This is a genomic window from Kribbella sp. NPDC003505 (assembly GCF_040610875.1).
Classification (GTDB): Bacteria; Actinomycetota; Actinomycetes; order Propionibacteriales; family Kribbellaceae; genus Kribbella.
The window spans coordinates 56,981-113,843 of the sequence record NZ_JBEXNA010000002.1; the positions used below are offsets into that span (position 1 = coordinate 56,981).

53 protein-coding genes (2 of these 53 cut by a window edge) are annotated in these 56,863 nt (G+C 70.1%); 30 read left to right on the plus strand and 23 right to left on the minus strand.

Translation table 11 applies throughout. The annotated features are described in order from the left end of the window. Positions 1–882, plus strand: partial view of a ribose-phosphate diphosphokinase gene (prs, locus tag ABZX12_RS04725; RefSeq protein WP_355689845.1) — the 3' portion only. 96 nt of this gene lie to the left of the window's left edge; the window shows 882 of its 978 coding nt (coding positions 97–978); its start codon lies off the left edge, out of view; its stop codon occupies positions 880–882. A gap of 1 nt (position 883) precedes the next feature. Here prs and ABZX12_RS04730 read toward each other — a convergent pair whose 3' ends face one another. The 3 genes from ABZX12_RS04730 to ABZX12_RS04740 form a co-directional block, all read right to left on the minus strand. Next, positions 884–1,687, minus strand: a complete 804-nt coding sequence (locus ABZX12_RS04730) for an ABC-2 family transporter protein (protein ID WP_355689846.1) — start codon at positions 1,685–1,687, stop codon at positions 884–886. Further along, entirely contained in the window at positions 1,680–2,423 is a 744-nt protein-coding gene (locus ABZX12_RS04735; protein WP_355689848.1) for an ABC-2 family transporter protein, read from the minus strand. Before ABZX12_RS04735 ends, ABZX12_RS04730 begins: the two co-directional genes overlap by 8 nt. A gap of 83 nt (positions 2,424–2,506) precedes the next feature. Continuing rightward, on the minus strand, positions 2,507–3,487 hold the full coding sequence (locus tag ABZX12_RS04740) for an ATP-binding cassette domain-containing protein (RefSeq protein ID WP_355691299.1): 981 nt from the start codon (positions 3,485–3,487) through the stop codon (positions 2,507–2,509). 61 nt (positions 3,488–3,548) lie between these two features. Between ABZX12_RS04740 and ABZX12_RS04745 the strand changes: the two genes are divergently transcribed. Continuing rightward, positions 3,549–4,658 (plus strand): Gfo/Idh/MocA family oxidoreductase, encoded by a 1,110-nt coding sequence (locus tag ABZX12_RS04745; protein WP_355689849.1) that lies wholly within the window; start codon positions 3,549–3,551, stop codon positions 4,656–4,658. A 23-nt stretch (positions 4,659–4,681) separates the two neighbouring features. Here the strand turns inward: ABZX12_RS04745 and ABZX12_RS04750 are convergent, their stop codons facing one another. The 3 genes from ABZX12_RS04750 to ABZX12_RS04760 are packed head-to-tail and all read right to left on the minus strand — an operon-like array spanning position 4,682 to position 8,629. Continuing rightward, on the minus strand, positions 4,682–5,014 hold the full coding sequence (locus ABZX12_RS04750; protein WP_355689851.1) for a cupin domain-containing protein: 333 nt from the start codon (positions 5,012–5,014) through the stop codon (positions 4,682–4,684). A 13-nt stretch (positions 5,015–5,027) separates the two neighbouring features. Then, positions 5,028–7,193 (minus strand): efflux RND transporter permease subunit, encoded by a 2,166-nt coding sequence (locus ABZX12_RS04755; protein WP_355689852.1) that lies wholly within the window; start codon positions 7,191–7,193, stop codon positions 5,028–5,030. A gap of 23 nt (positions 7,194–7,216) precedes the next feature. Beyond that, positions 7,217–8,629: an MFS transporter gene (locus ABZX12_RS04760; RefSeq protein WP_355689854.1), complete on the minus strand. Its 1,413-nt coding sequence runs from the start codon at positions 8,627–8,629 to the stop codon at positions 7,217–7,219. 88 nt (positions 8,630–8,717) lie between these two features. Between ABZX12_RS04760 and ABZX12_RS04765 the strand changes: the two genes are divergently transcribed. Beyond that, a complete protein-coding gene (locus tag ABZX12_RS04765) occupies positions 8,718–9,320 on the plus strand; it encodes a TetR/AcrR family transcriptional regulator (RefSeq protein WP_355689855.1) in 603 nt (200 codons plus the stop codon). Between the two features lie 26 nt (positions 9,321–9,346). Here ABZX12_RS04765 and ABZX12_RS04770 read toward each other — a convergent pair whose 3' ends face one another. Further along, entirely contained in the window at positions 9,347–12,481 is a 3,135-nt protein-coding gene (locus tag ABZX12_RS04770; RefSeq protein ID WP_355689857.1) for an amidohydrolase family protein, read from the minus strand. A gap of 179 nt (positions 12,482–12,660) precedes the next feature. Here ABZX12_RS04770 and ABZX12_RS04775 point away from each other — a divergent pair, with 179 nt between their 5' ends. Then, on the plus strand, positions 12,661–13,188 hold the full coding sequence (locus tag ABZX12_RS04775; protein ID WP_355689859.1) for a hypothetical protein: 528 nt from the start codon (positions 12,661–12,663) through the stop codon (positions 13,186–13,188). 165 nt (positions 13,189–13,353) lie between these two features. Continuing rightward, positions 13,354–14,424 (plus strand): glycoside hydrolase family 172 protein, encoded by a 1,071-nt coding sequence (locus ABZX12_RS04780; protein WP_355689860.1) that lies wholly within the window; start codon positions 13,354–13,356, stop codon positions 14,422–14,424. Here the strand turns inward: ABZX12_RS04780 and ABZX12_RS04785 are convergent, their stop codons facing one another. From ABZX12_RS04785 to thiO, 5 genes are all read right to left on the minus strand, one after another. Continuing rightward, positions 14,425–15,615, minus strand: coding sequence for a glucoamylase (locus ABZX12_RS04785; RefSeq protein ID WP_355689862.1), 1,191 nt, complete (start codon positions 15,613–15,615; stop codon positions 14,425–14,427). 8 nt (positions 15,616–15,623) lie between these two features. After that, positions 15,624–16,505, minus strand: coding sequence for a DMT family transporter (locus ABZX12_RS04790; RefSeq protein WP_355689863.1), 882 nt, complete (start codon positions 16,503–16,505; stop codon positions 15,624–15,626). A gap of 43 nt (positions 16,506–16,548) precedes the next feature. Next, entirely contained in the window at positions 16,549–18,501 is a 1,953-nt protein-coding gene (pknB, locus tag ABZX12_RS04795) for a Stk1 family PASTA domain-containing Ser/Thr kinase (RefSeq protein WP_355689865.1), read from the minus strand. Between the two features lie 73 nt (positions 18,502–18,574). Further along, positions 18,575–19,534: a LysM peptidoglycan-binding domain-containing protein gene (locus ABZX12_RS04800; protein ID WP_355689867.1), complete on the minus strand. Its 960-nt coding sequence runs from the start codon at positions 19,532–19,534 to the stop codon at positions 18,575–18,577. Between the two features lie 168 nt (positions 19,535–19,702). Beyond that, complete coding sequence (gene thiO, locus ABZX12_RS04805; protein WP_355689869.1) at positions 19,703–20,830, minus strand: glycine oxidase ThiO; 1,128 nt, start codon at positions 20,828–20,830, stop codon at positions 19,703–19,705. 43 nt (positions 20,831–20,873) lie between these two features. On the opposite strand from thiO, the gene thiE reads away from it, so the two are divergent. Genes thiE through ABZX12_RS04820 form a run of 3 tightly spaced genes read left to right on the plus strand, consistent with a single transcriptional unit; the run spans position 20,874 to position 22,368 of the window. Then, positions 20,874–21,521 carry a thiamine phosphate synthase gene (gene thiE, locus ABZX12_RS04810; protein ID WP_355689871.1) on the plus strand — a complete coding sequence of 216 codons (648 nt, stop codon included), beginning with the start codon at positions 20,874–20,876 and terminating at the stop codon, positions 21,519–21,521. Then, positions 21,518–21,946 (plus strand): ribonuclease, encoded by a 429-nt coding sequence (locus tag ABZX12_RS04815; protein WP_355689873.1) that lies wholly within the window; start codon positions 21,518–21,520, stop codon positions 21,944–21,946. The genes thiE and ABZX12_RS04815 overlap by 4 nt, the downstream gene beginning before the upstream one ends. Continuing rightward, positions 21,943–22,368: a barstar family protein gene (locus ABZX12_RS04820; protein WP_355689874.1), complete on the plus strand. Its 426-nt coding sequence runs from the start codon at positions 21,943–21,945 to the stop codon at positions 22,366–22,368. Before ABZX12_RS04815 ends, ABZX12_RS04820 begins: the two co-directional genes overlap by 4 nt. Here ABZX12_RS04820 and ABZX12_RS04825 read toward each other — a convergent pair. Then, a complete protein-coding gene (locus ABZX12_RS04825) occupies positions 22,346–22,696 on the minus strand; it encodes a DUF4180 domain-containing protein (RefSeq protein ID WP_355689876.1) in 351 nt (116 codons plus the stop codon). The genes ABZX12_RS04820 and ABZX12_RS04825 overlap by 23 nt on opposite strands. Positions 22,697–22,772: 76 nt before the next feature. Here ABZX12_RS04825 and ABZX12_RS04830 point away from each other — a divergent pair, with 76 nt between their 5' ends. Further along, positions 22,773–23,192 carry a helix-turn-helix domain-containing protein gene (locus ABZX12_RS04830; protein ID WP_355689878.1) on the plus strand — a complete coding sequence of 140 codons (420 nt, stop codon included), beginning with the start codon at positions 22,773–22,775 and terminating at the stop codon, positions 23,190–23,192. Here ABZX12_RS04830 and ABZX12_RS04835 read toward each other — a convergent pair whose 3' ends face one another. Next, the gene (locus ABZX12_RS04835; RefSeq protein WP_355689879.1) at positions 23,193–24,275 is read right to left on the minus strand and encodes a polyprenyl synthetase family protein; all 1,083 of its coding nucleotides are present in this window, start codon (positions 24,273–24,275) and stop codon (positions 23,193–23,195) included. 58 nt (positions 24,276–24,333) lie between these two features. Here ABZX12_RS04835 and metF point away from each other — a divergent pair, with 58 nt between their 5' ends. Together metF and ABZX12_RS04845 are read left to right on the plus strand one after the other, a co-directional pair. Then, positions 24,334–25,251, plus strand: coding sequence for a methylenetetrahydrofolate reductase [NAD(P)H] (gene metF / locus ABZX12_RS04840; RefSeq protein WP_355689881.1), 918 nt, complete (start codon positions 24,334–24,336; stop codon positions 25,249–25,251). A 4-nt stretch (positions 25,252–25,255) separates the two neighbouring features. Beyond that, positions 25,256–25,786, plus strand: coding sequence for a histidine phosphatase family protein (locus tag ABZX12_RS04845; RefSeq protein WP_355689883.1), 531 nt, complete (start codon positions 25,256–25,258; stop codon positions 25,784–25,786). A 7-nt stretch (positions 25,787–25,793) separates the two neighbouring features. Here the strand turns inward: ABZX12_RS04845 and ABZX12_RS04850 are convergent, their stop codons facing one another. From ABZX12_RS04850 to ABZX12_RS04860, 3 genes are all read right to left on the minus strand, one after another. Continuing rightward, entirely contained in the window at positions 25,794–28,010 is a 2,217-nt protein-coding gene (locus tag ABZX12_RS04850) for a UvrD-helicase domain-containing protein (protein WP_355689884.1), read from the minus strand. A gap of 91 nt (positions 28,011–28,101) precedes the next feature. Further along, the gene (locus ABZX12_RS04855) at positions 28,102–29,409 is read right to left on the minus strand and encodes an NAD(P)/FAD-dependent oxidoreductase (RefSeq protein ID WP_355689886.1); all 1,308 of its coding nucleotides are present in this window, start codon (positions 29,407–29,409) and stop codon (positions 28,102–28,104) included. Then, on the minus strand, positions 29,409–30,017 hold the full coding sequence (locus tag ABZX12_RS04860; protein WP_355689887.1) for a DUF4126 domain-containing protein: 609 nt from the start codon (positions 30,015–30,017) through the stop codon (positions 29,409–29,411). The genes ABZX12_RS04855 and ABZX12_RS04860 overlap by 1 nt, the downstream gene beginning before the upstream one ends. A gap of 147 nt (positions 30,018–30,164) precedes the next feature. Between ABZX12_RS04860 and ABZX12_RS04865 the strand changes: the two genes are divergently transcribed. Continuing rightward, a complete protein-coding gene (locus ABZX12_RS04865; RefSeq protein ID WP_355689889.1) occupies positions 30,165–32,102 on the plus strand; it encodes an N-acetylmuramoyl-L-alanine amidase in 1,938 nt (645 codons plus the stop codon). A gap of 10 nt (positions 32,103–32,112) precedes the next feature. Then, on the plus strand, positions 32,113–32,850 hold the full coding sequence (locus ABZX12_RS04870; RefSeq protein ID WP_355689890.1) for a nucleotidyltransferase domain-containing protein: 738 nt from the start codon (positions 32,113–32,115) through the stop codon (positions 32,848–32,850). Here ABZX12_RS04870 and ABZX12_RS04875 read toward each other — a convergent pair. Continuing rightward, positions 32,837–33,307 carry a YbaK/EbsC family protein gene (locus tag ABZX12_RS04875; RefSeq protein ID WP_355689892.1) on the minus strand — a complete coding sequence of 157 codons (471 nt, stop codon included), beginning with the start codon at positions 33,305–33,307 and terminating at the stop codon, positions 32,837–32,839. The genes ABZX12_RS04870 and ABZX12_RS04875 overlap by 14 nt on opposite strands. A 9-nt stretch (positions 33,308–33,316) precedes the next feature. After that, entirely contained in the window at positions 33,317–33,916 is a 600-nt protein-coding gene (locus tag ABZX12_RS04880; protein WP_355689894.1) for a DM13 domain-containing protein, read from the minus strand. A gap of 328 nt (positions 33,917–34,244) precedes the next feature. Between ABZX12_RS04880 and ABZX12_RS04885 the strand changes: the two genes are divergently transcribed. From ABZX12_RS04885 to ABZX12_RS04900, 4 genes are read left to right on the plus strand one after another with little or no spacing between them, the layout of a single operon-like run. Continuing rightward, positions 34,245–34,916, plus strand: a complete 672-nt coding sequence (locus ABZX12_RS04885) for a DUF6504 family protein (protein ID WP_355689895.1) — start codon at positions 34,245–34,247, stop codon at positions 34,914–34,916. Then, the gene (locus ABZX12_RS04890) at positions 34,913–35,386 is read left to right on the plus strand and encodes an SAV_6107 family HEPN domain-containing protein (RefSeq protein WP_355689897.1); all 474 of its coding nucleotides are present in this window, start codon (positions 34,913–34,915) and stop codon (positions 35,384–35,386) included. The genes ABZX12_RS04885 and ABZX12_RS04890 overlap by 4 nt, the downstream gene beginning before the upstream one ends. Positions 35,387–35,422: 36 nt before the next feature. Then, a complete protein-coding gene (locus ABZX12_RS04895) occupies positions 35,423–35,671 on the plus strand; it encodes a hypothetical protein (RefSeq protein WP_355689899.1) in 249 nt (82 codons plus the stop codon). A gap of 52 nt (positions 35,672–35,723) precedes the next feature. Next, positions 35,724–36,938 (plus strand): DUF480 domain-containing protein, encoded by a 1,215-nt coding sequence (locus ABZX12_RS04900; protein WP_355689900.1) that lies wholly within the window; start codon positions 35,724–35,726, stop codon positions 36,936–36,938. Here the strand turns inward: ABZX12_RS04900 and ABZX12_RS04905 are convergent. Further along, entirely contained in the window at positions 36,935–37,294 is a 360-nt protein-coding gene (locus tag ABZX12_RS04905) for a cupin domain-containing protein (RefSeq protein ID WP_355689901.1), read from the minus strand. The genes ABZX12_RS04900 and ABZX12_RS04905 overlap by 4 nt on opposite strands. Positions 37,295–37,468: 174 nt before the next feature. On the opposite strand from ABZX12_RS04905, the gene ABZX12_RS04910 reads away from it, so the two are divergent. The 3 genes from ABZX12_RS04910 to ABZX12_RS04920 all read left to right on the plus strand — a co-directional run bounded on the left by ABZX12_RS04910 (position 37,469) and on the right by ABZX12_RS04920 (position 39,389). Beyond that, on the plus strand, positions 37,469–38,212 hold the full coding sequence (locus ABZX12_RS04910; RefSeq protein WP_355689903.1) for a methyltransferase domain-containing protein: 744 nt from the start codon (positions 37,469–37,471) through the stop codon (positions 38,210–38,212). 232 nt (positions 38,213–38,444) lie between these two features. Continuing rightward, positions 38,445–38,846, plus strand: coding sequence for a DUF3040 domain-containing protein (locus tag ABZX12_RS04915; RefSeq protein WP_355689905.1), 402 nt, complete (start codon positions 38,445–38,447; stop codon positions 38,844–38,846). 108 nt (positions 38,847–38,954) lie between these two features. Next, positions 38,955–39,389, plus strand: coding sequence for a GNAT family N-acetyltransferase (locus ABZX12_RS04920; RefSeq protein ID WP_355689906.1), 435 nt, complete (start codon positions 38,955–38,957; stop codon positions 39,387–39,389). A 1-nt stretch (position 39,390) separates the two neighbouring features. Here ABZX12_RS04920 and ABZX12_RS04925 read toward each other — a convergent pair whose 3' ends face one another. Genes ABZX12_RS04925 through ABZX12_RS04935 form a run of 3 tightly spaced genes read right to left on the minus strand, consistent with a single transcriptional unit; the run spans position 39,391 to position 44,002 of the window. After that, positions 39,391–41,754: a DUF3488 and transglutaminase-like domain-containing protein gene (locus ABZX12_RS04925; protein ID WP_355689908.1), complete on the minus strand. Its 2,364-nt coding sequence runs from the start codon at positions 41,752–41,754 to the stop codon at positions 39,391–39,393. Positions 41,755–41,806: 52 nt separating this feature from the next. After that, positions 41,807–43,093, minus strand: a complete 1,287-nt coding sequence (locus ABZX12_RS04930; protein ID WP_355689910.1) for a DUF58 domain-containing protein — start codon at positions 43,091–43,093, stop codon at positions 41,807–41,809. A 3-nt stretch (positions 43,094–43,096) separates the two neighbouring features. After that, positions 43,097–44,002, minus strand: coding sequence for an AAA family ATPase (locus ABZX12_RS04935; protein ID WP_355691301.1), 906 nt, complete (start codon positions 44,000–44,002; stop codon positions 43,097–43,099). 656 nt (positions 44,003–44,658) lie between these two features. On the opposite strand from ABZX12_RS04935, the gene mraZ reads away from it, so the two are divergent. The 10 genes from mraZ to murG form a co-directional block, all read left to right on the plus strand. Then, positions 44,659–45,090 (plus strand): division/cell wall cluster transcriptional repressor MraZ, encoded by a 432-nt coding sequence (mraZ, locus tag ABZX12_RS04940; protein WP_130446673.1) that lies wholly within the window; start codon positions 44,659–44,661, stop codon positions 45,088–45,090. Between the two features lie 230 nt (positions 45,091–45,320). Then, positions 45,321–46,298, plus strand: a complete 978-nt coding sequence (gene rsmH, locus ABZX12_RS04945; RefSeq protein WP_355689912.1) for a 16S rRNA (cytosine(1402)-N(4))-methyltransferase RsmH — start codon at positions 45,321–45,323, stop codon at positions 46,296–46,298. Continuing rightward, complete coding sequence (locus tag ABZX12_RS04950; RefSeq protein WP_355689914.1) at positions 46,298–46,945, plus strand: hypothetical protein; 648 nt, start codon at positions 46,298–46,300, stop codon at positions 46,943–46,945. Before rsmH ends, ABZX12_RS04950 begins: the two co-directional genes overlap by 1 nt. Positions 46,946–47,345: 400 nt before the next feature. Further along, positions 47,346–49,148, plus strand: coding sequence for a penicillin-binding protein 2 (locus tag ABZX12_RS04955; RefSeq protein ID WP_355689916.1), 1,803 nt, complete (start codon positions 47,346–47,348; stop codon positions 49,146–49,148). Between the two features lie 80 nt (positions 49,149–49,228). After that, complete coding sequence (locus tag ABZX12_RS04960) at positions 49,229–50,755, plus strand: UDP-N-acetylmuramoyl-L-alanyl-D-glutamate--2,6-diaminopimelate ligase (RefSeq protein WP_355689918.1); 1,527 nt, start codon at positions 49,229–49,231, stop codon at positions 50,753–50,755. Continuing rightward, positions 50,752–52,143 (plus strand): UDP-N-acetylmuramoyl-tripeptide--D-alanyl-D-alanine ligase, encoded by a 1,392-nt coding sequence (gene murF, locus ABZX12_RS04965; RefSeq protein ID WP_355689920.1) that lies wholly within the window; start codon positions 50,752–50,754, stop codon positions 52,141–52,143. Before ABZX12_RS04960 ends, murF begins: the two co-directional genes overlap by 4 nt. Beyond that, on the plus strand, positions 52,140–53,201 hold the full coding sequence (gene mraY, locus ABZX12_RS04970; protein ID WP_355689922.1) for a phospho-N-acetylmuramoyl-pentapeptide-transferase: 1,062 nt from the start codon (positions 52,140–52,142) through the stop codon (positions 53,199–53,201). The genes murF and mraY overlap by 4 nt, the downstream gene beginning before the upstream one ends. Then, positions 53,198–54,631, plus strand: coding sequence for a UDP-N-acetylmuramoyl-L-alanine--D-glutamate ligase (murD, locus tag ABZX12_RS04975; RefSeq protein ID WP_355689923.1), 1,434 nt, complete (start codon positions 53,198–53,200; stop codon positions 54,629–54,631). Before mraY ends, murD begins: the two co-directional genes overlap by 4 nt. A 4-nt stretch (positions 54,632–54,635) precedes the next feature. Further along, positions 54,636–55,883, plus strand: coding sequence for a putative lipid II flippase FtsW (gene ftsW, locus ABZX12_RS04980; RefSeq protein WP_355689925.1), 1,248 nt, complete (start codon positions 54,636–54,638; stop codon positions 55,881–55,883). A gap of 22 nt (positions 55,884–55,905) precedes the next feature. Continuing rightward, positions 55,906–56,863, plus strand: the 5' portion of a protein-coding gene (gene murG / locus ABZX12_RS04985; RefSeq protein ID WP_355689927.1) for an undecaprenyldiphospho-muramoylpentapeptide beta-N-acetylglucosaminyltransferase. 131 nt of this gene lie beyond the right edge of the window; 958 of the gene's 1,089 nt are visible here — the first part of the coding sequence; its start codon is at positions 55,906–55,908; the stop codon falls past the right edge of the window.

The following is a 56,863-nucleotide window of genomic DNA, read 5'->3' on the forward strand; positions in this document are numbered from 1 at the left end:
CATCGTTTCAGCAACGACTGCCTGCAGGTCCAACTGCAGACGAACTGCCGGCAGCGCGACGTGTACATCGTGCAACCGCTGGTGCCCCCGACGCAGGAGCACCTGATGGAGCTGCTGCTGATGATCGACGCCGCCCGCGGAGCCTCGGCGCAGCAGATCACGGCGGTCATCCCGCACTATGCGTACGCGCGGTCCGACAAGAAGGACGCCTCCCGGATCTCGATCGGCGGCCGGCTCGTCGCCGACATGCTGACCACGGCCGGCGCACACCGAGTCCTGACCATGGCGTTGCACGCGCCGCAGGTGCACGGGTTCTTCTCGGTCCCGGTCGACCACCTGACCGCGATCGGCGTCCTCGCCGACCACTTCCGCGGCCGCGACCTGTCCGACACCGTCGTCGTCAGCCCCGACCTCGGCAACGCGAAGACCGCGACGCAGTTCGCCCGGCTGCTCGGCGTACCCGTCGCGGCCGGCAGCAAGCAACGGCTGGCCGACGACCGCGTCGTCATCGACGCCATCGTCGGCGACGTGGCCGGCAAGCAGGCGATCGTCCTCGACGACGAGATCGCCACCGGCGGCTCCATCATCGAGCTGCTCGACCGCCTGAAGGACCGCGGCTGCACGTCCGCCGCGGTCGCCTGCACCCACGGCCTGTTCGCCGGCGCCGCCGTCGAACGCCTCCGCGCCCACCCCTCGATCACCGAGGTCATCAGCACCGACACCGTCCCCCGCCCCGACGGCTTCCCCGAACTCCAGGTCACCTCGGTCGCCGGCCTGTTCGCCGAAGCCATCACCCGGATCCACGACGGTGAATCCGTCAGCAGCCTCTTCGACGGCGTCGACCCCACCCACGCCCCACCGCAGCCCAAGCTCCCGTTCTGACTCAGGAGCCAGGGCTGGAGTAGTGCCGGGACTGCCGGGTGAAGAAGGCGATCGCCGCCGCCATGCAAGCCACTCCCACCAGTGGGCTCAGCCATCCCAGCCACGCCGGGAACCACAGCGAATCCACCCGCCCGGTGACCATGGCGGCCGGGATCCAGGCGACGAAGGCCAACGGCAGCGGGATCGTGAACAGCACGGCTCCGACCGGCCCGAAGATCTGCAGCGGGAAGTTGCCGTAGGTGCCGAGGACGGCGTCGATCAGGAACGTCAGCGACTGCGTGTTCCGCAACCGGAACGCCAGTGCGCCGCGGGCCAGTTGGAGCCCGCCCTCGAGCAGCCCGCCGGCGGCGATCGCGAGGGCGAGCCACACCGCGAGGAGCGGATGCCAGGAGATCGACGCCCGGGGCAGGGCCAGCGCGAGGATCGCACCGGCAATGATCACGTCGCCGATCTGCTGCAGGTTGAAGCGGCGCATCAGCAACTGCAGGAACCGGCTGGTCGGACGCAACAGATAGCGATCGAACTCTCCCGTGTGCACCACCAGGTCCACATCGACCGTCCTGCGGAAGAAGAAGGCGTACACGCTGTGACTCGCCATCCGGATGCCGAACAGCACCAGCACCTCGGCCGGAGTCCAGCCGCCGATCGACCCGAAGGCGTGCAGCAGTACTCCGATGAACAGCAGCTGTCCGGCGTTGAACGCCAGCGCGCCGATGACGGAGATGAAGAGATTGGCCTTGTGCTCGAGCTCGGTCAGCCACGCCACGCGCAGCAGGATGCGGAAGTCCCGGATCAGGTCAGCCACCGTTGATCACCACCTTGCGCAAGGCGCGCCAACTGACCAGCGCAACGACGGCCGTGGAAGCCGCCAGCCAACCGAGCTGCGCCGCGAGGACGCTCGCGAGCCCGCCGAGTGGCTGCTGTCCCTGCCAGAGCTGCAGTGGGGCGAAGACCTGGAGCCCGAACGGCAGCGCATCGAGAAACGGGCGCAGCGACGCAGGGATGAACCACAGCGGGACAAGCGCGCCGGAAGCAAAACTGGCAATGGCTCGGTAGACGTAGAACGGTCCGCGCGTGTCGGTCGTCCAGAACGCCACCATCGACACAGCGAGGTTCAGCAACGCGGCGAGCAACCAGCCGAGCGCAGCGGTGAGGAGGAAGCCGAGGAACGCGGCAGCGGTCGCCGGCGGCGTCAGCCCTCCCAGCGCGAGGCCGAGGGCCAGGCCGACCACGACTCCGGGGATCGCGCCGACGATTGCTCCGACGGACTGCAGGAGGCTCTGCCCCACCACCCCGACGGGACGGATGAGGTCTGTCGCGATGGTTCCCTCGCGCACCCGTTCGGGGATCGACGACAATTGCCACGGCAGGGCGACATGCCACAGCAGCATCGCGATCACCGCATAGCTGACCGCGTCGGACTCGCTGATACCCGCGACCGCGGGCCGGTTGGTGTAGACAGCACGCCACACCGTCACGAGCAGGACCGTCTGCAGGGCGACCGAGACCATGGACAGTGCGACGTTCGCCCGGAAGAACAACGCGTTCCTGGAACCGAGTCGAACCATCGACCACGGCGTGACCCAGGCAGGTCGTTCGGATCGCAGAACCCGGGATGCGCCGGTCACCGCTCGGCCTCGGCATAGATCAGCCGGACTACATCCTCCAGCTTGGGCTCGTTGACGTGCAGATCGGCGATCTCGGCGACCGACGTCGCCTGCGCGATCACGGCCGCGGCGCTGGTCCGTCCCGGATCGAAGCGCAGTGAGACCGTGCCGTCGGAGTTCTCCAGCCGGTCGGCGTGCTCCGCCCGGATGGACGTCGGGTCCGCACCCTCCGTCGGAGTGACCACCACCTCGCGGAACGGCAGGTAACGCCGCTTCAGGGTCGCGAGGTCCCCGTCGTACACGACACGCCCGCTGTCGATCATCACGATGCGCCGGCACAGCTGCTCGATGTCGTCCATGTCGTGCGTGGTGATCATCACCGTGGTGGCGTGAACCCGGTTCTGCTCCGCGATGAAGTCCCGGAGGGCTTGTTTCGCGACCACGTCCAGACCGACCGTGGGTTCGTCCAGGTACAGCACCTGCGGGCGGTGCAGCATCGCTCCGGCCAGATCGCCGCGCATGCGTTGTCCCAGCGACAGGGACCGGATCGGCGTGTCCAGGAAGTCCTTGATCTGCAGCACCTCGTCGAACTCGTCGATCCGTGCGGCGTACTCGGCCGGGCCGACCCGATAGAGGTCGCGAATGGTTTCCAGCGAGACGCGCAGCGGCAGGTCGAACCAGAGCTGGGTCTTCTGCCCGAACACGACCCCGATGTTGTGCGCGTGCCTGCGGCGATTCGCCCAGGGCACCAGGCCGTCGACCCGCACCGTGCCCGAGGTGGGTACCACGATCCCGGTGAGCATCTTGATGGTCGTGGACTTGCCGGCGCCGTTGGCGCCCAGGTAGCCGACCATCTCCCCACGCTCGACGGCGAAACTGACGCCGTCGACCGCACGCACCGCGCTCCTGGGAGCCCACAGCCGCCGGATGCCGGACAGGCGACCGGTCGTCGGTTGCGGCTTCTGGAACTCCTTGACCAGCTCAGCGACCTCGATCATCGGCACGCTGACCAACCTATGACAACGACAGCTCAGCCCTCCAGGAAATAGGATTACGGGTATGGCCGAAACCGTTCGGATGGGTGTTGTCGGGGCGGGAAGTATTTCGGTGCGCGGGCTTCTCCCGCACCTGTCGCAGCCCGATCTCGCCGACCGGGTGGCCCTGGCAGCGGTGTGCGATCCCGTGCCTGGACGGGCGGAGGAGGCGGCCGCGAAGTTCGGGGTCGGCCAGGCGTTCACGGAGTACGAGGAGCTGCTGGCGCGTGGCGATGTCGACGCGGTGACGATCGCGTCGCCGATCGGGCTGCACTACGAGCAGGGGAAGCTGGCGTTGCAGGCCGGGAAGCACGTGCACTTCAACAAGACGATGACGATCACCGTCGCGGAGGCCACCGAGCTGATCGAACTCGCAGCCGAGAACGACCTGCGGATCGTCGCGTCGCCGGGCGAGATGCTGCGGCCGCATCATGTCCGCACACGGGAGTTGATCCGCGAGGGCGCGATCGGGACGCTGTCGTGGGTGAGCTGCGGCGCGGCGTTCGGGACGTACCACGAGAACGAGTCCGTCCGCGGCGGCAACGACGTGCTGACGAACATCGACCCGTCGTGGTACTTCCGCAAACCCGGCGGCGGTCCGCTGTACGACATGACCGTGTACGCGCTGCACTCCGTGACCGGCATCCTCGGACCGGCGAAGCGCGTCACGGCCATGTCCGGCGTACGCATCCCGCTGCGCGGCGACGTACAGACCGATGCCGACGACAACACCGTGATCCTGATCGACTTCGGCGACAACTTGTTCTGCGTCGCGACCGGCACCGCGGCGGGCGGGATGCGCGGCGGTTTCGGCGGCGCCTACTACGGTACGGCGGGAACCATCGACGGCCTGCTCCTCAACGGCGAGCCCTTCGACTTCCCCGGCCGCAACCCGGCAGAACTGTCACCCCGCGGCCCCGGCAACCAGGCGCTGCTCCCACACGTCACCGGCATCCACCGGGACATCGAGGAGCAGCACGTGTACGAGGACGTCATGCAACTCGTCGACTGGGTCCGCGACGACACCCCCTCCATCGTCACGGCCGAGCACGCACGGCACGTCATCGACATCATCGAATCCGCGTACCGCGCGTCGGCCACCGGCCGGACCCAGGACCTCACGACCATCTTCTAGAAACCTCGCCGACGAGTTCGCCGTCATTCGAGCCACACGGTTTCGAACGTGGGATTGGAATGGATGTGGACAGCTTCGTAGCCTCCGGGACCGGTGCGGAACTTGTGGGGGGTTTCCGCGGGGACGACGAGGATCTGGCCTGCGCGGCCGACGACGTCCTCGGAGCCGATGGTGAAGGTCGCGGAACCACGGCGGATGATGAACGTCTCGGCGTAGTGGTGCAGGTGCAGCCGGGGCCCGTGGCCTTCCTGGGTGGTCGATTCCAGGATGAGGGAGATGCCGGGACCGCCCGGAAGCTCCTTGAAGTCCTCGGTCCAGTCGTCACCGTCGCTCCGGCCGTCGGCGCGGGTGATCACGACCGTACTGATGTCAGACATGGCAGATCTCGCTTTCGTTCTCAGTGGGCTCGTCGCGGATCGCGAACCGTTGGTGGAGCGGACGGAGGAAGCGGGGAAGCCACCAGCTCGCGCCGGCGAACAGGCGCAGGGTGGCGGGGACGAGGATCACGCGGACCAGTACGGCGTCGATCGCCAGGCCGACGACCATCCCGACGCCGACGATCTTCGAGATGACGATGGCGCCGGTGGCGAAGCCTGCCGTGACGACGCCGAGCAGCAGTGCGGCGGCGGTGATCAGGCCGCCGCTGCGTTGGAGTCCCCGGACGACGGCGGTCGCCGAGTCGTGGCCGCGGTCCCATTCCTCGCGCACTCTGGAGAGCAGGAACACCTCGTAGTCGGTCGCGAGGCCGAACAGCAGTGCGACGACCAGCACCAAGGTGGTGGGCTCGAGGTCACCCGTGGGCGTGAAGCCGAGGAACCCGGCGAGATGGGCGTCCTGGAATCCCCAGACGAGGACGCCGAGCGTGGCGGCGACGGACAACGCGTTGACGACGACCGCCTTCAGCGGCAGGACGACGGAGCCGAACGCCAGGAACAGCAGTACCAGCGTCACGAGAACCATCACGCCGAGCATCGCCGGCAGCCCGGTGGCGAGGCCGGCCAGCTGGTCCCGCAACGCGGCGGGTGGCCCGGTGACCTTGACGTCCACACCGTTCCGTCCGTCGAGGGCGCGGATGTCGTCGACCAGTTGTCGCGTCTGCGGCGACCCTGCCGCGTCCCGGTAGCTGACCGCCAGCAAGACCTCCCCGTCGCCCGCAGTCGCGGGAGCAACGCCGGTGACCCCGTCGATCGCCTGCACCTCTCGCTGGACGCGGTCGGTGTCTTGCCCGGTGAGGAGCACCTCGATGGGCGCCGCGTTCAGGGACGGAAACGCCGCCCGCAGACGATCCGTGCCGATCCGCGAGTAGGCGTCGCCGGGCAGGACGCGCTCGTCGAAACCGCCGAAGCGAAGATGCGTCACCGACGAACTGAGCGCCAGGAGTACGACGACCACGGCCAGGACGGCCACCGCCGGACGCCGCATGACCGCCCTGGCGAACCGCGCCCAGCGGCCGCGCTCGGCCAGATCCTCCGGGCTCCGGCGCGGCCGCCGACGGGGCCCGAGTGCGTCGATCCGCCGGCCGATCAGCGTGAGCGCGGCGGGCAGCACCGTGACCGAGCAGAGCATCGCCACACCGACCGCCGCCATCCCGCCGTACGCCATCGACTTGAGGAACGGCATCGGGAACACGAGCAGGCTCGCCAGCGACAGCGCGACCGTCGATCCGGAGACCACGACGGTGCGCCCGGCGGTCCGGAGTGTTGCGAGCACGGCGTTCGCCGGTACGTCGTGATGTCCGAGCTCGTCGCGATACCGGGTGATGATGATCAACGAGTAGTCGATCGCCATCCCGAGCCCGAGCAACGAGATCGTGTTGATCGCGAAGCTCGACACCGAGGTCACGGTCTCGAGCAGCCTGACCGCGGTGAGAGCGCCGAGGATGGCCAGGGCGCCGACGAGCAGCGGGAGCACGGCGGCGACGAGGCCGCGAAAGATCAGGAACAACAGCACGAGCACGAGCGGAAAGGCGTACAGCTCCGCGCGTTCGACGTCCGCGGCGGTGATCTCGTCACCGTCCGACTGGATCGCGACGTCGCCGCCGATGTCGGTCCGGACACCGTCGGCGGAGAGCCGGTCCCGGATCCGCTCGAAGGCTTCGCGCCGTTCGGTGTCGTCGCTCGCCTTCAGATGGATCGCGACGTAGGTCTGGCGCCGGTCGGCGGAGACGTATCGCTGGTCGCCACGGTCGAAGAAGCCTTCGACGTCCACGACCTCAGGCCTGGCGCGCAGTTCGTTCTCGGCCGCTCCGACGGCGGTGCGGAACCGCGCGTCGTCGACGGTGAAGTCGTCGCTGGAGTACAAGACCAGAAGATCAGGAGCCTGGATGCCCAGCCGGCTCGCGACGTGTTGCGAAGTCTGCACGGACTCGCTGCCGGGATCATCGAATCCACCGGCGGCGAGCCTCTCGAAGGCCGGCCCTGCCACGAAGCCGCCGACGACGGCCAGCAGGAGTGCGGCGAACAGGACCACCTTCGGCCTGCGAACGACCGGGTCGCTCAGGCGCGCCTGTGCGGCGCGCATCGTGTCTGTGAACATGGCGATTGCTTTCGGATCGATGATCAGTGGTGCGGCGCGGCGGCGGTCCGCCGTACGGCGGGGACCAGCGGTACCGCGATCACCGCGGCGACCGCGGCGACGACCGCCGCCACGGCGAACGTGCTGTCGAAGGATTCGGGTGCCGGATGCGTCGCGGTCAGGGCCGAGCCCGCGATCGTGGACAGCACGGCGACACCGAACGCCCCGCCCAGTTCGTGGGCAGTGCTGACGACCGCCGATCGCGTACCGCCTTCGGCCGCACCGGCCGTCGCGAGTGCGGAGGTGAACGCGGTCACGAACACTGCGCCGATCCCGAGTGCTGCGACCGCGACCCCGGCGACCAGAACGGCCCGGCCGGAACCAGCCAGCAGCACGGTCGCCTCACCGGCAGCGGCCAGCGCCAGGCCGACGGTCGCCACCGATCGGGCCGGCACGCGTTCCAGCACATGACCGGCGAGATGTGCGCCGAAGCCGACCCCGAAGGCCACCGGGAGGAATTCGAGCCCCACGCGCAACGGGCCGTCGCCGTAGGCACGTTGCAGTGCGAACGAGCCGATGAAGAAGTTGCCGACCATCAGGCCCGTCGCCACGACCATCAGCAGGACACCCGCGAGGACCGGGCGTTCGGCAAGTAGCGAGACGCGAAGGACCGGATCCTTGGTGCGGCTCTCGACCACGCCGAACACGATCCACAGCGCGATGCCCGCGGCCAGCGAGAGCAGGGTGAGCGGATCGGTCCAACCGACGCTGCCCGCGCCGACCAGACCGTAGACGATCGACGCCGTACCCACCGTCACGAGCGCCGCGCCGGTCAGGTCGAGTCGCGCGGGGGAGGCGGCCACGGGCGACGTCACGATCGGCAGGGCGATCAGAATCCCCACGGCGATCGGCACGTTGATGGCGAAGATCCACTGCCAGCCGAGTGTGGAGGTGAGGACCCCGCCGAGGGATACGCCGACCGCGGTGCCGACCGCGCTCAGCGAACCCCAGATCGCCAGGGCCCGCCCGCGTCCGGCGCCCGAGACCTGGCCCAGCAGCACCGCCAACGCGGCTGGGGAGAGCAACGCCGCCGCGATTCCTTGAACGCTTCGCCCGGCGAGCAGGGTCGCGGCTCCGGGGGCGAGGGCGCTGGCCAGCGAGGCCGTTGCGAACAGCACCATCCCGAGCACCAGCACCCGGCGAGCACCCAGGAGATCCGCGATCCGCCCGCCGACGAGCACGAGCCCGCCGAACAGCGTGGTGTACGCCGTCATCACCCAGGTGGTCGTCGTACGGCCCAGGTCGAGATCCGCGGCGATGTCGGGGAGCGCGACGTTCACGACGGTCACGTCGAGCACCAGCATCAGTTGCGCACAGGCCAGAACGGCGACCGCAGCCGCCTGGCGAGCGGTCAGCGACCGGGCCGCGGCCGGTGGCTGAGCAGTGGAGTGAACCATGACTCGATCCTTATCTTGTACATCGGTGTCCAGGTTAGGGACGGTAACATAACTTGGACACGGATGTACAAGATTGGAGATCGTCGGAGTGAATGCCTCACGGCTGCCCGCCGCCGCCTCGGCCCGAGCACCGCGCGCGGACGCGCGCCGCAGTATCACGGCGATCCTCGACGCCGGAGCCGAGTGCCTGGCGGCGGATCCGGAGGCGACCGTCGCGGTGATCGCGCGCGCGGCCGGCGTCGCCCGGGCAACGCTCTACGGGCACTTCCCGGCGCGCGTGGATCTGGTGGACGCAGTCTTCGAGCGGGTGACGACGCAGGCCGACGAGACGCTGCAGACGGTCGATGTCAGCGGGGACCCGGAGCAGGCACTCCGAGAGCTGGTGGCGTCGAGCTGGCGGATCGTCCACCGGTTCCGAGCCGTCCTGGCGGTCGCCGAGCGCGAGCTACCGCCCGGACGCGTCCGCAAGCATCACGCCCGGCACCTCGACCGCCTCACCGAGCTGCTGACCAGGGGACAGGAAACCGGAGCCTTCCGCACCGATCTGGCCGTCGAGTGGCTGGTGACGGCCTGCTTCACGCTGATGCACGCGGCCGCCGCCGAGGTCGTCGCCGGCCGGCTCGACGACGACCACGCGGAGACGGCCGTCGTCGAGAGCATCCTGAGCGTCTGCACGCCTTCCGCGCGCTGATCGACCGCTTGGCGACCAGACAGCACCTAGCCCTCGCAGCAGGCTCGGTGGAGCCATTCGGGTTCGTGCCACCAGTAGGTGGCGTCGTGGGCGTGGGCTTCGGCGCGGGTCAGGGGTTGTGGGGCGTTCGGGGTGTGGACGGCGGGTTGGGTGCGGGCGCTTGAGGCGTACGGCGCGAGGAGGTCGTCGACGGTGTGGAGGTTGCCGGCGATCATGACCTGGTCGACGGCGGCGGCTGCGCGGATGTCGGCGAGCGGGTCGCCGGTGACGAAGGACAGATCGGCCTGGGCTCCTGGTTTCACGACGCCGAGTCGGTCCTCGAGGTTGAGCCACTTCGCCGGGTTGTGCGTCGCGGTGGTGAGCGCCTCGTACGGCGTGAAGCCGCCCGCGACCATCGAGCGGAGGTTGGCGTGCAGCGACACGGCCATGTTGTCGAGCGGGGTGTCGGTGCCGGAGATGACCAGGCCGCCGCCGCGGTGGATGCGCAGGACCATGTCGACGTTGCCGCGGAGGAGTTCGCGGGTGGTGACGCCGGCCGGTCCGCGCGCGGTGTTCACCTCGGCGAGCAGCGCGTTGTACTCCCACGACGGATACAGCGTGGTCGTACGGCGGTCCGTGAGCAGTGACGGGTCGTCGACGTGCGCCATCGTCGAGTTGAACAGCGTCGGCGTCACCGACAGCCCGGCCCGCGTGAACAGCGTCACCACGTCGGCGTACGCGCGTCCCAGCCGGCTGACCGTGTGCGAGTACCCGAGCCGGTTCGTCGCGCCGGTGTGCTCCATCCCGTCCATGCCGAGATGCTCCGCGGGATAGAGGTAGTGCGACGACAGCTGCAGCCCGAGCCGGTGGACGAGCGCGATCGCCCGGCGCTGGTACTCGATCGGCAGGCGCACGTACGTCTTCACCAGGTCGTACGCGAGCCCCTCCACCCGATCGATCTCCAGGCCGAGCTGCCGCAGCGACAACGTCGGCCGCATGAAGTTGTAGTACACGCGCGACCCGTCGATCGCCTCGCCGGTCGCGAAGTATCGCGGCCCGCGCAAGGCGCCACTGACGAGCGCCTCCCGTGTCTCCTGCATCTGGTACACGGGATCGCCCGGCGAACGCGTCGATGTGATGCCGTACGCGAGCCACAGGTTGCCCTGCCGCGCACCCCACGCCCGTCCGCGCAGATGCCAGTGATTGTGCGCGTCGATCAACCCGGGCATCACGGTCAGCGTGGACGCGTCGATGTCGGCGCGTCCGGCGTGCGGGCGTACGGCGGCGATGCGCGCGCCGTCGACCACTACGTCGACGTCCCGGCGGAGCGTGGTCGCACGCCCGTCCCACAGTGCGCCGGCGTGGATCGTGACGTGCTGCTTGATGGTCGCCCGGCGGTACTGCAGGTCGAGCTTGACCGTCTCGGCCCGGCCGCCGGTTGTCCTGCGCAACGTTCCGTTGTGCAGGTAGAGCAACGTGTCGTTGTCCTGCCAGACGGGGGAGTCCGTGACCTCGTCGGTGACTGCCCGCGGTTGCCCGGTGAAGCGTCCGCGGGCGTCGACCGGTACGACGTACAGCAGGCTCTCCACGACGAAGGCGAGGTGTGTGCCGCCGGGCGAGAACACGGGGCCGTCGTCGCCGCGGGTGGCGAGCGAGCGGAACGGCATCGGCTCGACGTACTCGAGCGCGGCCGTCGCGACGTCGACGTACAGCAGTTGGCTCGTGCCCTCGCGGAACCGCTTCGAGAACGGCTTCACCGCGGCGAGGACGAGCGTCCTGCCGTCGCGCGACCAGCTGACCCGGCCGGGTTGGAACAGCGTCGGTGTGACCTGGCGGACCTCGCCCGACCCGACGTCGAGAACCCAGGCGATCCCGTCCTGGTCCTGGTACGCGATCCGCTGTCCGTCCGGAGCGAAACGCGGTGCGGTCTGCGCGCCGGGGAGACCTGACAGCTTGGTGTCCGTGCCGGTTGCGAGGTCGTGCAGCCACAGGTCCGCCGTCCCGTCGCGATCGCTGGCATAGAGCAAGGTGCGGCCGTCGGGCGAGAAGTCCGGGTCGGAGTTGAAGTAGCCGTCGGCAACCACCTTGCGGGGCTGTGCCTTGCCGTCCGTCGATGCCACCCAGATCGCGTTCAACGCGCGGAAGGCGAGCCACCTCCCGTCCGGTGAGACCGTCGGACTCGCGATCCCGCGCACCGTGCGCCGGCTCGTCGACTCCAGGTCGGGCGCCTTCGGGCGCGGGCGTCGCGACGTCACGGGGACAGCCGCGGCGAACGGTACGACGGTGTGCTCGCCGTCGGCGCTGTACCGGTGGACGGTCCCGTCGGCTGTGTAGAAGAGGTCCGTCGAGGCCCAGGAGGGTGGGACTGCGAAGACGTCCTGTCCGTGGGTGACTTGCTGATTGTCGACAATCAGATCGCAGGTCGGGCCGGTCAGGCGGACGTACGCGAGCCTGCCGTCGGGCGAGTACGACGGGCCGAAGAGCGTGATTCCCGTTTGATTGTCGACAATCGTCGTGCGGACACCGGAGGCGAGGTCGAGTTCGACGATCGAGCTGGTGTCGACGGTGAACGCGAGCTTCCGGCCATCGGGTGAGACGGTCGGCTCGGCCTCCTCCCCGGCGTCGTCGGTGAGCGCCACGATCGCGCCGGTCGCGAGGTCGAGGCGGTGGATGCCGTAGCTGCCCGCGACGTTGCCGGGGCCGTGGAGATCGCCGCGGTCGGACGAGAACACGATCGAGCGGCCGTCGGGTGTGACGTGCGGCTCGCGGTGGTCGTATCGTCCGCTGGTCAGCTGGCGGAGGCCGGTGCCGTCGGGTCTGATCGACCACAGGTGGAAGTTGCCGTCACGGTACGACTGGAACACGATCGACCGGCCGTCCGGCGCCCAGCGCGGGCGGGTCGCGTCCTGCAGGTCGTCGGTGAGGCGGCGCGACGTACCGCCCGCGGCCGGCGTCACCCAGATCGCCGTCGCCAGGTCGAACGCCAGCCACTTCCCGTCCGGCGACACTGACACCATCAGATTCGTGCCCTCGCGCAGCACGGCCTGACTGCCGCCGGTTGCGTCGGTGCTCGCCTCGGACGGCAGGGTCGGAAGCTGTACGGCGCCGACAGCCGCGGCGCCTCCGCCGAGTTGCAGCGCACGCCGGCGCGAGATGCTCCAGGAACCAGGGTTCTCGGTCACGTCATCGGGTCCAATCCCTAGGGGGCGGTGGGACCCTGACGAATCTGCCAGCACCGTCCCGCACACACGATCCTGACCGGCGCGCCCCGCGCCCAACGGCCACTTCCCTGCGCCGAACGGCCGGTCGCGACCCAGGGCGTGTGGTTGGGCGGGGGTGTTGTGCGTCTATCGTCTGCGGCATGCAATCTCTGTCTCCACGGGCTCGGGCGCTGGGTGCGGCCGGGCTCTGCTTGGTGGTCGCGGTCGGGGCCGGGCTGGCGGTCGACAGCCGGTTGGATCGGCATTGGATTCTGCGCGGGTTCACGGTTCTGCTCGCGGTGTGTTGTGCTGCGCTGTTGCTGACCGACCAGACGCGACGGTTGCGGCAGGTCGTCACGGGGGTGGGGCTCGCGATGTTCGGGCTGATCATTCCGGTGACGCAGACGATCTGGTCGAAGCCGCCGGAGATCGACTTCGCGCTGCAGGTCGCGACCGACGCCAAGGAGGCGGCGCAGAAGGACGCGCGGAGCACGGTGTCGGTGGCGGAGGTGAAGGCCGCGGCCGAGGCGCGCGGGGGAGCGGTCGGCTCGGTGCCGACCGAGAAGACGCCGCGGGTGCGCGGCGCGGACGCGTACCCGCTGATCGTCCGCGCCCACCGCGACCAAGGCCGCCCGTGGGCCTGCCTCTCCTTCCCCCACGGCCTCGACGCCGAGGTCCGCCCCTGCTGATCGCCGAGGGGTTGACCCCTCAGATGGTGGCTTGCCCCCTCGGATTCTGAGCGGGCAACCCTCCAGCCGAGGGGTTGGCCCCTCAGATGGCGAGGTCGTGGGATGGGGTCCATCTGATGGGCAATCGATTTCTTGCAGGACCCGGCCGGGCCTAAGGTCGCGGGTATGACTCTTGGGAACCTCACCGGCATCAGCGCGCTCGCCGACGTCGAGACGCGCTCCATCAGTGCGGAGAACCCCACCGGCGAGCCCGGTCAGGGTGGACGGCGGACCGAGGGGACTGGTGCGCGCGCGGCCCGTGACCTCGGCCAGGGGTGGAAGGTCTCGCCGTCGATCGAGATCGCGGCGGGGGAGACCGTGACGCTGGCGGACATCGCCGGTTCCGGCTGCATCACCCATATCTGGCTGACCACGCACGTCGACCACTGGCGCCGCCTCGTGCTGCGCGCGCACTGGGACGGCGACCAGGCACCGGCGATCGAGACGCCGGTCGGTGACTTCTTCTGTTCCGGCTGGGGCAAGTTCGCCCAGGTGAACTCGCTGCCGGTCGCCGTGAACCCGAACGGCGGGTTCAACTGCTATTGGGAGATGCCGTTCCAGACGCAGGCGCAACTGACGCTGGAGAACACCCACGACGAGCCCGTGGTCGTGTACTTCCAGGTGGACTACTGGCTCGGCGCAGTGCCGGACAAGTCGGCGTACCTGCACGCCCAGTGGCGTCGCAGCAACCCGCTGCCCTCCAAGACGGTGCACACGCTGCTGGACGGTGTTGAGGGGCCGGGGCACTACGTCGGCACCTACCTGGCCTGGGGCGTCAACAGCACCGGCTGGTGGGGTGAGGGCGAGGTGAAGTTCTACCTGGACGGCGACGACGAGTTCCCGACCATCTGCGGCACCGGGACCGAGGACTACTTCGGCGGCGCGTGGAACTTCGACGTACCCCACCTGGGCGGCTACACCGAGTTCAGTACGCCGTACCTCGGGATGCCGCAGGTGATCCGGCCGGACGGGCAGTACCAGAGCCAGCAGCGGTTCGGCATGTACCGCTTCCACCTGCCGGACCCGATCCGCTTCAAGGAGCGGCTGCGCGCCGACGTACAGGCCCTCGGCTGGCGCTCGGGTGGACGCTACCTGCCGCTCCAGGACGACATCTCGTCCACCGCGTTCTTCTACTCCGGCAAGACGAGCACAACCCGGCCGGATGCGCCGACCCACGACGAGATGGAGATCTGCTAGCTACGGGATCGGCAGCGGGTTCTGGAGGGCGGTGTCGGCGAGGACCACCAAGGCGGCGGTCCAGGCGAGGGGGGCCTCGCCGGCCGGCTCCAGGTCGCGGTTGACCTTTTCGGGAAGGGCTCCGGTGCTGGTTCGGTGCTGGTCGAGCCAGGTGAGCAGGGCTTCGGCTCCGGAGTGGTCGCCGCGGGCGGCAGCGCTGAGAGCGAACAGCGCGGTCTGCGGCGTCCAGGACACCCCGTCCGCACGCCAGGACTCGCCAGGGGTCACCCCACCGTTGGGTTGCGTGAGTACGCCGTGCGCGTGGTCGATCGCCGTCGACACGATGTCCCGTGCCGGTGCGAACGGCGGCCCCAGCACGGTGACGAATGCGTCCGCACCGCCGCCAAGGCCGACCGGCTCGACACCGGGCTCGACGAAGCTCGTGGCGCGGGTAGGCGTCCGCGGGTAGTCCGGGCCGAAGGTGCGATCAGTTGCCGCCGACAACTTGTCCAGCGCATCCTGCCACCGCGTCGCGGCAGCCGGGCGATTCTGCTCGGCGGCGATCCGGACCGCCGACCGCAGGCCCGTCAACAGCGGTGCGACCGTACCGATCGTCAGCTCCTTCTCGGACCGCTCCCAGTAGTCAGGCGAGGGCTCCGGCAGGCCGTCCGGACCCAACTCGCGAACGATCTGGTCCGCCGACTCCTCGACCAGCTCCCAGTACCTGTCGCCCGCACGGCAGAACCATGTCGCCCAGAGCACCCAGCCGGACGCGTCCAGCTGCGGCTCCCGGCCGTCGTCCACAGTGCCGCCGGCCGAGGTGTACCGCGCTTGCCAGCGGCCTGCAGCCGGCCGGACTCGGTCCAGGAACGTCAGTACGTCGAGGGCCTTGTCGTGCTGGCCGACCGCACAGCGGGCGACTGCGACGAACGACGCGTCGCGCGGCCACACGTACCGCCACGGACCGTTCCAGCCGGCCAGGGTCGCGCCGTTGGGCAGGGTGAGCCCGTCGAGGTCGGTGAGGGCGTGTCGCAGCAGATCGTCATGCCCGAGCGAGGACTGGGCGTGCGGCCGGCCGGGGAGGCCGTCGGCGACCAGGCGGGGCTGCGGGTTGCGGACCAGGTTGCTGATGGTCCCGGCGGCCAGTGTGGCGAGCAGAACGGCGATGACGGCGTACGGGAACCACACGTCCCGTCGCCGGTTCTTCCGCATGATCTCCCTCACTGGGCCAGATGCTGCACTTCCGCCTCGAACTTACGCCGCGGCGCCAGCTCGACCAGATACATGGCCGACACGACCAGTGCGCCGCCGACCAGCATCCGCCACGTCAGGTCGTCCGAGCCGAACAGCACCGCGAACCCAGAGGCGAACACCGGCTCCATTGTCATCGCAATCGCGGCCCGGGTCGGCGTCAGGTGCGCCTGCGCCCAGGTCTGGACGATCAGCGCCAGGGCGCCGGCGACCAGCGCCATGTAGACCACGCTGACCCAGTCGCCGCCCGTCGAAGGGACCGAGAACCCTCCGGGCAGCGCGCCGACGGCGCAGACGCACGTGATCACGATCATCTGCAGCGACGACAGCCCGAACGCGTTCCGCGACGTCGACCAGGCGCCGAGGCCGATGATGTGCAGCGCATAGAGACCGGCGGACGCGAGCGTCAGCAGCTCCCCGGTGCCGAGGCTGAGGCCGCGCAGCGACAGGACGCCGAGGCCGGCCGTGGCGAGGATCACGGCGAACCACGCCCACCGGCCGATCTTGTGCCGCAGGATCACCGCGCCGAGCAGCGGCGTGAACACGACGTACATGCCGGTGACGAAACCGGACACGCTCGCCGAGGTGTGCCGCAACCCCTCGGTCTGCAGCAGCTGCGCGATCCCGTAGGTGATGCCGAGGGCGACCGCGCGCCCGCGGTCCAGGCGGCTCAGCCGGGCGATCGCGGGCGGGTGGACGAGCACCAGCGCGACCGACGCGATCAGGAACCGCAACGCCAGGTAGTCGGCAACGTCCATCCTGGTGAGCAGATCCTTGGTCAGGAAGAACGTCGACCCCCACGCCGCCGCGACCGACAGCAGGGCCAGCACGGCAAGACGCGGGTGGTTCACGCCGGACATCAGATCAGACGCGTTCCCTGCAGGGCAAAACAGCTCAGAGCACGGTGATCACGATCGTGCTGCCGGGTTTGACCTTCTTGCCCGCGCCCGGGCTCTGCGCGGCGACGATGTTGAGCCCCAGGTTGAACGGCGCCTTCTCAACCCGGACCACGAAGCCGGCATCGCCGAGGATCTTCTGCGCCTCGGCGGTGGTCTTGCGCTTCACGTCCGGCACCTCGCGCAGCGGCGGGCCGAGCGAGACAACCAGCGAGACCTTGTCCTTGGCGAACAGGGTGCCGCTGTTCGGGCTCTGGCTGATCACGTTGCCCTCGGCGACCTTCTCGTCGTACTGCGTGCTGCGCCCGACGACGAACCCGAGCTTGCGCAGCGTCTTGTTCGCCTCCTTGTACGACTTGCCGGTCAGGTCCGGCACGGTGATCGGCCGTTTCCCCTTGCTGACCGCGAAGTTCACCGCGGTCCCCGGCTTCACGACCGTGTTGAACCGCGGGCTGATCGCGATCACCCGGCCCTGCGGCACGGTCTCGCTGTACTGCTCGTTGATCTGCCCGGTGATCAACTTGATCGGCGACAGCGCCTGCTGGGCGGCATCGAGCTGCAGGCCGACGAGCTGCGGCACCCGGTACCGCTCCGGACCCTTGGACACGGTGAGACCGATGTCACCGTTCTTCCGGATCCGGTCGCCCGCCTTCGGGTCGGTGCTCATGACGTGACCCGCCTTCACGTCCTCCGAGTAGTCCTGGTTGTCCAGGACCGTATGCAGACCGGACTCTTCGGCCTTCGCCGTCGCGGCGGCGGGCTCCAGGTTCACGAGGTCGGGCGCGGTGGTGTAGCGCTGAATTCCGTAGTACCAGGCTCCGGTGCCGATCGCGATCGCGGCCGCGATGATCGCGATCAGTGCGATCGGGCCGCGCGACTTGCGCTGTGGTGGCGCCTTGACCGGAGGTGGTGTCTTGGCCGGCGCACCGGTCGGCCGTCCATGCTCCACCGGTACGACGATGGTGTCGTGGCGGATCTCACCTGAAGGCTCTCCCCGCGTGTAGCCGTCGTCGTACCCGCTGTCCTGCCGGATCTGCTGGATCGGCACGGTCAGGTCGCCGGTCAGCTCCGGGTCGTCCGGGAGCCCTTCGTCGAGCGCGCTGCGCACCCGGTGCACCTGCCGGCTGAACACCCGCGCGTCGGTCGGTCGCAGGTCCCGGTCCCGCGCGGTCGCGCGCTGCACGAGCGCGTCGACGTACGGCGGGATGCTCGGCTGCTCGAGCGACGGCGCAGGTACGTCGGCGTGCACGTGGGCGTAAGCGACCTGGATCGGGGTGTCCCCGGAGTGCGGCTTGTTTCCGGTGAGCATCTCGTACAGCAGGATGCCGGCCGAGTACACGTCCGAGCGGGCGTCGGCGCTGCCGTCGGTGACCAACTCCGGCGCCAAGTACGACACAGTGCCCATCAGCAGGCCCTGAGTCGCGGTGTTGCCGCTGGCACTGACCGCCCGGGCCAGACCGAAGTCGGCGACCTTCACTGTGCCCTTGTCGGAGATCAGCACGTTCTCGGGCTTGATGTCGCGGTGCACGATGCCGGCGTCGTGCGCGGCCGACAGGGCGGACAGGACCGGGGCGAGCAGGTCGAGGGCGCGGGCGGGGGACAGCGGCGCCTCGTCGCGGATGACGTCGCGCAGCGTCCGGCCGCGCACGTACTCCATGGCCAGGAACAGCGTGCCGTCGTCGTCGCCCTGGTCGAAGACGGCCACCACGTTCGGGTTCGACAGCCGGGCGGCGGCGCGGGCCTCGGCCACGAACCGGCGGGTGAACTGGGCGTCGTCGCCGAGCCCGTCGTGCATCACCTTGAGCGCGACGGTGCGGTCCAGGCGCATGTCGAGCGCCTGGTAGACGGTGGCCATGCCACCCTTCGCGACACGCACGCCCACGCGGTACCGACCGTCGAGCACTCGCCCGACGAGGCGGTCGCTGACCTGCGTGTCCACGTCGTCCGTCACCTGCCGTGAGCCGCCTCTCCCCAAACCGTTCTGCAGAGAGTGTAGATAACAGCTCAGCGTGCCTGGCTCAGGCTCACCGCAGCGGATCCCACCCGCGTTCGAGCTGGGCCTTGATACGCAGGACGTTCTTCACGTAGAGCTTCGTGTCGGGGTACATGCCGTTCTTCTTCACGCCGCCGAGGCCCTGGTAGTAGCCGGCCACTGCGATGTCGAGCCGGGCGGCGCCGCTCAGGCGGCTCAGCAGGACGACGCCGGCGGTCACGTTGTCGCGGGGCATCAGCAGGTCCAGGTCGCGCCCGACGAGCCGGGAGGCGAACCGGCCGGTCGACGGGATGACCTGCATCGCGCCGATCGCGTTCGCGGGCGAGACCACGCGCTGCTTCCAGCCGGACTCCTGCCAGCTGACTGCGAGCGCCAGCTCCGGGTCGACACCGTAGCGCTGCGAGGTGCTCACGATCAGTGACCGCATCTGGGCTCGCGTCGGCAGTTTGCGCTTCTTCAGCGTCGCCCGGTTCCGGTTGGCCTGCGCGACGATGTGGTCGGCGTACGTCCGGCCGGCGAACGTGTTGTCGGTCCGAGCCTTCGGGCGGATCTTCACCGGGACCTGCAGTGGCTTGCCGGCGTAGATGCGAGCGCCGGACTTGAGCCCGTTCGCGGCGAGCAGGTTCGCTTGCGAGCACTTGAAGCGCTTCGCGATCGCGGACACGGTGTCGCCCGGCTTCACGACGTACGTCACCCGGCCGAGCTGGGAGCGCTTCGCGGGCGTCTTCGCGGTGCTCTTCGACGAGCCTTGCCCCGCGCCCTTGGCGGGAACCTTGAGGACCTCGCCTGCGTAGATGGCGTTGCCGTTGCCGGGCAGATGGTTCAGCGCGACCAGCGTCGAGACCGTCGTGCCGTAGCGTCCGGCGATGTGGCTCAGGGTGTCGCCCTGCTTCACCTTGTACGCGCCCCAGCCCGGCGAACCGGCCGTGATCACCGCCGCCGCCAGCACCGGCACGGCCAGTCCGCTCAGAATCCGTACGACGTTGCGCATCGCAACCAACTCCCCGTGTGAACGTCACTTGACCGTATGTGCTGGTACGGATGTGACAACAGGGGCGAATGGGGTTGGTGTTACGCCTGTAACGTAAAGGTTACAATTCAAGGCTGAACTACATCGTTGTCGTTCACAATCTTTCCGGTTGCTGCGGGCAACGGTGAGTCAGTGACCGAACCGGGCGGCCAGGAACGGCTTCCCGAGGTCGGGCAGCGTTCCGGTCCGCACGGTCTCGGCGAGGACCTGTGCGGTGACCGGCGTCAGCAGCACGCCGTTGCGGTAGTGCCCGGTTGCCCAGAGCAACCGATCCAGCCCGGACGGCCCGAGCACCGGCGCGTTGTCCGGCGTCGCGGGCCGGAGTCCGGCGATCGACTCGACGAGTTCGAGTTCGTCGGTGACCGGCAGGACGGTCCGCGCGTCGCGGAGCAGTGCGAACACGCCGCCGGCGAGCACGCGGGTGTCGTAGCCGAGCTCGGTGCTGGTCGCCCCGACTACGAGCTCACCGCCAGGCCGCGGGACCAGATAGACGGAGAAGCCGCGAGCTGTCGCGCGCACGGTGTGGTGCAGGGCCGGCCGGTACGCCTCCGGGACGCGCAGCCGCAGTACCTCACCCTTTACCGGACGCACCGGCGGGCGGAGCTCCTCGGGTATGCCGCCCAGCTGCGACGTCCACGGCCCTGCCGCCGCGATGATCTGCCCCGCGTGCACTGTGTCGCCGTTGTCCAGCTGTACGCCGACAGCCGTTGCCCCGGAGGTGATGACCCGTGTGACGCGCCGGCGGATGAGCTCGACGCCGGACAACTCCACGGCACGCAGGAGAGTGGCCACGGCCTGCCTGTTGTCGACGGAGTGATCACCCGGAACCCAGACCCCGCCGGAGACGCCCGTGGCGAGCATGGGTTCGCGGCGGCGGGCGTCACGGCCGGACAGCACCTCCACCTCGAGCCCGAGCCTGCTCTGGTAGTCGGCGACCCGGCGGAGCACCGACATGTCGTCGACGTCGTACGCGACCGACAGCGTCCCGGTCTGGTGCAGCCCGGCGGCTTGGCCGGTCAGTTCCTCCAGCTCGCCGGCGAAGGCGGGCCAGGCCTTGACGGACGCGAGGTTGAGCGCCAGCAGGTCGTCCTCGCCGAACTCGACCTCGGTGACCGGAGCCAGCATGCCGGCGGCGACATTCGACGTCTGCGCACCTGGCGTGGGGTCGCAGACCGCCACTTGTACCCCGTCCGAGGCCAGCCGCCACGCTGTCGCGAGCCCGATCAGTCCGGCGCCGATAACCACCACGTCAGGCATGCCCTCAACCCTACTTCCGGGCGGACATGGCAGGCTTTGGGGTGTGACTGACCACACCGACCGTCTCGCTGATGCCCGGCTCTACCTGTGCACGGACGCCCGTGAGAAGCAGGGCGACCTCGAACAGTTCCTGGACGCCGCACTGGCCGGTGGCGTGGACATCGTGCAGCTCCGGCAGAAGGACATGGAGGCCGCGGACGAGCTGGCCGCGCTGGAGGTGTTCGCGGACGTGTGCAAGCGGCACGGCAAGTTGCTGGCCGTCAACGACCGCGCCGACATCGCGTTCGCCGCCGGAGCCGACGTACTGCACCTGGGGCAACGTGACCTGCCGGTGCACGCCGCGCGCGCGATCACCGGACCGGGGCCGGTCATCGGGCGCTCGACGCACTCGTTCAGTCAGGTGAACGCCGCGGTCGACGAGGTGGGCTCGGACTACTTCTGTGTCGGGCCGACCTGGGAGACGCCGACCAAGCCGGGGCGTCAGGCGGCGGGTCTGGAGCTGGTGTCGTACGCGGCCGGGCGCCGGCAGCCGAAGCCGTGGTTCGCGATCGGCGGTATCGACCTGCAGCGGCTCGACGAGGTCATCGAGGCGGGGGCCACGCGGGTGGTGGTCGTGCGGGCGATCACCGAGGCCGCCGACCCGGAAGCGGCGGCCGCCGAGTTCAGCCGGCGACTGAGGGTGGCTGGGTGATCAACAACCCGAAGGCCGCGCGGATCGTCGCGGTCGTGGTGATCGCGATGCTCGTGATCACGCTGGCGGCTTCGCTGTTCGGGTGTGCGGCCGGCACGGCCGAGAAGAAGCCGGACGTCGACGCGGAGAGCGGTCTGCGGATCGTCGCCACGGCGGACCTCCCGAAGGAGGCGCAGGACACGCTGAAGCTGATCGAGCAGGGCGGCCCGTACCCGTACAGCCGCGACGGCGTCGTCTTCGGCAACCTGGAGAAGATCCTGCCGAAGCACGACCGCGGCTACTACCACGAGTACACCGTGAAGACGCCGGGCGAGAAGGACCGCGGCGCCCGCCGGATCGTGACCGGGAGCGCCGGCGAGCGTTACTACACGGACGACCACTACAAGTCCTTCCGCCGGATCGCGGAAGACGGGGGAACCTCATGACGTCACTGCGCGCCCTGCTGGAGGAAGGGCTGCGGCCCGGGGTCTACCGCTGGCCGGATGCGCCCGGCGCCGACGACGTACGTCGTGATGCTTTGGCGGAGGGTTTCGGGTTCGTGCTGCTCGACACCGGCGAGATCCACGACAAGGCCGGCTTCCTCGACCTGTGCGCGACCGCGTTCGACCTGCCGCGCTGGTTCGGCCGGAACTGGGACGCGCTCGCTGACTCGCTCAGCGACCGCTCGACCGGCGCGCCCGAGGTCGTGCTCTGGACGGGCCTGCGCCATCTGCTCGACCACGACCACGACACCGTCGACGTCGCGCTGCAGATCTTCGCCGAGGACACCACGAACTCCGGCCAGCTCCGCGTCATCGTCGCGGAGCGGACCACCCCCGACCTGCTCAGCTCACTCCCGGTCCTCTAAGCCCTAGCTGCTCGGTCAGCTCGTCGAGGTCCGTGGCGAACAGCAGGTTGCGGCCGCGGTTGCTCTCCCGCACCCAGTCCGCGAGCGGTTTGCTCGCCGCCACCCGGCCCGAGATGTCGCCGACGACGGCCAGGCCCATCCGGTACATGACGAACTTCTGGGTGATCGCGCCGGCCCGCCCGGAGCGCAGCTCGAAGAAGTCGTCGCCGACCTGCTCCGGCGTGAACGCGATCCACTCGGCCGCGTGCGCGTAGTGCGCGTCGACGATGAGCTGGACGACGTCCAGCTCGTCGCCGAGCGGCGTCTCGCTGACATGTACCCGTGGCATGTGCCCGAAAATACCCTAAATGCCTGAATCTGACTATTTATAGGGAATTCTAAGGAACGTGCTTTACGCTGAGCAGATGGCCCAGGAGCTGTACTCGGTGGAGCAGGTCGCGAACCGCCTGGGGCTGCACGTCCGCACGATCCGCAACTACGTCCGCGACGGACGCCTGAAGGCGGTCCGGATCGGCAAGCAGTACCGGATCACCCGCGAGGACCTCGAGAAGTTCACCGGGACGCCGACCGCTGTCGTCGAGGTCGACCGCTCCGCCCGGCACGTCGAGGCGTCGAGCATCGTCCACATCGACGCCGTCGACCGGGCCACCGCGGACCGCCTGAGCACGCACATCCACGGCGCGCTGAACCAGCCCGAGGCCGTGCACCTCAAGGCCGAGACGATCTACGACGAGGACCGGGCCGTCCTGAAGGTCATCATCCTCGGCGACCTCCCCGCCACCGCGGACCTCTTGCGGCTCATCAACCTGCTGGCAGATCAGTAGCTACACGACGCGCGAAGTGGCGGCGACGACCAAGTCGGTGAGGGCCTTCCGGGCGACGTCGTCCGCGATGGCGGCCTGGTCGAGGGCGTAGAGGGCGTCCTCGGTGCGGTCGGTGATCAGGTCCTCGCAGGCTTGCACGGCGCGGGAGTCCTGGAGGATCTCGCGCAGCAGCTGGATCTCGTCGTCGTCCAGGTCCGGGCGGCCGAAGAGCCGGTCGAACTCGGCCAGCTGGGTCTCCGACGCGTGGTCGACGGCGTACGCGATCAGGACCGTCCGCTTGCCCTCGCGCAGGTCGTCCCCGGCGGGCTTGCCGGTGACGGCCGGATCGCCGAACACGCCGAGCAGGTCGTCGCGCAGCTGGAACGCCTCGCCCAGCGGCAGCCCGTACCCGGACAGCGACGTGATCAGCCGCTCGTCCCCGCCGCCGAGTGCGGCGCCGATGTGCAGCGGCCGCTCGATCGTGTACGTCGCGGACTTGTAGCGCAGCACCCGCAACGCCAGATCCATGTCCGACTCGCCGCTGGCCTGCGCGAGCAGATCGAGGTACTGGCCGGCCGTCACCTCGACCCGGACGGCGTCGAAGTACTGCTCCGCGCGGGCCAGCGCAGCCGCGTCGAACCCGGACGTGTGCAGCAGCTCGTCGGCCCAGATCAGGCACAGGTCGCCGAGCAGGATCGCGGCCCCGACCCCGAATCCGACCGGATCCGCGCCGTACCCCGACTGCGCGGCGCGCTCCCGCTGCAGCGCCTCGAACCGGCGGTGCGCGGCCGGCGCGCCCCGGCGTACGTCGGAGGAATCCATCACGTCGTCGTGCACCAGCGCGCTGACGTGCAGCATCTCCAGGCTCGCCGCGGCCGCCAGGATCGGCTGCGCGGGATCACCGCCCGCGGCCCGGAAACCCCAGTAACAGAAGGACGGACGCAGCCGCTTGCCGCCGCTGGTCGCCTCCCGCGCGGCCTGCACCTGCTCGGCCAGCTCCGGGCCGATCGCGGTCAGCCGCTCCTCCTGCCGGTCCAGGAACCGGGTCAGCACCTGCTGGATCCCGGCCGGGACATCCACATCGCCATCCACATCTCGGGCCACGTCTCGGAGCGTAGTCGGTCGGCAGACGGCAGCGGCCACCGCGGGTAACCTGAACGCCATGGCGAACGGACTTCCCTCGACGCTTCCCGGCGGTGCGCCGACCATCCGTGAGCTGCTCGCGTCCGGCGACCGGTCGTTCTCGTTCGAGTTCTTCCCGCCGAAGACACCCGAGGCGGAGGAGGTGCTGTGGCGCTCGATCCGCGAGATCGAGCAACTGCGACCGACCTTCGTGTCGATCACGTACGGCGCCGGCGGCACCACCCGGGACGGCACCATCCGGGTCACCGAGCGGGTCGCGCAGGACACCTCGCTCACCCCGCTCGGCCACCTGACCTGTGTCGCGCACTCCCGCGACGAGCTCCGCTCGGTGATCGGCGCGTACGCCGGCTCCGGGGTCCGCAACATGCTCGCGCTGCGCGGCGACCCGCCGGGCGGCCCGAACCAGCCGTGGGTCGCGCACCCCGAGGGACTGAACCACGCGATCGAGCTGGTCGAGCTGATCCGTTCGCTCGGCGACTTCTGCGTCGGCGTCGCCGCCTTCCCGGACAAGCATCCGGAGGCGGACTCGCTCGAGGCCGACGCGCAGGTGCTCGCCGCGAAGGCGCGGGCCGGCGCCGACTACGCGATCACGCAGATGTTCTTCGGCGCCGACGACTACTTCCGGCTCGTCGACCGGGCCGCCGCGCTCGGCTGCGACATCCCGGTCCTGCCCGGCATCATGCCGGTCACGAACATCAAGCAGATCCAGCGGATGGCCGACCTCACCGGCATGGCGTTGCCGGCCGCCGTCACCGGCCGGCTGCTCGCGGTCGAGGACGACCCGGCCGCCGTCCGCGCGGTCGGCATCGAGATCGCGACCGAGTTGTGCGAACGTTTGCTTGCCGGCGGAGCTCCCGGCATCCATTTCATTACGCTGAACAGATCCACCGCGACCCGACAAGTTTTCCTCAACCTCAAGGCGTCCGTCGTATCCTGACGCAATGGCTGACCCGTCGGACCTGTTGATCGATCGCACGCTCGTCCTGCTCCGGCACGCGAAGGCGGTGCCGCCGGAGACGATGCCGGACTTCGAACGTCCGCTGTCCGACCGCGGCCGCGCCGACGCGGGCGCGGCCGGCCGGTACCTCGTTGCCCAGGGCATCGAACCGGACCTGGTGCTGTGCTCGCCGTCGAAGCGCACCCGCGAGACCTGGAAGTACGTCGCCGAGGCCGGCGTCACCGCCAAGGACGTCTGGTACGACAAGCGTGTCTACAACGCCGACAGCGAGAGCATCCTGGACGTGATCCGCGAGGCCCCGGCCGAGGCCCGCACCGTGGTCGTCGTCGGCCACGGGCCCGGCATCCCGTGGCTCGCCGACGAGCTCGCGCTGGACGGCACCAGCCCCGAGCGCGTCGAGCTCACCCAGAAGTACCCGACCACCGGGCTGGCGGTCCTGCACCTCACCTGCCACTGGGCCGACCTGTCCGCGAACGACGCCGACCTGGTGTCCTTCGTCGTACCCCGCGCCTAGGGCATGTCTAGGACGGCAGCCAGCGGGTGCTGCTGTTGACGGTGATCAGCCGCTGCGTCGCCCTGGTCAGGACGACGTAGAGCGCCCGGACACCGCCTAGCGTGTCGCTGACGATCCGGTCCGGTTCGACGACGACCACCGCGTCGTACTCGAGGCCCTTGGAGTGGAGCGGGCTGACGGCGACGACCCGCGGGTCGTTGAGCTCGGCCAGGACCGGATCGACCGCCGGACGCAGCGCCGGCGGCACGATGACGCCGACGGTGCCCTCGACGAGCTGGAGCAGCTCGACCGCGGCGTCACCCGCTGCCTGGGAGACCTTGCCGGCGTCGAAGACCCGGTGCTCCGGCTCGACCCCGGTACTGCGGACCGCGTTCGGCAGGTCCGCGTCCGGGACGGACTGCCGGATCACCTCACCGGCGAACGAGTAGATCTCGGCCGAGTTCCGGTAGTTGGTGGACAGCCGGAACGCGTGCCGCTGCAGGTGCGACAGCATCGAGTCCATCGCGGCTCGCGCCTCGTCCGGGTCCGGCCACGAGCTCTGCGCCGGGTCGCCGACGATCGTCCAGCTGGCCTGCGGTCCGCGCCTGGTGACCATCCGCCACTGCATGGGGGAGAGGTCCTGTGCCTCGTCCACCAGCACATGCGCATACTCGTCCGGCTCCTCCGCCTCCCGGGCGGCGGCGGCCCGGGCCCGGCGCTCCGAGCTGGTCAGGACTTCGTTGACTCCGTCCGACAGCCCTTCCAGCCAGTCGAACTCGTCGTCCTTGTTCTCCACGATCGGAGGACGGCCCAGGAAGGTGCTCAGCTCGTCCAGCAAGGCGACGTCGGCAATCGTGAACTCTGCTGTCGAGCGGATCGCCGTGGCGAGGGTGTCGACCTCGGTGGGAGTCAGGTCGTTGCGCGCCCAGCGCTGGAGGCGGCGTGCGTCCCCGAGCCAGCGCAGCACGGCTTCCGGGCTCAGCACCGGCCACCACTGGCTGAAGAACGTCCGGAACGCCGGAGTGTCGGCGACACGGTCACCGAACGCCTCACGGTCGCCGAGCGGACCGGTCCGCAGGTCCTCCGGGAACCGCTGCCACAGTGCGGCGATCAGGCCCTTGCGCGCCTCGGTCGCCGCCCGGTTGCGCGCCGTCCGGCGCAGTGCGTTCCGCCGGACGTTGTCGAGCTGGTTCGCGTCGAGCTCGACCGTTGCGCCACCGAGGAAGACCCGGAGCGTGGTCGGCGCGTTCGGCACCCGGTCGCGCGCGGCCCGCGACAGGACGCCGCGCATCCGCAGCGAGCCCTTGATCGCCGCGGCCGGTGCGTCGTCGACCGCGGTCGCCTTCACGCCGTCGACCAGCTCGCCGACAGCGCGCAGCGAGACCGTGTTCTCACCGAGGCTCGGCAGCACCCGCTCGATGTAGGCCATGAACGCGGCGGACGGGCCGACGACCAGAACGCCGCCGCGCTCGAAGCGCCTGCGGTCGCTGTACAGCAGGTACGCGGCGCGGTGCAGCGCGACCACCGTCTTGCCGGTGCCGGGTCCGCCGCCGATGACCGTGACGCCACGGGCCGGTGACCGGATCGCTTCGTCCTGCTCGGCCTGGATCGTGGCGACGATGTCGCGCATCGTGTGCCCACGGGCCCGGGACAGCGACGCCATCAGCGCGCCCTCGCCCATCACCGGCAGGTCCTGCGGCGCGCGCTCGGGCGCCAGCAGGTCGTCCTCGAGGCCGACGATCCGCGCCCCTTTGTTCCGCAGCACGCGGCGCCGGACGACCTTCTGCCGGTCCGTCGCCGTGGCGCGGTAGAACGGCTCGGCCGCGGGCGCCCGCCAGTCGATCACCAGCGGCTCGTACTCCGCGTCGCGGACCCCGATGCGCCCGACGTACAGCTTCTCGAGGTCGGCCGCGGTCGCGGCGGCCGGCTCGTCGTCGCCGCGGTCGGAGTCGAGCCGGCCGAACACCAGGCCCTCGTGCTCGGCGTCCAGCTCGGCGATCCGGCGGGCGGCGGCGAACACCAGCACGTCCCGCTCGTACAAACCGGTCTGCTCTTCCTCGCGGACCCGGCCGACGTTCTGCGCCTGGCCGCGTTGGTGGCCTTCGACCGCGATCCGGGACGCCGACCGTGCGGCCTCCTCGACCCGGCCGTACACCCGGTCGACATGTTCTTGCTCCGCCGCCAGCTCAGCCCGCTCCACGGTCGCGTGGTCGTCGTGATCGGCCGATGTGGGGGTTTGATCCACCGAGGTCCTCTCTACGGCCGGGACCCGCCCCGACTCAGAACACAGGAACAACCAATCTTAGTTGGCTTACCTGTCCAACCCCACAGGGGTCTCAGGCCTTCCCGATGGCGTCCGCCACGATCGCGGCGCCCAGCGTGGTGGCGGGTACACCGGACCCCGGGTGCGCGCCCGCGCCGACGCAGTACAGACCCTTCACCGGCGACACGTTGGCCGCCCGGCGGCGGGCCGTCCGGTAGCCCTCCCAGGCCACTCCGGCCCACCAGGACGGCGACGTCTGCCGCGACACCACGTTGTCCCGGACGTGCAGACCACGGGCGACCAGCAGATCCAGGACGTCGTCGGTGGGGTAGCCGTGGACCAGCACGGACCAGGCGTGGTGCCCGACCGGCGCGGTGCCGCTGGTGCGGACGACAACGGTCGGCGTCCCGTGCAGCACGGTCTCGAACGGCAACTGCGGGACCGGGTCCTTCAGGCCGAGATGTACGACGTACGCGGCCTGGGCCTGGTGTGTCGAGAGGATCCGCTTGCGCACCTTCTTCGCGACCGGGTCGTCGACGAAGGACTCGTAGAGGACCCGCGGGTCGATGTCGCTCACGACGATGTCCGCGCGCAACTCCTCACCGTCAGCGAGCCGTACGCCGGTGACGGCGCCGCCGGACGTGGAGACGGCGACCACCTCGGCGCTCGTGCGGACCGTGATCCTCCGTTCGCTGGCCCGCTGTACGAGGGCGTCGGCGAGGGCTCCGAAACCGCCTGCGATCGTCCAGCGGCCGAAGGTGCGCTCCAAGTACGACCAGACACCGACGTACCCAGGCGTGAGTTTGGCGTCCGATCCGCCCTGGGCCGCGAAGTGTCGCAGTACGGCGCGGGCCCGGTCGTCGGTCAGCTGGCGCTGAGCGACCTTGTCGAGCGACTGCCACGGCTTGAGGGCACGGAGTGTCTTGATCGGCAGCCTGTCCTCCAGCGGCGGCTCCAGCGAGGTCTTTCGGAGGATCTGCCACGTATCGCCGTACGCGTCGACCAGAGCGGTCCACTGCGCGGCCACAGGTGCACCCGCCAGGTCTGTCCACGCTTCTTCCTGCGCACCGCGATCGCTGACAGGCAGGTCGAGTACTGAGCCGTCGGTGAACATGTGGCGCCGCGGCTCGGACACCGGGTCCAGCTGTACCAGACTCTCGATAGGGCGGCCGCTCTTGCGGAACAGGTCGCGCAGCGCGGCCGGCAGCGTCGTACTGGCCGCACCGGCGTCCCAGGTGAAGCCGTCGGCCTCGACGCGGCCCAGTGCGCCGCCGAGATGCTCATCGCGTTCGCAAACGGTCACTTGGTGGCCCAGCTTGGCCAGCCGCACAGCACTCGCGAGACCGGCCAGACCGGCCCCGACGACAATCACATCGGCCATCAGACAGCACTGCTCCCCGTCACAGGACTACGTTTGTCTCGCCAGGCCTTGAATCTGGCATGTCCGCGCCGGATGAACCGGAACGCGAAGTACACCCCGATCAGGCCGAGAACCAGCAGGACGCCCACGACGACGAGGGCGATCTCCGGATGGAAGGCGGCCAGCGACACCACCCCGGCGACCGCGACGTCCTCACCGGACGACGCGGCGATGTTGGTGACCGGCTCGGGCGAGGTGTTGATCGCGAGCCGCAGACTCGACTTCACCGCGTGCGAGAGCAGCGCCACCACACCGCCGGTCGTCGCGATCAGGGCCTGCTGCAGCGTGCCCGCCTCGCCGGACAGCAGCGCCGCCAGGATCGCGCCGATCGTCGGCCGGATGACGGTCGAGATCGCGTCCCACGCCGAGTCGATGTAGGGGATCTTGTCGGCGACGAACTCGAACGCGAACAGCGCGCCCGCGGCGATCAGCACCGGCGTGGTGGTCAGTGCGTGCGGCACGTCGTCGGCGCCGGCGAACCGGCCCAGCAGGCCAAGGATCAGCACGCAGGCGTAGGCGTTCACGCCACTGGCCCAGCCGGTCGTGACCGCCAACGGCAGCGCTTCCATCGTCGTACTCCGTAATCCCTCTTCGTCAGTATCGAACCCGACGACGTGAGTTTTGGTTAACCGTTGACATCCGCGTCGCCTCGACCCACAGTGACTAGGCTGCCAGTCTGTGTGACCGGCACCCGCCCACGGGTTCAGGAGAACATCATGCTGCGTCGTCCGAAGATTCTTGCCGCACTCGCTGCGGTAGCGCTGCCGGTCGCCTTGACCGGCGTGTCGTTGGGAGGTCCACCAGCCGAGGCGTCCCAACAGGGTGCGCCGTCCCCGTCGTCAACGTCGTCAACAGTCGCCGCCTCGGCGTACAGCGCGGCCGCCGCGAAGTACGGCGTACCGGAGTCGGTCCTGCTGGCCGTCTCCTACGCGGAGTCCCGCTGGGACGACCACGCCGGCGCGCCGAGCACGTCCGGCGGCTACGGCCCGATGCACCTCACCGGACTCGGTGCGTCCGAGGTGGCGGACCTGTCCGGGAAGCAGAAGGTCGCGACCGCCGAGTCGCTGCAGACGCTGCAGAAGGCGTCGGAGCTGACCGGCCTCGACCAAGGCGCGCTGCGCACGGACGTGACCGCCAACATCAACGGCGGCGCGGCGGTGCTCGCGTCGTACCAGAAGTCGCTCGGCCTGCCGCTCGGCGCGGACACCTCGCCCGCCGCCTGGTACGGCGCGGTCGCGTCGTACGCCGAGGCAGGGGACAAGGCCGGCGCCGCGGGGTTCGCCGACGACGTCTACACGATCATGGCCAAGGGCGCGGCCCGGACCACCAACACCGGCCAGCAGATCGTGATGCCGGCGGTAGCGGTGACGCCGGACAAGTCGCAGCTCGGCAAGCTGGCGCTGCCGGCCGGGGTGCAGCCGTCCACGTCGGACGTGGAGTGCCCGGCGTCGCTCGGCTGCGAATGGCTGCCGGCGCCGTACTCGGAGTTCGGTGACGGCGACTACGGCAACCACGACCTGGCGAACCGGCCGGAGACCGGCAAGATCGACTACATCGTCATCCACGACACCGAGGGCGGCTGGCAGGGCGTACTGAACCTGGTCCAGGACCCGACGTACGTGAGCTGGCAGTACACGATGCGCTCGTCGGACGGGCACATCTGGCAGCACGTGAAGGCCAACGACGTCGCCTGGCACGCCGGCAACTGGTACGTGAACATGCACAGCATCGGGATCGAGCACGAGGGCTTCGCGGCCCAGGGCGCGACCTGGTACACCGAGGCGCTGTACCGCAACTCGGCCAAGCTGGTCGCCTACCTGGCCGCCGAGAACGACATCCCGCTCGACCGGGCGCACATCATCGGCCACGACCAGGTGCCGGGCACGGTTCCGTCCACGGTCCGCGGCATGCACTGGGACCCGGGACCGTACTGGGACTGGGAGCACTACATGGACCTGGTCGGCGCGCCGATCTGGGGCAAGTCCGTGTTCCCGGTGAAGGCAGGCTCGATCGTCACGATCAAGCCGGGCTTCGAGGGCAACGTCCAGGTGATCAACAGCTGCGACGCGCCCGGCACGCCGTGCAAGCCGCAGGGCACCAACTTCGTCTACCTGCGCCAGGCGCCGGACGACAACGCACCGCTGGTCAAGGACCTCGGTCTGCACCCGGACGGGTCCAACGGCACCATCGAGGTCTCCGACATGGGCTCCCGCGTCGCAGCGGGTTCGGAGTACGTCGTGGCCGAGCGGCAGGGCGACTGGGTCGCTGTCTGGTACCTGGGCGCGAAGGGCTGGTTCAAGAGCCCGGCGTCCGCACCTGACGCGTTCGCCAAGCCGGGGCTGGTCGTGAAGCCGAAGGCGGGCAGGACGTCGGTGCCGGTGTACGGCCGGGCCTACCCGGAGAAGTCGGCGTACCCGGCCGGCATTCCGTACCAGACGGTGACGCCGCTGCAGTACACGATCGGCGAGGGCCAGGCCTACCCGGTTGGTGACCTGAGCATCGAGACCGACTACTACCGGGCCGTGACGTTCGCCGGCGAGCCGCCGGCGGACCACGTCCAGGTGCTCGGGAAGGACAAGTACTACCAGATCTGGTTCGGCCACCGGATGGCGTACGTCCGGGCCGCCGACGTGGACGTCCGACCGGCCGTCTAATCTGGCTGTCGTGATCGACGAAGCCGTCCAGCCGCTGCTGGACGGCTTCGTCGCGTCTGTCCGTGAAATCGCCGCCGTGGAAGCGATCTGGCTGCACGGCTCGCTGGCGCTGGGGGACTATCAACGGGGGCGCAGCGACCTGGATGTCGTCGCCGTGGTCTCGTCGCCGCCGACCCCGGCAGTGGCCGAACTGCACCAGGAGCTGATGCGCTCGGATCCGCTGGCAGCCAAGCTGCACTGCTCCTACATGCTGAGGTCGCAGCTGGCCGACCCGTCGGTGCGCCACCCGACGTTCGCCCAGGGCCGGTACTTCGACCGCCCGGTGACGCCGGTGACCCGCCGGGAGCTCGCGATCGGCAACCGAACGCTCTTCGGCCCGGCGCCGGCCGGCCTGCTGCCGCCGACCAGTGACGACGAGCTCTCCGCCTTCATCCGCCGGGACCTGCGCGAGTTCTGGCTGCCGGCCACCCGGAAGCGGTCGAACTGGTACGCCGACATCTGGGTCGACCTCAGCCTGCTCACGATCGCGCGCGCCCATGTGACGCTGGCCACCGGCGACCTGATCACCAAGCGCGCGGCCTTCGACGTCCTGCCCCGCCTCGGAGCTCCCGCGGACGTCGTCGAGGACATCCGGCGCCGCCGCTACGGGCCGGCGTTCCGCACCGGGCCCTGGTGGCGGCACACCCGCGCCGGGCTGACCCGGCGCTTCGTGCGCACCGCGATTCCCGCCGTCCTCAGTTCACGCTGATCGGCGTGCCGTCGGTGAGCTTCAGCAGCTCGCCGTACGTCGTCGGGAACACCGAGTGCGGGATGCCCGCGGCGGCCCAGATCACCGGGTACTGCTCGAGGGCGGTGTCGACGTACGTCGGGACGCGGCCCGGGTGCCCGACCGGGGCGACGCCGCCGATCGACTGACCGGTGTGCTCCTTGACGAACTCCGGCGTGGCCCGCTTCAGCTTCCCGATCCCGAGCTCGGCAGCGACCTTGGCGGTGTCCACGCGGTGCGCGCCCGAGGTGAGGATCAGCACCGGGGCGCCGTCGCCGGCGAAGATCAGGCTGTTCGCGATCGCGCCGACCTCGCAGCCGAGCTCGGCCGCCGCGGCCGCCGCCGTCGGCACCGCCTCGTCGAGGATCACGATCTGACCGGTCGCACCGGCCGCCGCCAGGGCGTCGGCCACCTTCTGCACATTGGGATGACTGCTCACGGGGTGAGCTTAGGCGAGTGCGGCGGCGCCGAACGAAACATTGAAGCGGTCGCACCAGATCACCGCACTGCGGAAGTCGCCGAGCTGAATGTCTTCGGGGATCGCGTAGTTCTGGTTGCCGTGGTTGCCTTTCAGGTCGCCCAGCTTGCGGTACCGCCCGTCGTCGAAGACGTGCCAGCCGGCCTTGCCGGCGACCACCTTCGCGTCGCTCAGCCAGACCTTCAGGTCGGGACCGTCGGAGGTGTCCAGGTTCTCGATCCGGAGGATCCGGCTGCCGTCGGGGAGGGCGAGTACGGCGACCGTGCCGGAGGTGCTGTGTTCGTGCGAGATCAGCTTCCCGGTCAGCAGAACTTTGGTCTGTGGCCCTGACCTCGGTACGGGCTGTGAGGTCGGCTTCGAGGTCGGCTGTGGTGTCGGCTGTTTCGGGGCGGCGGAAATTGTCGGTGGCGTCGTCGACGATGAAGTCGTGGAGATCGGAACAGCGCCCGGCAGCGCCTCGTCGACGACCTTGTCGGTGACGAGCCGCCACGGCTGGAAGAGCGGCAGCGCGATCGCTGCCACCACGACGGCGACCGCCGCCGCGGCCGTTCCGGCTGCCCGTTTCCGCATCGTTCGTCCCTCCGTCCCGGAGCTTCCAGTCTGGGGCCCGGACCGCGCCCCCGGCGGCGCGCCGGGCTTACGGAACGTTGACGACTGTCGGCGGACGGCGATACGCTTCCCTTGTTCGAACAGATGTTCGATTACCTCGGACCCGGTTTCGTCGGGAGGCCGGACCGAGGTGGACCGGACAACTGGACGGCTCCGGTGCGGAGTTGCGGCCGCATCGGAATCCGGTGGTCCCGGCGGGTCCGGCACCGGGGTGGTCCTCGACCCCCACCCCGTGCCCACCCGCCGGGCCGCCGACTCGGGGCCGGTGGTGATCAGGAGGCGATGGGACATGTGGGAGTTCGACGACGCCGTCGAGGTGCACTCGATCGCGGTGGACGGTGTGCAGGTCCCCGACCAGTTCCTCTGGCGCGGCCGCCTCTGGCGGGTCCGCGCGGTCAGGTCCCAGTGGACCGAGACCGCGGCCTGGTGGGAGCGCGGCGTCATCGGCACCGGCGACACCCACGATCCGCACGCCGCCCGCACCGACTTCGCCGGCGCCACCTCTGCGTACGACGCCCGCGCCGACCGCGCGTTCGACCGGATCGACCCACGGGCCGACTCACGGGCCGACCGCCGAGCAGCGGGTGTCGATTCGCTGGCCCGGATCGACGCGGTCGCCGTCGCCGAGGCCTGCTCGGCGGCCCGCGCCGCGGCCCGTCCGGCCCGGGCGCACCCAGTCGGCGTGGCAGCGGCGGCCAACCCCCGCTCGCGCCCCGCTGCCACGCTTCCCGCTGCCACGCTTCCCGCTGCCACGCTTCCCGCTGCCACGCATCCCGCGGGCACGCGTTCCGTCGTCGCCACTCCGGCGGCCGTCGGGGTGCTGGACGCCGACTGGGGACCGGAGCGCACGGTCTTCCGGGTGGACGCCGGCTGCGGCCGGAGCGGCCGGCAGGAGATGTTCGATCTCGCCCACGACCCGGACTCGGGCCGTTGGCAACTGGAGAGGGTGACCGACCGATGACTGTTTCACCGGTGTCACCGGCCGCCGCCGGCGCGGCCGGCCGAGAGCTGTTTCGTGCCCGCGCCGCCCTGGCCGAGGCGACGGAGACCAACGACCATCTGATCCGCTACTCGAGCGCCCACGTCGCGGCGCTCCGGGTGGCGGCCGCCGTGCTCGCCGTCCGTGCCCGCCCGGTCCGGTCGGGCAGCCGCCGGCGAGTCCAGCGCAACGCCTGGGTGCTGCTCGCCGAGGTCGCGCCCGAGTTCGGCGAGTGGGCCACGTTCTTCGCCGCCGGCGCCGCCCAGCGCGCCGCCGCCGAGGCCGGGCTGGAGCGCGCCGTCAGCACCCGCGAGGCGGACGACCTGATCCGCGCCGTGGAGACGTTCTACACCCAGGTGGAGGCCAGCCTGCGGTTGTCCACCACCCCGGTGCTCACCGCGACCACCGACCCGCAGTCCGTCCTGACCCAGTCTTGGATGCAAGCCAGCTGAGGCGCGCATCCGTCCCGCGTTGAGGAGATCCCGACCGTGAGCGAACCCTCCCGAGGCCTCGGCAAGGACCTGTGTGGTCGTGTCCACGCCCTCACCGGCGCCGAGTGCTACCTGCCGGACACCCACTACCCACGTCCCCACCAGGCGTTGTCCGGCGACTCCTGGCACGACGGCTTGTGCACGCAGTGCGCGGGTTCCGGCATCCAGGCCGACGTCCTCTGCCCGACCTGCAACGGCACCGCCTTCGAGCCCCTGATCCTGCCCGACAGCTACCAACCCGGCTGAGTCCGCCGAAAGGTGTTCATCCGTCGGCCGGGCAGCGTCTAGGGTCGGCGGGGTGAGTGGACTTCCGGTGTTGGATGTCGAGGAGCAGCGGGTTCTCGGGAGCCTGCTGGAGAAGCAGGTCACGGTGCCGGCGTCGTACCCGTTGACGGCGAACGCGCTGCGGACGGCGTGCAACCAGACCAGTAACCGGGACCCGGTCGTCGACTACGACCAGGCGACGGTGGAGCGGGTCGCCCGGGCGCTGCGGGACCGGGAGCTGCTGCGGATCGTCTGGGTGGATGTCGGACGGCGCACGCTGAAGTACCACCAGATCCTCGACGAGAAGCTCGAGCTCGCAGCCGACGAGCGGGCGCTGATCACCGTGTTGCTGCTCCGCGGGGCGCAAGCGCCGGGCGAGCTGCGGACGCGGACCGAGCGGCTGCACAAGTTCGAGGACCGCAGCGACGTCGAGGCGTGCCTGCAGCGGATGGCGGCGCGACCCGACCCGCTGGTGCGGGAGCTGGAGCGTCGTGTCGGACAGCACGACCGTCGCTGGATCCACCTGCTCGGCCCGGTGCCCGAGGCGGAGGCCGCGGTCGCCGTCGAGAGCGTCGACCGTGACACGGTGATCGCCGACGGAGCGGACGAACGTGACGCCCGGGTGCGCTCGGCGTACGACGCCGTCGCGGCAACGTACGCGGACGAGTTGCTCGACGAGCTGGACGCGTTGCCGTTCGAGCGGTGGCTGCTCGACCGGGTGGTTGCCCACGCCAACGGCCGCCCGGTGGTGGAGGTCGGCACGGGCCCCGGGCACGTCACGGCGTACCTGGCCGACCGGGGCGCGGACGCCACCGGCATCGATCTCGCACCCGAGATGATCGCCGAGGCCCGCCGGCGGTTCCCGCACCTGCAGTTCGAGGTCGGCGACCTGCGCCGGCTCGGCCGGCCGCCCGCGAGCTCAGGCTGGGCCGCGGTCCTCGGCTGGTACTCGCTCATCCACCTGGCCGCGTCCGAGCTGCCCGGCGCGATCACCGCGCTGACCCGTCCGCTCGATCCCGGCGGCTGGCTGGTCCTGGCCCTGCACGCGGGCGAAGAGGTCCGGCACGTCGACGAGCTGCTCGGCCACGAGGTCAGCCTCGACTACGTCCTCCACGAGCCGGCGTACGTCGTCGGGGTGGCCGAAGCCGCAGGCCTCACCGACATCGAGTGGTACCTCCGCGGTCCGATCACCGCCCGCGCCGAAACCACCCGCCGCCTGTACGTCATCGGCCGTACGCCGTCCAGCTAGGCCTTGGCGTACGTTTCCGCGGACAGCGACTCGAACTCCAGGCCGACCGCCGGGCCGTCGCCGACGACCCACGCGTCGTGCCCGGGTTCGATGACGTAGGCGCTGCCCGGCAGCAGCCGCGCCTTGGTGCCGTCGTCGTGGACGACCTCCATCTCGCCGGAGAGCAGGGTTCCGACGTGGCGGACCTGGCAGGAGTCGCCGCCGATGACCGGACGGATGCACTCCGACCAGCGCCAGCCGGGCTGGAAGGTGATCCGGGCGACACTGGCGCCCGGCAGCTTCACGACGTCGACGTTCGTCTTGTCCGGGGCCCGTCGCTCGTCCGGCTGGTCGAAGGACTTGCTGAAGATGGCCATGATCCCTCCCTGGTGATCGCATCTCCCCTTGTGCCGAGAGTGCGCCGATCCGCGCCCCGGCGACAGATCCGGGGACTTAAGGAGCGGTTACGACGGGCGGCGGGCAGACCGCGGGCCCGGTGGAAGTAGGGTGTGGCCCGGTGGGGTGGCGATGGGGGACCGGCTGGAGGGTTGATGGTGGATCGGCGGCGCAGCGTACGGACGGCGTTGGTGGGCGAGGCGCTGCGCGTGGCGTTGGCGGGACGTGAGCGGACCGACCCCGGCGCCGGGCTGGACATCGTCGACCTCGGCGGCGGGACCGGCGGCTTCGCCGTTCCGCTGGCGGTCGAGGGGCACCGGGTGACGGTGGTCGACCCGAGCCCGGACGCGCTGGCCTCACTCGAGCGCCGCGCCCGCGACGAAGGCGTCAGCGAACTGGTTCGCGGTGTCCAGGGCGACGCCGCGGAGCTCCCCGGCCTGGCGGGAGAGTCGAGCGCGGACGCCGTGCTGTGCCACGGGGTGCTCGAGGTCGTCGACGACCCGGTCCAGGCGCTGCAGGCGATGGCCTCGGTGCTGCGCGAGGGCGGCGTACTCAGTCTGCTGGTTGCCCAGCGCAACGCCGTCGTCCTGGCGCGGGCGCTCGCCGGTCACCTGGCCGAGGCGCGGATCGCGCTGCAGGACCCGGACGGGCGCTGGGGTGCGACCGACCCGATGCCGCGGCGGTTCGACGAGGCCGGGATCACCGGGCAGCTGGCGGACGCCGGATTCATGGTCCACACCGTGCACGGCGTCCGGACGTTCGCGGACCTGGTGCCGTCGGCGTTCGTCGACTCCGAGCCGGGCGCGGCCGACTCGCTGGCCGAGCTGGAACGTGCGGCCAGCCAGCACCCGGCGTTCCGCGCACTCGCGACGCAGCTGCACATCCTCGCCACCCGCTGACCGGCGCCGCGACGGAGGGTGACGAGAGCACTACCTGCGGCGCGCCCGGCGGACGCTTGCTGTCAACCGGCTGTGAGCGACACGCCGAAGGACACAGGTTTGGGACCGGTCCGGCCAGGGCAGTTGCGGGACCGTGACGCGCTGGACAGCCGGTCAGGGTTTCGTGTGACGCGGGCGCGGCCTAGACTGGAGGCGGCCTATCGAGATCGCGCTCATCATGGAGGGATCGACGGTGCCCCTCTCGGAAGAAGAGCAGCGCCAGTTCGAGCAGCTCGAACGTGCCCTTGCTGCGGAAGACCCGAAGTTCGTTTCCGCCATGCGTGGGACCAATGTGCGCTTGTACTACAAGCGCCGGGCAGTGCTTGCCGGCGTTGGATTCGTGCTGGGCATCGCGGTGCTGATGACCGGTGCGATCATTCCCAACACCATCATCGGAGTCATCGGCTTCGTGATGATGGTGGCGTGCCTGTACGTCGCGGCGCTGAGTATGAAGCGGATCAGCAACGCGGGGGAGTCCGACGACATCCCGCCGCCTCCGCCGACGAAGCGGCACCGGACCAAGCACGATTCGTCCGGCAGCTTCATGGAGCGTATGGAAGACCGCTGGCGCCGCCGCCGCGACGAGGATCTCTGACCGCTTTCGAGCACCGCCGGACCCTTCTCGAGACCTTTCGACCGCACCCGTGCCCTGGTGGAACGGGTGCGGTCGTTTCTCGGCCCTCCGACGTGACACCGTTCGTCCATGCTCACTATCGGACGCCTGGAATCCACTGACCGTGCCGCATGGCAGACCCTGTTCGGCGGCTACAACGAGTTCTACGGCCGCACGATGCCGGACGAGTTCTTCGAGCAGGCGTGGACCAGGTTCCAGCGTGACGAGGAGATCCACGCGCTCGGCGCCCGCCTGGACGGGCACCTGGTCGGCATCGTTCACTTCCTGACGCACGCGAGCACGACAGCGCCGGACTCCTGCTATCTGCAAGACCTGTTCACTGCGCCCGAGGCCCGCGGGCGCGGTGTGGCGCGGGCGCTCATCGCAGCCGTCACCGACTGGGCCCGCGACCGTGCGTGCGGGCGCGTGTACTGGTCGACGCAGGAATCGAACGCGACCGCCCGCCGGCTCTACGACCAGGTGGCCGAGAACCGGGGGTTCATCATCTACCAGATCCCGCTGTGAGTCAGTTGGTGTGCGGGCGCTTCGGAAGAATCAGCGAGCGCAGCCGGGCCAGGAGCAGGTCGAAATCGTCGAGCAGGTCGGACGCCTCGGTGGTGCCCCGGCTCAGGTACCAGCGCCAGGAGGGCGGCAGCAACCGCGCCCGCCAGCGCCGGCGGAGCCGGGCCTGGGACCAGAGCGCGTTGCGTACGGCGGCCGCGTCCGCACGCAGGTCCAGTTCGCGATGCGTGTCCTCGGCGTACCGCAGCGCCTCGATCCCACGGGCCAGCCGGCGGGCGGCGCCGTGGTTCTCCTCGGGGAGCTTGGACACCAGCCACTGACCGGCTTGCCGCGGCGTCGCGATGTCGGACCAGTCGAGGCCGAGATCGCGCGAGGTGTCCCGGATCTCCGCCCACAACCCTTCGGCCGCGGCCCGTCCCGGTGGCCGCAGGAAGCGCCGGCGCCGGGTCAGCGTGCGGATCAGCCAGGGGACGCAGAGCAGCAGGACGACGCCCAGGCCGGCCGCGATCGCCTTGCCGCCGCCGTTGGTGAACCAGTTGCCGGAGTCAACGATCACGGAACCGTTGTCGTTCGGCAGGTTCGGGTCGTTCCGCGGGCGGGTGGCACCGGGGGTCTCCCGGTCGCCCGGCGTGGTCGGCACGTTGGTCGGCGCAGTCGTCGGGTTGGTCGGGTTCTCGGTGGCGGCGATCGTCCAGTTCGGCGTGGCCGAGACGCGGGCGGACGGCGTCGGCTCGAACCGGACCCAGCCGACGCCCTGGAAGTACAGCTCCGGCCAGGCGTGCATGTCGTGCATCCGCACCGTGTAGTCGCCGTCCTTGCCGGCGGTGCCGGGCAGGAAGCCGATCCCGACCCGGGACGGGATCCCGATGATCCGGGCCATCAGGGCCATCCCGGTGGCGAACTGCTCGCAGTACCCTTCCTTGTTGGTCAGCAGGAAGTCCTCGAGGGCCGCCATGCCGCTGCCCTTGGCGTTCTGCGTGCTGTAGGTGAAGCCGCCGCCGCTGCGGAACCAGTTCTGGATCAGGACGGCCGCCTCGAACTTGTTGTCCTTGGCCGCGGCGGTGATCTCGTAGGTCTTCTGCTTGATGTCGGCCGGCGTCCGCTGCGGCACGACCGACGTGTACTGGTCGGGGGCGCCGGTGGTGATCGCGTCGTGCAGCTGCTCCGGGCTCGGCTGCACGTCGTACGACGTCAGCTTGTACTTCTTGCCGCCGACGATCGAGCCGTTCGACGAGACCACGTCCAGCGAGCCGGCGTCGTAGCGCCAGTCCTTCTTCAGCGAGATCGAGCGCAGCGGGTACGGAACCGGGGCGAACTGGGACCGGAACGTGCGGGTGACGTCGATCTCCATCGACGTCTGCGGCACCTTCGACAGGTCGCCGGTGTAGCCCGGCGGCGGGGTCAGGTCGCCGCCGCCGATCTTCTGCCCGGGGGAGCGCGGCGCGATCCGCCAGGTGTTGCCGTCGAACAGGTCGAGCGCGGTCAGCCGCAGGTACGTGCCGCCGGTCGCGCCGCCCTTGTAGGTGAGCGCCACCACGTTGTCGCCGCGCTTCAGGTTCTTGCCCATGTCCAGCATCGGGTCGGTCGACGAGATGCTCGCCCCGATCCCGCTGCCGCTCCCGCCGCCGGCCAGACCGTTGCCGATGACGCCTTCCGGCAGCGTCGGCAGCAACGCGGGCAGCAGCGCGGCGATCGCGACGACGCTCAGCCCGATCCGGCGGCCGGCCTGCCCGAGCGCCGACGCCTCGACGGGCTCGGCCGCGTCGAGATGCGAGACGCCGGAGATCCGGCGCCCCCAGCGGCTCAGCCGGCTGCGGCCCTCGGCGGACAGCAGCAGGATGTACCCGATCGCGGGCGGGATGAACAGCAGCCACGGCAGCCCGCCGTGCACGGTCGCGGCGGGCACCGTGTACATGATCAGCAGCAGCAACCCGGACCAGGCGGCCTGGCGCAGCTGGACGGCGATCACGTGGATCAGGAATCCGGCCGCCGAGATCACCGACACCGCGAACAGCGTGAGATGCGAGTCCTGGGGCAGCGGCGCACTGAACCGGTTGATCGAGTCCATCGCGTCGACCATCTGCGCGTTGAACTCGAGCGCCGTCGCCTTCAGCGGCAGCACCCCGAACTTCATCGTGTCGTGCAGGAAGAACAGCGACAGCAGCTCGACCAGCACCACCAGCTGGACGATCGGTACGACGATGCGCGGGGCGCGCAGGTTCTGCAGCAGGACGCCGACCCCTGTCATCAGCGCGCACAGGAACGCGCTGATGAACAGGAACGGGCCGGAGAACACCGGCGTGAGGACCATCGACCCCAGCACGGTCGCTCCCCAGGCGGCAAGGGAAATCCTGGCGTGACCGGTCATCGGGAATCACCGCCCGAGGACCCGTCGCGACGGAGTCGCGACCTCTGTACTGTCATGCGATTCGTCCGCTTCGTAGGCCTAGCCCGGACCATACGGTCGGGAGGTGGTCGCCGCGGCGGACTCTGGCGACTCGCCAGCCGTTCCGGCGCAGCTCGTTCTCGGTGGCGTCTGTGGCGGCGGTCAGCCGGGCCGCCTTCTCGGTCGCCTCGGCGCCGACCGCCCAGCTCGCGGCGTCCAGCACCAGCGCGACACCGGTCGCCTGGCTGGTCCGCCAGCGGTTCAGGGCGGTGACGTCCTCACTGCCGCAGGCGCCGACGATGGCAATCACGAGGCTCGGGTCCTGCGCGTGCCGGTCGACGGTCAGCAACGGGCCGAGCTCGGCGTACTTGTGCTCCTCGACCGTCGCGCACTCGGTGAGCAGCTGCTGCTGCGTGAGCGGCTGGTGCACCGCCGCGGACGACCGGTGCGTGATCGCCGACAGCGTGGTCGGCCCGCCGAGCATCGTGGTGACGTAGCCGCGCCGCATCCGGTCGATACCGATCGAGGCGGCGGCGCTGACCGCCCACTCCAGGCTGGACGACGGGCCGTGCCCGTGGTGCGAGATCGTCCGCGCGTCCAGGAACAGCGCGCACCGGCTCTGCCAGGGCTGCTCCTCGCGACGGACCATCAGCTCGCCGCGGCGCGCGGTCGACCGCCAGTGCACCCGGCGCAGGTCGTCGCCGTCGCGGTACTCGCGGACCGTCGCGTCCTCCTCGCCGGCGGCCGCGATCGCCCGCGGCCGGTTCTCACCGGATCCGGCGCGGTCCGCGCCGAGCCTGATCTCCGGCAGCTTGTAGACCCGTGGCGTGACCAGCAGGTGCTGGCTGCGGGTGAACGTCCGGGTCGTCTCCACCAGCCCGAACGGATCGGCCACGGTCAGCATCAACGGGCCGACCTGGAACAGGCCGCGGACGTCGGACTTGACCGGGTACGTGACGGTCCGGCGCCAGTTCGGGCTGACCCGGTCGACGACGAACCGCGGGCGGTGGCCCAGTACATAAGGAATACGGTCCTCGAGCAGCAGCAGCCCCGCGGGCATCCGGCCCTGGTTGCTCAGCGCCAGCTCGACGGTCGCCGGCGTCCCGACCGGCACCTGGTCCGGCGCGAGGCTGCGGCGTACCTGGAGCCGCAGCCGGGTCCGGCCGACGACGAGCGCCGCCACGACCGGCAGCGCGGCCAGCAGGATGCCGACGCGCAGCAGGTCCTTCTGACCGAGAAGGAGAGCGCACAGCGAAGCCGTGAGACCGGCCGCGACGAACGCCCGCCCTCTGGTGGTCAGTCCGCGCAAAGCCTGCCGCATGTCTCAGTCCCGGCGGGTGCGGGGGAGCGGCACGCTCGCCACGAGTCCGGAGATGATGTCGGCCGCACCGCGCCCACCGAGATGCGCTTCGGCCGCCGGCAGTACGCGGTGCGCGAGCACCGGTGCCGCGAGCTCCTGGATGTCGTCCGGCAGCACGAACTCCCGCGAGTCCAGCGCGGCCGCCGCGCGCGCGGCGCGGATCAGGTGCAGCGTCGACCGCGGGCTGGCGCCCAGCCGGAGCTCCTGCGAGCGGCGGGTCGCGCCGACCAAGGCCACGGCGTACTCCTTCACGGACTCCGACACGTGCACCGACTGCACCGTCTTCACCAGCCGGAGGATCTGCTGGCCGTCGGTGACCGGCTGCAGGCTCTGCAGCGGGTCGTCGGCCGCGTGGCCGTCCAGCATCCGCAGCTCGGCGGCCGGCTCCGGGTAGCCCATCGACACCCGCGCCATGAACCGGTCGCGCTGCGCCTCCGGCAGCGGGTACGTGCCTTCCATCTCGATCGGGTTCTGCGTCGCGATCACCATGAACGGCGCCTCGAGCTGGTACGTCGTGGTGTCGACGGTGACCTGACGCTCCTCCATCGACTCCAGCAGCGCGGCCTGCGTCTTCGGCGAGGCGCGGTTGATCTCGTCGCCGACGACGATGTTCGCGAACACCGCACCGGGCTTGAACTCGAAGTCGCGGATCTCCTGGTTGAAGACCGAGACGCCGGTGATGTCCGACGGCAGCAGGTCCGGCGTGAACTGGATCCGTCGCACGCTGCAGTCGATCGACTTCGCCAGCGCCTTGGCCAGCATCGTCTTACCGACACCCGGTACGTCCTCGATCAGCAGATGCCCCTCGGCCAGCAGAACCGTGACGGCGACCTCGACGACGTCGGACTTGCCCTCGATCACCTGTTCCATGGCCCGCCGGACTCGGCCCGCCACCTCGGACAGCTCGTCGAAGTCCCCGGCTCCTGCCAGCGGCGAGCTGGTCGCGGTGCTGCTCACTCTGTGTCCTCCCCATTCGTTGACTGCCGACACATTCTGTCCCGCTGCGGGGGTCGGGCCTAGAGTCGCGGAAGTTTCGTTACCTGGCGTTTCGGTGTCCATCGGCGCACGCCCTCACGGCGGGGTCGGAAAAGTCTTCCCCCCAGCGTACGGGCGGTGAAAGCGGCGTGCGGGGCGTACGACGCTGCGAACCGCTGTCTGGTTCACGGTCCGCACCACAGAAAAGTTCATCCGACGAACCCGCGACGACCGACCTTGAGCACCGACCAACCGTTTTCGGCGCCTCCGAAGGGTTGGCCCGTGCCCAAAGTCGACTTCGCGATGCCGTCCTCCACTTTGCTCCACTGCGTCCTCCACTTCGCTCCACAGGGGCTCGTAGAGGCGGGGTGTGGGGACGGTTGAGGCGGCAGCGACACGCTGGCGCTGAGCGTGAATTCAGGCGGCACAGGGGCGTAATGGGGCGGAAGTTGGTTGACGGTGGTGGAAAGTGGAGTAAGGTGGAGCGCAGTGGAACTGAAGTGGTGGAAACACTCGCCTGAGTCGGAGAGTCCGCAACGGGGAGGTGGAGCGTGTTCCTCGGAACTCACTTCCCCAAGCTCGACGACAAGGGCCGGCTGTTCCTGCCGGCGAAGTTCCGCGACGAGCTCGCCGACGGTCTGGTGATCACCCGTGGACAGGAGCGATCGCTGTCCGTGTGGCCGGAGCGTGAGTTCGTCCAGCTGACCGAGCAGTTGAAGCAGGCCCCGATCACCAACAAAGGTGCCCGGGACTACCTCCGGATGCTGTTCGCCGGCGCCTCGAACGAGATGCCGGACAAGCAGGGCCGGGTCACCATCCCGCCGATGCTGCGCGACTATGCGTCACTGGATCGCGACTGTGTCGTCATCGGGGCGATGAATCGGGTGGAGATCTGGAACACGGAGAACTGGAACCGGTACTCCGCGGAGCAGGAGCAGGCGTTCGCCGACCTGTCCGAGGAAGTACTGCCCGGGATCTTCTGATCATCAAGCTGAACAGTGTGCGAGGACTGGAACACACCGACCGTCCGGTGAGATCACGGGTCCGACTTCCGACCTGGAGTGTTGGCGTCACTTCCCCGGCGCCAAGACCCACAGGTACTTCCCCGGAAGGCGTACCCGCGATCTGACCGGACGGTGCTGTCTCCGGGCCGTCGACGCACCACATGACCTGCGGGGGCAGGGTCGTCCCCGCGGCGACGGGAAGGGTCGAGATGGACGCTGCGGAGCGGCATGTGCCGGTGATGCTGGAGCGCGTCGTCGCGCTGCTGGCGCCGGCGCTCGCGCGACCCGGCGCCGTCGTCGTCGACGCGACCCTCGGCCTCGGCGGTCATTCCGAGGCGTTCCTGCGACAGTTCCCCGAGGTCCGGCTGATCGGCCTCGACCGGGACCCGAACGCGTTGCGGCTGGCCGGCGAGCGCCTGGCCCGGTATCAGGACGCGGACCAGCAGCGGATCACCCTCGTGCACGCGGTGTACGACGAGTTGCCGCGGGTGCTGGCCGACCTCGACGTCCCGGCGATCGACGGCATCCTGTTCGACCTCGGCGTCTCGTCGATGCAGCTGGACGAGGCGGACCGCGGGTTCGCGTACGCGCAGGACGCGCCGCTCGACATGCGGATGGACCCGACCGGCCCGATCACGGCGGCCGACATCGTCAACACCTACAGCGCCGCCGACCTGGCCCGGATCCTGTTCCAGCACGGCGAGGAGAAGTTCGCCCGCCGGATCGCGGACCGGATCGTCCGGGAGCGGGAGACCGCACCGTTCACGAACAGCGCCCGGCTGTCCGAGCTGGTCCGCAACGCGATCCCGCAGGCCGCCCGGCGGACCGGCGGGCATCCGGCGAAGCGGACCTTCCAGGCGTTGCGGATCGAGGTGAACGGGGAGCTCGACGTGCTGCGCCGCGCGCTGCCCGCCGCGCTCGAGGCGCTCGCGCTGCACGGCCGGATCGTGGTGATGAGCTACCACTCGCTCGAGGACCGGATCACCAAGCAGGCGTTCGCGCCGGGCACGAAGTCCGACGTACCGGACGACCTGCCGGTGATCCCGGCAGGGCACGAACCGTATCTGAAGCTACTGACCCGGGGCGCCGAACGGCCGACCGAGGAGGAGGTCGCGGCGAACCCGCGCGCCGCCTCCGCTCGCGTGCGGGCGGCCGAGCGGATCCGGGAGAGGGGACTGGTGGCCTGATGAGTACTGTCTTCAGCCCGCAGAAGGCGCGGGTGACTCCGGTCGCCAGTGGCCCGGCGAAGAAGCCGCAGCCGCGGCTCCGGGTGGTGTACGGCGCGCCGTTCCGGCCGCCGCGGATGCCGTTCGTCATCTTCGTGGTGTCGCTGCTGGCCGCCGGACTGGTCGGTCTGCTGCTGCTGAACACCGAACTGCAGAGCGGCACGTTCAACATCACCAAGCTGAGCTCGCAGGCCGATCAGCTCCGCGACCAGCAGGAGCAGCTGGAGAAGCAGGTCCGGACGCTGGAGTCGCCGCAGAACCTGTCCGACCGCGCGCTGCGGATGGGCATGGTGCCGAACCCCAACCCGGTGTTCCTGCGGCTGTCCGACGGACGGGTGCTCGGCGTACCGGCCGAGGGCAAGGCCGGCGCCGGTACGGCGATGTTCGGGCCGGGGACGCCGACCGGCAACGCGACCGCCAAGCCGCCGGTGAAGCCGGTGACTCCGGTCAAGCCCGTGACGCCGGTCAAGCCGACGGTCGGGACGACCAAGCCGGGCACCACCAAGCCGGGCGCCACCAAGCCGCCCACGACCGCCACGAAACCGCCGGCCGGCACGACCAGGCCGCCGGCCACGACGAAGAAGCCCGCCACGACCACACGGGGATGATCGGATGACGGACCGACGGGGAAACGAGCCGCCGCCACGAAAGCGTGGTGCTGCTCCGGGCCGGGACAACCCGCCCCGCAAGGCTCAACCCCGTCGTCCGTCCGCTACGGACAGTGGTCGCACTGTCCCACCCCGCCCCGAATCCACCCGCGAACGCCTCCTCCGCAAGGCCCGCGAAGAGCAGGAACGCGCACGGGCCGCGGCGGCTCCACGCCCTGTGAAGAAGGCCGCGGCGAAGACGCCTTCCAAGGGAACGCCGGCAGCTCGGAAGCAGGCTCAGCCGACCGGAGCCGCCAAGCGGCCGGTCAAGAAGACTGCGAAGCGCCCGGTCAAGAAAACGGCCTCGGCGAAGAAGCGGCCGCCGCAGAACAGGCCTCGGCCGCGGCCGAAGAAGCGCCGGGTGAAGAAGCCGCCGCGGACGCTGCGGCTCGGGCGGCCGGCGTTGCGGTTGCGGATGACGTTCGGCGTGATGGCGTTCGTGCTGTCGCTGTTCGCCGGGCGGCTCGTGCTGCTCCAGGGCGTGGACCCGGACAGCTACGCCCAGGCGGCGACCAAGGAGAACGCCCGCTCGTTCACCCTGCACGCCAACCGCGGCACCATCACCGACCGCAACGGCGTCGAGCTCGCGGTCACCGAGGACGCGGTCGCGATCACCGCGGACCCGCAGCAGACGAGGCCGGTGGCCGAGCAGCTGGCCGCGATCCTGGCCCCGAAGCTCCCCGGCGCGACGGCCGCGACGCTGGTCGCCGCGATGTCCGGCGCCGGTCGCTTCACCTACCTCGCACGCCAGGTCAGCCCGACCGTGTGGAGCGCGATCCAGACCGAGATCAAGGCCGCGAACGCGCCCATCGTCGAGCAGAACAAGGGCAAGCCGAAGGAGCAGCAGGCTCCGCTGCTGGCCGGCCTCTACACCGAGGAAGACCCGATCCGCAGCCACCCGAACGGCAGCATCGCGGCCACCCTGGTCGGGGTGACCGGCGCCGACGGCAAGGGCCAGTCCGGGCTCGAGTACGGCCTGAACACCAAGCTGTCCGGCAAGGACGGCCAGGCGATGTACGAGGTCGATGCCAAGGGCAACAAGATCCCGAACGCGAACCACACCGTGCAAGAGCCGAAGCCCGGTCTCGGCGTCCAGTTGACCCTGGACACCGACCTGCAGTTCTTCGCCGAGAAGCGGATCCAGCAGGCGGTCACGCAGTACAAGGCGAGCGCCGGCACCGTGGTGGTGATGGACGTCAAGTCGGGTGAGCTGATGGCGCTGGCGAACTACCCGTCGTTCGACCCGAACAAGAAGTACACCTCGAAGGACCTGAACAACCCGGCCCTGGAGCGCAGCTACGAGCCCGGCAGTGTGCAGAAGGTGGTCACGATGGCAGCCCTCGCCGACGCCGGGATCATCGACCTGAACACCAAGCTGAAGGTTCCGGGCAGCATCGACGTGCAGCGCCGCATCATCAAGGACCACTGGTCGCACGACACGATGAACCTGACCATCTCCGGCGTGATCGCGAAGTCGTCGAACGTCGGCACGATCATGGCCGCGCAGAAGATGCCGATCGCGCGGTTCGTGAAGTACCTGCACGACTTCGGTTTCGGCGAGCCGACTGGCCTGAACTTCCCGGGCGAGACCAAGGGCCGGCTGGCCCCGGGCGACGAGTGGCCGGAGATCACCCGCTCGAACGTCGCGTTCGGCCAGGGCCTGTCGGTGAACGCGGTCCAGGAGGCCGCGGCCGTGAACGCGGTCGCCAACGGCGGCGTGTACGTACCGCCGAAGGTGGTCCGCAACTACGTCGACGCGAACGGCAACCAGATCCCGAACCAGACCGCGCCGCCGCGCCGGGTGGTGAGCGAGAAGGCCGCCGAGGAGGTCACGACGATGATGGAGGCGGTGACCGCGAAGAAGGGCACCGCGCCGCAGGCCGCGATCGACGGTTACCTGGTGGCCGGCAAGACCGGTACCGCCCAGCAGGTCGTTCCCGGGACCGGCAAGTACGGCAACTGGGCGACTTCTTTCGCCGGATTCGCCCCGGCCGACAACCCACGGTTCGTGACGTACGTCGTACTGCACGATCCCCAGGGTGCCCGGGGTGGTGGTCTCCAAGGAGGACCGGTGTTCCGAGACGTGATGAGCTACGCGCTGCAGAAGTACGTCGTACCGCCGACCGGTGCGGCGCAGCCGAACATCCCGCTGACGTGGAAGTGACGCCCGGCCTGGCGACACACAGCCTGGTGACGCAGGGTCAGATAGGAGTCACGGGGCCTGGAGCGGTAGCCTCAGGGCCCGTGTCCACCCCTACCGCCGCCGGCGGCGCGGTCGCAGCGATCAGGCCCCGGCACGTCGTGCCGGTGAGTCTCGCCGACCTCGCGAGCGTCGCCCACTCAGCGATGCCGGCAACGCCGCAGGTGTCCGTGACCGGCATCTCCCTCGACTCGCGTTCCGTCCTTCCCGGCGACCTGTACGCCGCGCTGCCCGGCGCGGTCACGCACGGCGCGGAGTACGTCGCGAGGGCCCAGCAGGCTGGTGCGGTCGCGGTACTGACCGACCCGGCCGGAGCGGACCGCGCCGCGGCGACCGGGCTCCCGGTGCTGGTCGTCGACACGCCGCGGAGCGTGCTCGGCGCGGTTGCGTCGCGCGTCTACGGGGAGCCGACCAGTGAGCTCCGGCTGCTCGGCGTGACCGGCACCAACGGCAAGACCACCACGAGTTTCCTGCTGGATTCCGTACTGCGCGAGCTCGGCCCGACGGCGCTGATCGGGACGATCCAGACGCGGATCGGCGACGAGGTCGTGAAGAGCGTCCGGACCACTCCGGAGGCCACCGACCTGCAGGCGCTGTTCGCGGTGATGCGGGAGCAGTCCGTGGCGTGGTGCTCGATGGAGGTGTCGAGCCACGCGCTGGCGATGGGCCGCGTCGACGGCGCGCGCTACGCGGTCGCCGGGTTCCTGAACCTGACGCAGGACCACCTGGACTTCCACAAGACCTTCGAGGACTACTTCCAGGCGAAGGCCTCGCTGTTCACCCCGGAGCGCTGCGATGTCGCCGTGGTGACGATCGACGACGAGTACGGGCGCCGGCTGGCGGCGCAGACCGTCGTACCGACCGTCACCGTGTCGACGAAGGGTGAGGCCGACTGGACCGTGGCAGCCCTGCACCGGTCCGAGCACAGTACGACGGTCATCGACATCCAGGGGCCGGGGGAGACGCTGACGGTCGAGATCGCCCTTCCCGGTGACTTCAACGTCGCCAACGCGCTGCTCGCGACCGCGATGCTGCGGCAGGTCGACGTACCGGCGGAGACGATCGCGGCCGGCTTGCGGACCGCGTCCGTACCGGGCCGGATGGAGACTTTCACCCGGGCGGACGGTCTGGCGGTGATCGTGGACTACGCGCACACGCCGGACGCGGTCGCGCTGGCGCTGCGGGCCGCGCGCGGCGCGACCAAGGGCCGGCTGTTCGCGGTCGTGGGCTGCGGCGGCGACCGGGACCCGGGGAAGCGGCCCGCGATGGGCGCCGAGGCCGCCCGGGCGGCGGAAGTGGTGATCATCACCGACGACAACCCGCGCAGCGAGGACCCGGCGGCGATCCGCGCCGCCGCGCTGGCCGGCGCGCGGGACGCCGTACCGGACGTGGATCTGCGCGAGATCGGTGACCGCCGGCAGGCGATCGCGTCCGCGATCGAGCTGGCCGGCCCGGGCGACACCGTCGTCGTCCTCGGGAAGGGTCATGAGACAGGCCAGGACGTCGGCGGCGTGATCCACCCGTTCGACGACCGCGAAACCGTGCGTGAGTTGCTGGAGGCAGACCGGTGATCCCTGTCAGTTGCGGCGAGATCGCCGACGCCGTCCGCGGCGAGCTCGTGGGTGTCGAGCCCGCGGCCGTCGTGGACGGCCCGGTGGTGATCGACTCCCGGGCCGCCGGACCGGGCGGACTGTTCGTCGCCCTGCCCGGCGAGCGGGTCGACGGCCACGACTTCGTCGGTACGGCGACCGCGGCCGGCGTCACCGTCTCGCTCACCACCCGGCCGGTCGAGGGCTGCCCCTGCATCGTCGTCGACGACGCGCAGCGGGCGCTCGGCGACCTGGCCCGGTTCGTGATCGGCAAGCTGCCCGGCCTGACGGTGATCGCGCTGACCGGGTCCTCGGGCAAGACCAGCACCAAGGACCTGATCGGCCAGCTGATCAGCCCGTACGGCGAGACCGTGGTGCCGGAGGGCTCGTTCAACAACGAGATCGGGCACCCGCTGACCGCGCTGCAGGCGACCGCCGCGACCAAGTACCTGATCGCCGAGATGGGTGTCCGAAGCCTGGGCGACATCACCTACCTGGCCGGGATCACGCCGCCGCAGGTCGGCCTGGTGCTGAACGTGGGCACCTCGCACATCGGCAAGCTCGGGTCGCAGGACAACATCGCGCTCGCCAAGGGCGAGATCATCGAGGCCGTGCGGCCGGGCGGGATCGCGATCCTGAACGCCGACGACCACCGGGTGGCCGCGATGCGGAGCCGGACGACCGAGCGGGTGCTGACCTTCGGCGAGGCGCCCGAGGCCGACGTCCGGGCCACGGACGTCACGATCGACGGCGAGGGGCGGCCCGCGTTCACGCTGCACATCGGCGACTTCGGCGCGGACGTCGGGTTGCGGTTCATCGGCGAGCACTACGTGTCGAACGCGCTCGCCGCAGCTGCGGTCGGGGTCGCGATCGGTCTGACGCCGGAGCAGATCGCCGGCGGCCTGAACGCGGCCACCCGGGTGTCCGCGGCGCGGATGGAGCTCACCGAGCGGCCGGACGGCGTCACCGTCATCAACGACGCCTTCAACGCGAACCCGGAGTCGACCCGCGCGGCGCTGAAGTCGCTGGCCGCCATCGGCCGGTCCCGCGGCGCGCGGACCTGGGCGGTACTCGGCGAGATGCTCGAGCTCGGCGATGTCTCGGCCGACGAGCACGACGCGATCGGCCGGCTGGCCGTCCGGCTGGACGTGAACCGGCTGGTCGTGGTCGGCGAGGGTGCGAAGCCGATCCACCTCGGCGCCTCGCTGGAAGGCTCGTGGGGCAACGAGTCCGCGTTCGTGGAGACCATCCCCGAGGCGCTGGAGTTGCTGCGCAAGGAGTTGCGCGCCGGTGACGTGGTGCTGGTGAAGTCCTCGAAGGCCGCCAAACTGCGCAGCCTCGCCGACGCCCTGCTGGAGGAACAGCAGTGATCTCGATCCTGTTCGGCGGCGCCGTCGCGATGGTGCTGACGCTGCTCGGCACCCGGTGGGCGATCACGCTGCTCGCCAAACGCGGTTACGGCCAGGAGATCCGGGACGACGGCCCGACCACGCACCAGGTCAAGCGCGGCACGCCGACCATGGGCGGCACGGTGTTCATCCTGGCGACGATCATCGGGTACATCGCGGCCAAGCTGTTCACGATGACGCCCCCCAGCGCCTCGGCCCTGCTGGTGCTGTTCCTGTTCGCCGGCATGGGCGCTGTCGGATTCCTCGACGACTTCATCAAGATCTTCCGGCAGCGCAGCCTCGGCCTGCGCAGCAAGGCCAAACTGGCCGGCCAGACGACCATCGCGGTGGTCTTCGCGGTGCTCGCGCTGCAGTTCCCCGACGAGCGCGGGCAGCGGCCGGCATCGCCGTTCATCTCGTTCATCCGGGACATCGGCTGGCTCGAGCTGCCGCTGATCCTGGTCGTGATCTGGATTCTGCTGCTGATCGCCGGCATGTCGAACGGCGTCAACCTGGCCGACGGTTTGGACGGTCTGGCCACTGGCGCGTCGATGATGGTGTTCGGCGCCTACACGCTGATCTGCATCTGGCAGTTCAACCAGAGTTGCGCCACGAACCCCGGTACGAGGTGCTACGAGGTCCGCGACCCGCACGACCTGGCGGTGGTCGCGGCGTCCCTGACCGGAGCGCTCTTCGGCTTCCTGTGGTGGAACGCTTCGCCGGCGAAGATCTTCATGGGTGACACCGGCTCGCTGTCCCTCGGTGGCGCGCTGTCCGGGATGGCCGTGATGACCCGGACCGAACTGCTGGTGCTGCTCCTGGGTGGCCTGTTCGTGATCATCACGGCGTCGGTCATCCTGCAGGTCGGCTACTTCAAACTGACGCACGGGAAACGGCTGTTCCGGATGGCGCCGCTGCACCACCATTTCGAGATGCTCGGCTGGGAGCAGGTGAACGTGGTGATCCGGTTCTGGATCATCCAGGGCCTGTGCGTGGTGATCGGACTCGGGATCTTCTACGCGGAATGGGTGACCGGATGAGTATGGAAACCCGTACCTCCGACGGCTGGGCGACGACCCGGTTCGTGGTGCTCGGCTTCGGTACGGCGGGCTATGCCTGCGCCGACTCGCTGCTCCAGGCCGGCGCCGAGCACCTTGTCGTCCTCGACGACCGCGACACCGAGGCGCTGCGCGAGAAGGCGCAGATCCTGGAGACGCTCGGCGCCACGATCACGCTCGGCCCGGGCAGCACGGCCGAGCTGCCGAAAGACGTCGACGTCGTCGTCACGTCACCCGGCGTACCGCCGCATGCACCGCTGCTCGCGCAGGCGGCCGCGCGGGAGGTGCCGATCTGGAGCGAGATCGAGCTGGCCTGGCGGCTGCGCGACCCGGAGCACGCGGCGCCGTGGCTGTGCATCACCGGCACCAACGGCAAGACCACGACCGTGCAGATGCTGACCGCGATGCTGGAGGCGGCCGGCCACCGCGCAGTTGCCGCGGGCAACGTCGGGCTGCCGCTGCTCGAGGCCGTGATGGACCCCGAGCCGTACGACGTGATCGCGGTCGAGCTGTCCAGCTACCAGCTGCACTACACGCACTCGATGTCGGCGCACGCGGCCGCCGTGCTGAACATCGCGCCGGACCACGTCGACTGGCACGGGTCGCTCGAGGCGTACGCGCAGGACAAGGGCCGGATCTACGAGAACTGCCAGGTCGCGTGCGTGTACAACGTCGCGGACCCGGCCACCGAGCACCTGGTCGAACAGGCCGACGTGATCGAGGGCTGCCGGGCGATCGGCTTCACCCTCGGTACGCCGGGGCTGTCGATGCTCGGCCTGGTCGACGACCTGCTCGTCGACCGCGCGTTCGTGGAGCAGCGCAAGACGTCGGCGCTGGAGCTGGCCTCGATCAGCGACGTCACGCCGCCCGCGCCGCACAACGTCGCGAACGCGCTGGCGGCCGCCGCGCTGGCCCGCGCGTTCGGCGTCCCGGCGACCGCGATCCGCGACGGGCTGCGCGGCTTCCGGCCCGACAAGCACCGGATCGCACACGTCGCGGACGTTGCCGGGGTCAACTATGTCGACGACTCCAAGGCCACCAACCCGCACGCCGCGCAGGCGTCACTGCTGGCCTACGAGCACGTGGTCTGGATCGCCGGCGGTCAGGCGAAGGGCGCGACGTTCGACGAGCTGGTGATCGCGGCGCGCAAGCGTTTGCGGGCGGTCGTCCTGCTCGGGCAGGACAAGGACGTGATCGCCCAAGCTCTCGAGCGACACGCACCGGATGTCCCGAGGATCGTCGTCGAGTCAACCGACACTGGTGCCATGGAGATCGTGGTGGGGGAGGCGGCGAAGCTCGCACAGGTGGGTGACACCGTGCTGCTCGCGCCCGGCTGCGCGTCCTGGGACATGTTCGCCAACTACGGAGCCCGCGGCGACGCCTTCGCCGAAGCCGTACGCCGACTGGGGTGATCGCGTGACGTCGATCGCGGATCAGCCGGACCAGAAGAAGCACAGCGAGCGCCCGTGGATCGCGGCGATCAAGGAGATCCTCGACCGCCCGCTGACGTCGTACCACATCGTGCTCGGGGCGACCGGCCTGCTGCTGGTGCTCGGCCTGATGATGGTGCTGTCGGCGTCCAGCGTGCTGTCGCTGCGCGCGAACGGGAACAGCTACACGATCTTCGTCCGGCAGCTGATCTGGGTCGGCGTCGGCCTCCCGATGGCGTACGTCGCCTCGCGGATGACGCCCCGGCACTTCCGGATGCTCGCGTACGTCGCGCTGCTCGGCTCCGTGTTCCTGCTGGTGCTCACCTACATCCCGGGTCTCGGCGTCGGCGTGAACGGCAACACCAACTGGCTGAACCTCGGCGGCCCGCTGCAGATCCAGCCGAGCGAGTTCGCCAAGCTCGCGATGGTGATGTGGTGTGCGGACCTCTATGCCCGCAAGGAGAAGCTGCTCACCCAGTGGAAGCATCTGCTGGTCCCGATGGTGCCGGTCTGCGGTCTGGTGATCGCGCTGGTCGTCGGGCAGCACGACCTCGGTACGGCGCTGGTGCTGATGGCCGTGATGATCGGCATGATCTGGATCGTCGGCGCGCCGACCCGGCTGTTCGTGGTGACAATCCTGGTGGTCGGCGCGATCGCGTCGTACTTCGTGATCACCGCGAAGCACCGGATGGACCGGGTCTCGTCGTTCATGGATCCGTTCACCGACCCGTCAGGTGTCGGCTGGCAGGCGTACCACTCGTTCTACGCGCTCTCGACCGGCGGCTGGTGGGGCGTCGGGATCGGCAACAGCCGGCAGAAGTGGGGCAACCTGCCGGAGGCGCACACCGACTTCATCTTCTCGGTCATCGGTGAGGAACTCGGCCTGGTCGGGTCGCTCACCGTGCTCGCCCTGTTCCTCACCCTGGCCTACGCCGGGGTGCGGATCGCGACCCGGAACACCGAGCCGTTCGTCCGCTACGCGGCGGCCGGGATCACCATCTGGATCATGGCGCAGACGCTGGTCAACCTCGGCGCGGTGATCGGACTGCTACCCATCGTGGGTATCCCGCTCCCGCTTTTGTCGTACGGTGGTTCCGCACTGCTGCCGACGCTGATCGCGATCGGCATGCTGCTGTCCTTCGCGAAGGCCGAGCCCGGCGCGCAGGCCGCCCTGAAAGAAACCCGGCGGCCTCGTTTCGGCTGGTTGCCTTCGCGACGTACGTCGTACCAGTGAACCCGCGGGAGCGTTGAAAGCTGTGCCCAGCATCGTTCTGGCCGGCGGCGGTAGCGCCGGCCACACCTCACCCCTGATCGCCACCGCAGACGCCCTGCGCCGGATCGACCCGACGGTCGAGATCCTCGCCCTCGGGACCGAGCGCGGCCTCGAGACCCGCGTGGTCCCCGAGGCCGGGTACCGGCTGGAGCTGATCCCGCCGGTGCCGCTGCCGCGCAAGCCGACGCCGGCGCTGTTCGCCGTCCCCGGGAAGATGCTGTCCTCGGTGAGCGCCGCCCGCCGGATCCTGGACGAGGCGAAGGCGGACGTCCTGGTCGGCTTCGGCGGCTACGTGTCCACCCCGGCGTACGTCGCCGCCTGGCGGCGGAAGACGCCGATCGTGGTGCACGAGGGCAACGCCGTCCCGGGGATCGCGAACAAGTTCGCCGCCCGGTACTGCACCGAGCACGTGAAGACGTCGTTCCCGGGCAGCGACCTGCCGCACGCCGAGTACGTCGGCCTGCCGATCCGGCGGGCGATCTCGACGCTGGACCGGACCGCGCTGCGCGCCGAGGCCCGGCGCTTCTTCGGCCTGGACCCGGACGCCCCGACGCTGTTCGTGACCGGCGGCTCGCAGGGCGCGCAGCGGATCAACGAGGCCGTCTCCGGCGCGGCCGCGGACCTGGCCGCGGCCGGGATCCAGGTGCTGCACGCGATCGGGCCGAAGAACACCCTGAAGGTGCCGCCGACGGGCGGGTACCCGTACGTCGTGCTGAACTACGTCGACCGGATGGACCTCGCCTACGCCGCTGCGGATCTGGTGGTGTGCCGCTCGGGTGCGAACACTGTCACCGAGGTGTCCGGTGTCGGCCTGCCCGCGATCTACGTTCCGCTGCCGATCGGTAACGGTGAGCAGCGGCTGAACGCGAAGCCGGTCGTGGACGTAGGGGGTGGTGTGTTGATCGACAACGCCGAGCTGACCGCGGACTGGGTGCGCGCGA

Excerpts from the sequence above, each read along its gene's own strand:
- ABZX12_RS04740 (WP_355691299.1), bottom strand. The coding sequence starts at position 3,487 with ATGATCGAGGTCGCTGAGCTGGTCAAGGAGTTCCAGAAGCCGCAACCG.
- ABZX12_RS04745 (WP_355689849.1), top strand. The coding sequence starts at position 3,549 with ATGGCCGAAACCGTTCGGATGGGTGTTGTCGGGGCGGGAAGTATTTCG.
- ABZX12_RS04755 (WP_355689852.1), bottom strand. The coding sequence starts at position 7,193 with ATGTTCACAGACACGATGCGCGCCGCACAGGCGCGCCTGAGCGACCCG.
- ABZX12_RS04760 (WP_355689854.1), bottom strand. The coding sequence starts at position 8,629 with ATGGTTCACTCCACTGCTCAGCCACCGGCCGCGGCCCGGTCGCTGACC.
- ABZX12_RS04775 (WP_355689859.1), top strand. The coding sequence starts at position 12,661 with ATGCAATCTCTGTCTCCACGGGCTCGGGCGCTGGGTGCGGCCGGGCTC.
- ABZX12_RS04780 (WP_355689860.1), top strand. The coding sequence starts at position 13,354 with ATGACTCTTGGGAACCTCACCGGCATCAGCGCGCTCGCCGACGTCGAG.
- ABZX12_RS04785 (WP_355689862.1), bottom strand. The coding sequence starts at position 15,615 with ATGCGGAAGAACCGGCGACGGGACGTGTGGTTCCCGTACGCCGTCATC.
- ABZX12_RS04800 (WP_355689867.1), bottom strand. The coding sequence starts at position 19,534 with ATGCGCAACGTCGTACGGATTCTGAGCGGACTGGCCGTGCCGGTGCTG.
- thiO (WP_355689869.1), bottom strand. The coding sequence starts at position 20,830 with ATGCCTGACGTGGTGGTTATCGGCGCCGGACTGATCGGGCTCGCGACA.
- ABZX12_RS04820 (WP_355689874.1), top strand. The coding sequence starts at position 21,943 with ATGACGTCACTGCGCGCCCTGCTGGAGGAAGGGCTGCGGCCCGGGGTC.
- ABZX12_RS04825 (WP_355689876.1), bottom strand. The coding sequence starts at position 22,696 with ATGCCACGGGTACATGTCAGCGAGACGCCGCTCGGCGACGAGCTGGAC.
- ABZX12_RS04830 (WP_355689878.1), top strand. The coding sequence starts at position 22,773 with ATGGCCCAGGAGCTGTACTCGGTGGAGCAGGTCGCGAACCGCCTGGGG.
- metF (WP_355689881.1), top strand. The coding sequence starts at position 24,334 with ATGGCGAACGGACTTCCCTCGACGCTTCCCGGCGGTGCGCCGACCATC.
- ABZX12_RS04845 (WP_355689883.1), top strand. The coding sequence starts at position 25,256 with ATGGCTGACCCGTCGGACCTGTTGATCGATCGCACGCTCGTCCTGCTC.
- ABZX12_RS04855 (WP_355689886.1), bottom strand. The coding sequence starts at position 29,409 with ATGGCCGATGTGATTGTCGTCGGGGCCGGTCTGGCCGGTCTCGCGAGT.
- ABZX12_RS04860 (WP_355689887.1), bottom strand. The coding sequence starts at position 30,017 with ATGGAAGCGCTGCCGTTGGCGGTCACGACCGGCTGGGCCAGTGGCGTG.
- ABZX12_RS04865 (WP_355689889.1), top strand. The coding sequence starts at position 30,165 with ATGCTGCGTCGTCCGAAGATTCTTGCCGCACTCGCTGCGGTAGCGCTG.
- ABZX12_RS04880 (WP_355689894.1), bottom strand. The coding sequence starts at position 33,916 with ATGCGGAAACGGGCAGCCGGAACGGCCGCGGCGGCGGTCGCCGTCGTG.
- ABZX12_RS04885 (WP_355689895.1), top strand. The coding sequence starts at position 34,245 with ATGTGGGAGTTCGACGACGCCGTCGAGGTGCACTCGATCGCGGTGGAC.
- ABZX12_RS04890 (WP_355689897.1), top strand. The coding sequence starts at position 34,913 with ATGACTGTTTCACCGGTGTCACCGGCCGCCGCCGGCGCGGCCGGCCGA.
- ABZX12_RS04905 (WP_355689901.1), bottom strand. The coding sequence starts at position 37,294 with ATGGCCATCTTCAGCAAGTCCTTCGACCAGCCGGACGAGCGACGGGCC.
- ABZX12_RS04910 (WP_355689903.1), top strand. The coding sequence starts at position 37,469 with ATGGTGGATCGGCGGCGCAGCGTACGGACGGCGTTGGTGGGCGAGGCG.
- ABZX12_RS04920 (WP_355689906.1), top strand. The coding sequence starts at position 38,955 with ATGCTCACTATCGGACGCCTGGAATCCACTGACCGTGCCGCATGGCAG.
- ABZX12_RS04925 (WP_355689908.1), bottom strand. The coding sequence starts at position 41,754 with ATGACCGGTCACGCCAGGATTTCCCTTGCCGCCTGGGGAGCGACCGTG.
- ABZX12_RS04930 (WP_355689910.1), bottom strand. The coding sequence starts at position 43,093 with ATGCGGCAGGCTTTGCGCGGACTGACCACCAGAGGGCGGGCGTTCGTC.
- ABZX12_RS04935 (WP_355691301.1), bottom strand. The coding sequence starts at position 44,002 with ATGGAACAGGTGATCGAGGGCAAGTCCGACGTCGTCGAGGTCGCCGTC.
- rsmH (WP_355689912.1), top strand. The coding sequence starts at position 45,321 with ATGGACGCTGCGGAGCGGCATGTGCCGGTGATGCTGGAGCGCGTCGTC.
- ABZX12_RS04950 (WP_355689914.1), top strand. The coding sequence starts at position 46,298 with ATGAGTACTGTCTTCAGCCCGCAGAAGGCGCGGGTGACTCCGGTCGCC.
- murD (WP_355689923.1), top strand. The coding sequence starts at position 53,198 with ATGAGTATGGAAACCCGTACCTCCGACGGCTGGGCGACGACCCGGTTC.